General features: G+C 65.2%; 45 protein-coding genes, 1 tRNA gene and 1 pseudogene (1 of these 47 running past the window's edge). 16 read left to right on the top strand and 31 right to left on the bottom strand.

The features are described 5' to 3' along the window. Positions 1-194 precede the first annotated feature (194 nt). Together QX051_RS24525 and gltB are read right to left on the bottom strand one after the other, a co-directional pair. Positions 195-1,643 carry a glutamate synthase subunit beta gene (locus QX051_RS24525; protein WP_315777888.1) on the bottom strand — a complete coding sequence of 483 codons (1,449 nt, stop codon included), beginning with the start codon at positions 1,641-1,643 and terminating at the stop codon, positions 195-197. A 317-nt stretch (positions 1,644-1,960) separates the two neighbouring features. Beyond that, positions 1,961-6,697, bottom strand: a complete 4,737-nt coding sequence (gene gltB / locus QX051_RS24530) for a glutamate synthase large subunit (RefSeq protein WP_315777889.1) — start codon at positions 6,695-6,697, stop codon at positions 1,961-1,963. 550 nt (positions 6,698-7,247) lie between these two features. On the opposite strand from gltB, the gene QX051_RS24535 reads away from it, so the two are divergent. Further along, entirely contained in the window at positions 7,248-8,222 is a 975-nt protein-coding gene (locus QX051_RS24535) for a hypothetical protein (protein ID WP_315736470.1), read from the top strand. Between the two features lie 188 nt (positions 8,223-8,410). Here QX051_RS24535 and QX051_RS24540 read toward each other — a convergent pair whose 3' ends face one another. Further along, positions 8,411-9,175 (bottom strand): alpha/beta hydrolase, encoded by a 765-nt coding sequence (locus tag QX051_RS24540; protein WP_315777890.1) that lies wholly within the window; start codon positions 9,173-9,175, stop codon positions 8,411-8,413. Between the two features lie 163 nt (positions 9,176-9,338). Next, positions 9,339-9,815: an Hsp20 family protein gene (locus QX051_RS24545; protein WP_315777891.1), complete on the bottom strand. Its 477-nt coding sequence runs from the start codon at positions 9,813-9,815 to the stop codon at positions 9,339-9,341. A gap of 193 nt (positions 9,816-10,008) precedes the next feature. Between QX051_RS24545 and QX051_RS24550 the strand changes: the two genes are divergently transcribed. Both QX051_RS24550 and QX051_RS24555 read left to right on the top strand, forming a co-directional pair. Further along, the gene (locus QX051_RS24550; protein WP_315736473.1) at positions 10,009-10,956 is read left to right on the top strand and encodes an alpha/beta hydrolase; all 948 of its coding nucleotides are present in this window, start codon (positions 10,009-10,011) and stop codon (positions 10,954-10,956) included. A gap of 73 nt (positions 10,957-11,029) precedes the next feature. Next, complete coding sequence (locus QX051_RS24555) at positions 11,030-11,878, top strand: tetratricopeptide repeat protein (protein WP_315777892.1); 849 nt, start codon at positions 11,030-11,032, stop codon at positions 11,876-11,878. On the opposite strand, the gene QX051_RS24560 is transcribed toward QX051_RS24555, so the two are convergent. Next, positions 11,868-12,578: a hypothetical protein gene (locus QX051_RS24560; protein ID WP_315777893.1), complete on the bottom strand. Its 711-nt coding sequence runs from the start codon at positions 12,576-12,578 to the stop codon at positions 11,868-11,870. The genes QX051_RS24555 and QX051_RS24560 overlap by 11 nt on opposite strands. Positions 12,579-12,654: 76 nt before the next feature. Next, complete coding sequence (locus QX051_RS24565; RefSeq protein WP_315777894.1) at positions 12,655-13,860, bottom strand: ABC transporter substrate-binding protein; 1,206 nt, start codon at positions 13,858-13,860, stop codon at positions 12,655-12,657. A gap of 151 nt (positions 13,861-14,011) precedes the next feature. Between QX051_RS24565 and QX051_RS24570 the strand changes: the two genes are divergently transcribed. Next, on the top strand, positions 14,012-14,686 hold the full coding sequence (locus QX051_RS24570; RefSeq protein ID WP_315777895.1) for a GntR family transcriptional regulator: 675 nt from the start codon (positions 14,012-14,014) through the stop codon (positions 14,684-14,686). 468 nt (positions 14,687-15,154) lie between these two features. Beyond that, a complete protein-coding gene (locus tag QX051_RS24575; RefSeq protein WP_315736478.1) occupies positions 15,155-15,304 on the top strand; it encodes a hypothetical protein in 150 nt (49 codons plus the stop codon). Between the two features lie 276 nt (positions 15,305-15,580). Here the strand turns inward: QX051_RS24575 and QX051_RS24580 are convergent, their stop codons facing one another. From QX051_RS24580 to QX051_RS24590, 3 genes are all read right to left on the bottom strand, one after another. Then, the gene (locus QX051_RS24580; RefSeq protein ID WP_315777896.1) at positions 15,581-18,385 is read right to left on the bottom strand and encodes a di-heme-cytochrome C peroxidase; all 2,805 of its coding nucleotides are present in this window, start codon (positions 18,383-18,385) and stop codon (positions 15,581-15,583) included. Positions 18,386-18,558: 173 nt separating this feature from the next. Further along, complete coding sequence (locus tag QX051_RS24585; protein WP_315777897.1) at positions 18,559-20,352, bottom strand: adenylate/guanylate cyclase domain-containing protein; 1,794 nt, start codon at positions 20,350-20,352, stop codon at positions 18,559-18,561. 114 nt (positions 20,353-20,466) lie between these two features. Next, positions 20,467-22,212, bottom strand: coding sequence for an adenylate/guanylate cyclase domain-containing protein (locus QX051_RS24590; protein WP_315777898.1), 1,746 nt, complete (start codon positions 22,210-22,212; stop codon positions 20,467-20,469). Between the two features lie 174 nt (positions 22,213-22,386). Here QX051_RS24590 and QX051_RS24595 point away from each other — a divergent pair, with 174 nt between their 5' ends. After that, positions 22,387-23,028 carry a LysE family translocator gene (locus QX051_RS24595; protein WP_315777899.1) on the top strand — a complete coding sequence of 214 codons (642 nt, stop codon included), beginning with the start codon at positions 22,387-22,389 and terminating at the stop codon, positions 23,026-23,028. A gap of 1 nt (position 23,029) precedes the next feature. On the opposite strand, the gene QX051_RS24600 is transcribed toward QX051_RS24595, so the two are convergent. Then, complete coding sequence (locus tag QX051_RS24600; protein WP_315777900.1) at positions 23,030-23,782, bottom strand: sulfite exporter TauE/SafE family protein; 753 nt, start codon at positions 23,780-23,782, stop codon at positions 23,030-23,032. 85 nt (positions 23,783-23,867) lie between these two features. Here QX051_RS24600 and QX051_RS24605 point away from each other — a divergent pair, with 85 nt between their 5' ends. Further along, on the top strand, positions 23,868-24,758 hold the full coding sequence (locus QX051_RS24605; RefSeq protein WP_315778003.1) for a LysR substrate-binding domain-containing protein: 891 nt from the start codon (positions 23,868-23,870) through the stop codon (positions 24,756-24,758). 66 nt (positions 24,759-24,824) lie between these two features. On the opposite strand, the gene hisN is transcribed toward QX051_RS24605, so the two are convergent. Then, positions 24,825-25,610 (bottom strand): histidinol-phosphatase, encoded by a 786-nt coding sequence (gene hisN, locus QX051_RS24610; RefSeq protein ID WP_315736484.1) that lies wholly within the window; start codon positions 25,608-25,610, stop codon positions 24,825-24,827. A gap of 484 nt (positions 25,611-26,094) precedes the next feature. After that, positions 26,095-26,979 carry an N-formylglutamate amidohydrolase gene (locus tag QX051_RS24615; protein ID WP_315736485.1) on the bottom strand — a complete coding sequence of 295 codons (885 nt, stop codon included), beginning with the start codon at positions 26,977-26,979 and terminating at the stop codon, positions 26,095-26,097. A gap of 344 nt (positions 26,980-27,323) precedes the next feature. Here QX051_RS24615 and cpdR point away from each other — a divergent pair, with 344 nt between their 5' ends. Continuing rightward, complete coding sequence (gene cpdR / locus QX051_RS24620) at positions 27,324-27,683, top strand: cell cycle two-component system response regulator CpdR (RefSeq protein ID WP_006610087.1); 360 nt, start codon at positions 27,324-27,326, stop codon at positions 27,681-27,683. Between the two features lie 118 nt (positions 27,684-27,801). Continuing rightward, positions 27,802-27,876: transfer RNA gene (locus QX051_RS24625), tRNA-Val, on the top strand. Between the two features lie 528 nt (positions 27,877-28,404). Here QX051_RS24625 and QX051_RS24630 read toward each other — a convergent pair. Together QX051_RS24630 and QX051_RS24635 are read right to left on the bottom strand one after the other, a co-directional pair. Continuing rightward, entirely contained in the window at positions 28,405-28,791 is a 387-nt protein-coding gene (locus QX051_RS24630) for a hypothetical protein (RefSeq protein WP_315777901.1), read from the bottom strand. A 14-nt stretch (positions 28,792-28,805) separates the two neighbouring features. Further along, positions 28,806-30,323, bottom strand: coding sequence for an MFS transporter (locus tag QX051_RS24635; protein ID WP_315777902.1), 1,518 nt, complete (start codon positions 30,321-30,323; stop codon positions 28,806-28,808). Between the two features lie 165 nt (positions 30,324-30,488). On the opposite strand from QX051_RS24635, the gene QX051_RS24640 reads away from it, so the two are divergent. Beyond that, positions 30,489-31,346 (top strand): LysR family transcriptional regulator, encoded by an 858-nt coding sequence (locus tag QX051_RS24640; RefSeq protein WP_315777903.1) that lies wholly within the window; start codon positions 30,489-30,491, stop codon positions 31,344-31,346. 844 nt (positions 31,347-32,190) lie between these two features. On the opposite strand, the gene QX051_RS24645 is transcribed toward QX051_RS24640, so the two are convergent. Both QX051_RS24645 and QX051_RS24650 read right to left on the bottom strand, forming a co-directional pair. After that, entirely contained in the window at positions 32,191-34,293 is a 2,103-nt protein-coding gene (locus tag QX051_RS24645; protein WP_315777904.1) for an ABC transporter permease, read from the bottom strand. 28 nt (positions 34,294-34,321) lie between these two features. Next, a complete protein-coding gene (locus tag QX051_RS24650) occupies positions 34,322-35,593 on the bottom strand; it encodes an efflux RND transporter periplasmic adaptor subunit (RefSeq protein WP_315777907.1) in 1,272 nt (423 codons plus the stop codon). A gap of 65 nt (positions 35,594-35,658) precedes the next feature. Here QX051_RS24650 and QX051_RS24655 point away from each other — a divergent pair, with 65 nt between their 5' ends. Then, positions 35,659-35,883: a hypothetical protein gene (locus QX051_RS24655; RefSeq protein WP_315777908.1), complete on the top strand. Its 225-nt coding sequence runs from the start codon at positions 35,659-35,661 to the stop codon at positions 35,881-35,883. A 92-nt stretch (positions 35,884-35,975) separates the two neighbouring features. Here the strand turns inward: QX051_RS24655 and QX051_RS24660 are convergent, their stop codons facing one another. The 4 genes from QX051_RS24660 to QX051_RS24675 form a co-directional block, all read right to left on the bottom strand. Further along, complete coding sequence (locus QX051_RS24660) at positions 35,976-36,269, bottom strand: hypothetical protein (RefSeq protein WP_315736492.1); 294 nt, start codon at positions 36,267-36,269, stop codon at positions 35,976-35,978. 30 nt (positions 36,270-36,299) lie between these two features. Continuing rightward, positions 36,300-36,533, bottom strand: a complete 234-nt coding sequence (locus QX051_RS24665) for a hypothetical protein (protein WP_315736493.1) — start codon at positions 36,531-36,533, stop codon at positions 36,300-36,302. A 168-nt stretch (positions 36,534-36,701) separates the two neighbouring features. Next, a complete protein-coding gene (locus QX051_RS24670; protein ID WP_315777909.1) occupies positions 36,702-37,292 on the bottom strand; it encodes an Hsp20/alpha crystallin family protein in 591 nt (196 codons plus the stop codon). Positions 37,293-37,900: 608 nt separating this feature from the next. After that, complete coding sequence (locus QX051_RS24675; RefSeq protein WP_315736495.1) at positions 37,901-38,293, bottom strand: BA14K family protein; 393 nt, start codon at positions 38,291-38,293, stop codon at positions 37,901-37,903. 153 nt (positions 38,294-38,446) lie between these two features. Between QX051_RS24675 and QX051_RS24680 the strand changes: the two genes are divergently transcribed. Beyond that, entirely contained in the window at positions 38,447-38,938 is a 492-nt protein-coding gene (locus tag QX051_RS24680) for a hypothetical protein (RefSeq protein ID WP_409998137.1), read from the top strand. A gap of 393 nt (positions 38,939-39,331) precedes the next feature. Next, positions 39,332-40,231, top strand: a complete 900-nt coding sequence (locus tag QX051_RS24685) for an NAD(P)-dependent oxidoreductase (protein ID WP_315777910.1) — start codon at positions 39,332-39,334, stop codon at positions 40,229-40,231. Between the two features lie 167 nt (positions 40,232-40,398). Here QX051_RS24685 and QX051_RS24690 read toward each other — a convergent pair whose 3' ends face one another. The 7 genes from QX051_RS24690 to QX051_RS24720 all read right to left on the bottom strand — a co-directional run bounded on the left by QX051_RS24690 (position 40,399) and on the right by QX051_RS24720 (position 49,991). Next, on the bottom strand, positions 40,399-41,178 hold the full coding sequence (locus QX051_RS24690; protein ID WP_315736497.1) for an ABC transporter permease: 780 nt from the start codon (positions 41,176-41,178) through the stop codon (positions 40,399-40,401). Continuing rightward, positions 41,175-42,287 carry an ABC transporter permease gene (locus tag QX051_RS24695; protein ID WP_315778004.1) on the bottom strand — a complete coding sequence of 371 codons (1,113 nt, stop codon included), beginning with the start codon at positions 42,285-42,287 and terminating at the stop codon, positions 41,175-41,177. Before QX051_RS24695 ends, QX051_RS24690 begins: the two co-directional genes overlap by 4 nt. Positions 42,288-42,322: 35 nt before the next feature. Continuing rightward, positions 42,323-43,420, bottom strand: a complete 1,098-nt coding sequence (locus tag QX051_RS24700; protein WP_315777911.1) for an ABC transporter ATP-binding protein — start codon at positions 43,418-43,420, stop codon at positions 42,323-42,325. Positions 43,421-43,525: 105 nt separating this feature from the next. After that, entirely contained in the window at positions 43,526-44,542 is a 1,017-nt protein-coding gene (locus tag QX051_RS24705; RefSeq protein ID WP_315778005.1) for an ABC transporter substrate-binding protein, read from the bottom strand. A gap of 310 nt (positions 44,543-44,852) precedes the next feature. Continuing rightward, the gene (locus QX051_RS24710; RefSeq protein WP_315777912.1) at positions 44,853-45,074 is read right to left on the bottom strand and encodes a hypothetical protein; all 222 of its coding nucleotides are present in this window, start codon (positions 45,072-45,074) and stop codon (positions 44,853-44,855) included. A gap of 250 nt (positions 45,075-45,324) precedes the next feature. Beyond that, the gene (locus QX051_RS24715) at positions 45,325-48,507 is read right to left on the bottom strand and encodes a multidrug efflux RND transporter permease subunit (protein WP_315736501.1); all 3,183 of its coding nucleotides are present in this window, start codon (positions 48,505-48,507) and stop codon (positions 45,325-45,327) included. A gap of 245 nt (positions 48,508-48,752) precedes the next feature. Continuing rightward, positions 48,753-49,991 carry an efflux RND transporter periplasmic adaptor subunit gene (locus QX051_RS24720; protein WP_315777913.1) on the bottom strand — a complete coding sequence of 413 codons (1,239 nt, stop codon included), beginning with the start codon at positions 49,989-49,991 and terminating at the stop codon, positions 48,753-48,755. A gap of 190 nt (positions 49,992-50,181) precedes the next feature. Here QX051_RS24720 and QX051_RS24725 point away from each other — a divergent pair, with 190 nt between their 5' ends. Further along, positions 50,182-50,796, top strand: coding sequence for a TetR/AcrR family transcriptional regulator (locus QX051_RS24725; protein WP_315736503.1), 615 nt, complete (start codon positions 50,182-50,184; stop codon positions 50,794-50,796). Positions 50,797-50,914: 118 nt separating this feature from the next. Continuing rightward, positions 50,915-52,390 (top strand): M81 family metallopeptidase, encoded by a 1,476-nt coding sequence (locus tag QX051_RS24730; RefSeq protein WP_315777914.1) that lies wholly within the window; start codon positions 50,915-50,917, stop codon positions 52,388-52,390. A gap of 258 nt (positions 52,391-52,648) precedes the next feature. On the opposite strand, the gene QX051_RS24735 is transcribed toward QX051_RS24730, so the two are convergent. Then, on the bottom strand, positions 52,649-54,274 hold the full coding sequence (locus QX051_RS24735) for an MFS transporter (RefSeq protein ID WP_315777915.1): 1,626 nt from the start codon (positions 54,272-54,274) through the stop codon (positions 52,649-52,651). Next, the gene (locus QX051_RS24740) at positions 54,261-55,394 is read right to left on the bottom strand and encodes an HlyD family secretion protein (protein ID WP_315777917.1); all 1,134 of its coding nucleotides are present in this window, start codon (positions 55,392-55,394) and stop codon (positions 54,261-54,263) included. Before QX051_RS24740 ends, QX051_RS24735 begins: the two co-directional genes overlap by 14 nt. Positions 55,395-55,978: 584 nt before the next feature. Here QX051_RS24740 and QX051_RS24745 point away from each other — a divergent pair. Continuing rightward, positions 55,979-56,259 (top strand): annotated as a pseudogene (locus QX051_RS24745) (NAD-dependent epimerase/dehydratase family protein); the annotation flags it as partial. A gap of 83 nt (positions 56,260-56,342) precedes the next feature. Here the strand turns inward: QX051_RS24745 and QX051_RS24750 are convergent. Together QX051_RS24750 and QX051_RS24755 are read right to left on the bottom strand one after the other, a co-directional pair. Then, positions 56,343-56,636, bottom strand: coding sequence for a hypothetical protein (locus QX051_RS24750; RefSeq protein ID WP_315736507.1), 294 nt, complete (start codon positions 56,634-56,636; stop codon positions 56,343-56,345). 214 nt (positions 56,637-56,850) lie between these two features. After that, positions 56,851-57,671: the 3' portion of a sensor histidine kinase gene (locus tag QX051_RS24755; protein ID WP_315777918.1), read on the bottom strand. The gene runs 454 nt beyond the window's last position; 821 of the gene's 1,275 nt are visible here — the last part of the coding sequence; its start codon lies beyond the right edge, outside the window — the gene reads right to left on this strand; it ends in the stop codon at positions 56,851-56,853.

A 57,671-nucleotide genomic window follows, 5' to 3' on the forward strand; every position in this document is an offset into this window, starting at 1 on the left:
CCTTCGAATCGGACGAAGCTTGCCTGTCAGGAATCAACCCGGTCTGAATTGTCAGGACTCAGCCCGGTTCATACCCTGGAGACCCCCACCCCCGACCCCTCCCCGCAAGGGGGAGGGGAGCGCACCGACGGTGCGGCTGCAGATGAGTCCAACTAAGCGGGTCGCATCCAACTAACGCGCTTGATCGGCCGCCGCTAGCGCGGCAGCTCGGTCTTGCCCATCAGGAACTTGTCGACCGCCTGCGCACACAGGCGGCCCTCGCGGATCGCCCACACCACCAGCGACTGGCCGCGGCGCATGTCGCCGGCGGAGAAGACCTTCGGCAGCGAGGTCTGGTAGTCGGTCAGGTTGGCCTTGACGTTGCCGCGCGGGTCGAGGTCGACGCCGAGGCTCTTGAGCAGGCCCTCGTGCACCGGATGCACGAAGCCCATCGCGAGCAGGACAAGCTCCGCATCGAGCACGAACTCGGTGCCCGGGATCGGCTTGAACTGCGCATCGACGCGCACGCAATGCAGCTTCTTGACGGCGCCGTTCTCGCCCTCGAACTTCTGAGTCAGCACCGCGAATTCGCGCACGGCGCCTTCCGCCTGGCTCGACGAGGTCCGCATCTTCAGCGGCCAGTTCGGCCAGGTCAGCGCCTTGTCCTCGCGCTCCGGCGGCGCCGGCATGATCTCGAGCTGGGTGACGGACTTGGCGCCCTGGCGCAGCGAGGTGCCGATGCAGTCGCTGCCGGTGTCGCCGCCGCCGATCACGACGACATGCTTGCCGGCGGCGAGGATGTCGTCGCCTTCGACCTTCTCGTTGCCGACGCGGCGGTTCTGCTGCGGCAGGAAGTCCATCGCGTAGTGGATGCCGGCGAGGTCGCGGCCGGGGATCGGCAGGTCGCGCGGAGCTTCTGCGCCGCCGGTCAGCGCGACGGCGTCATAGTCCTTCAAGAGCGTCTTGGCATCGAGGCCATCCTTGCCACCGACATTGACGCCATAGTGGAAGGTGACGCCTTCGCCTTCCATCTGTCCGATGCGGCGATCGATGATGCCCTTCTCCATCTTGAAGTCGGGAATGCCGTAGCGCAGCAGGCCGCCGGCCTTGGCGTTCTTCTCATAGACGTGGACGTCGTGACCGGCGCGGGCGAGCTGCTGCGCACAGGCGAGACCAGCGGGACCGGCGCCGACGATCGCGACCTTCTTGCCGGTCTTCACGGCGGCCGGCTCGGGCTTGATCCAGCCCTGCTCGAAGGCCTTGTCGACGATGGCGCATTCGATCGTCTTGATGGTCACCGGATTGTCGTCGATGTTCAGCGTGCACGACGCCTCGCACGGAGCCGGGCAGATCCGGCCCGTGAACTCCGGGAAGTTGTTGGTCGAGTGCAGGTTGCGCGCGGCCTCTTCCCAATTGCCGTTGTAGATCAGGTCATTCCAGTCCGGGATCTGGTTGTTGACCGGACAGCCCGTGGTGCCCGGCGCGGCCGAGCCGGTGCCGTGGCAATAGGGGATGCCGCAATTCATGCAGCGCGCCGCCTGGTCGCGCAGCTCCTTCTCGGAGAGCGGCACCACGAATTCCTGGAAATGCTTCAGCCGCTCGGCAACCGGCGCGTACTTGCGATCGTGCCGCTCGATTTCGAGAAAACCTGTGACCTTGCCCATGACCTACGACGTCCCTGACTGCTCGGGCCTCATGGTTCGAGACGGTTGCTTTCGCACCTCCTCACCGTGAGGAATTTCCTCTGTGCTTCCCCTCACCCTGAGGAGCGGCGCCTTCGCCGCGTCTCGAAGGGTGAGGCCTCGACCTCGGCCTCATGGTTCGAGACGGTGCTTCGCACCTCCTCACCATGAGGAATTTGCTTCCCGCTTCTCCTCACCCTGAGGAGCGGCGCTTGCGCCGCGTCTCGAAGGGCGAGGCCCCGCTGTTGGCCTCATGGTTCGAGACGGCGCTACGCGCCTCCTCACCATGAGGAGCGACATCAAGCCCCGATCGCGATCTTCGGCTCGGCGTCGGCGTTGGCCGCGAGCTCCTTCAGGGCACGGCGATATTCCACCGGCATGACCTTGCGGAACTTCGGCGCGTAGTCCTTCCAGTTCGCCAGGATGTCGGCGGCGCGCTTGGAGCCCGTCGCCTTGGCATGGCGCGAGATCAGGACGTGCAGCCGCTCCACGTCGGACGCCAGCAGGTTCTTGAACACGTCGACCCGGCCATGCGCCTCGAGGTCGCCCATCTGGTGATAGGTGTCCTCGGCGATCATCTCCTCCGACAGCACCGGCTCCAGCTCGACCATCGCCATGTTGCAGTGCTTGTCGAAGTCGCCGGCCTCGTCGAGCACGTAGGCGACGCCGCCCGACATGCCGGCCGCGAAGTTGCGCCCGGTCTTGCCGAGCACGACGACGATGCCGCCGGTCATGTATTCGCAGCAATGATCACCCGCGCCCTCGACCACGGCGACCGCGCCGGAGTTGCGAACCGCGAAGCGCTCGCCGGCGATGCCGCGGAAGAAGCACTCGCCGGAGATCGCGCCGTACATCACGGTGTTGCCGACGATGATCGACTCCTCCGGCACGATGCCGGAGTTGCGCGGCGGCCTGACGATGATGCGGCCGCCCGACAGGCCCTTGCCGACGTAGTCGTTGCCTTCGCCTTCGAGCTCGAAGGTGACGCCTTGGGCGAGCCAGGCGCCGAAGGCCTGGCCTGCGGTGCCCTTCAGGCTGACATGGATGGTGTCCTGCGGCAGGCCGGCATGGCCGTAGATCTTCGCCACCGCGCCCGAGAGCATCGCGCCCGCCGAACGGTCGGTGTTGTTGATCTCGGCCTCGATCTTGACCGGCGCGCCACGGTCGAGCGCGGGCTTGGCCTGCTCGATCAGCTTGCGGTCGAGCACGGCCTCGAGGTGATGGTCCTGCGCCTCGGCGTGATGGATCTTCTGGCCCGGCGCCTCCTTCTGCTTGACGAACAGCTTGGAGAAGTCGAGGCCCTTGGCCTTCCAATGCGCCACCAGCCTGGACTGGTCGAGCATCTGGGTCTGGCCGACCATCTCGTTGAACGAGCGGTAGCCGAGCGCGGCCATGATCTCGCGGACTTCCTCGGCGACGAAGAAGAAGAAGTTGATCACGTGCTCGGGCTGACCGGTGAAGCGCTTGCGCAGCACCGGGTCCTGGGTCGCGACGCCGACCGGGCAGGTGTTGAGGTGGCACTTGCGCATCATGATGCAGCCGGCCGCGATCAGCGGCGCGGTGGCGAAGCCGAACTCGTCGGCCCCTAACAGGGCGCCGATGACGACGTCCCGCCCGGTGCGGAAGCCGCCGTCGACCTGGACCACGATGCGGCTGCGCAGCCGCTCGCGCACCAAAGTCTGGTGCGTTTCGGCAAGGCCGATCTCCCACGGCGAGCCGGCATGCTTGATCGAGGTGAGGGGAGATGCACCGGTGCCGCCCTCGAAGCCCGCGATCGTGACATGGTCGGCGCGCGCCTTGGCGACGCCGGCGGCGACGGTGCCGACGCCGACTTCGGACACCAGCTTGACCGAGACCTGGCCGTCGGGGTTGACGTTCTTCAGGTCGTAGATCAGCTGCGCGAGATCCTCGATCGAGTAGATGTCGTGATGCGGCGGCGGCGAGATCAGGCCGACCCCCGGCGTCGAGTGGCGCACCTTGGCGATGGTCGCGTCGACCTTGTGGCCGGGCAACTGGCCGCCTTCGCCGGGCTTGGCACCCTGCGCCATCTTGATCTGCATCATGTCGGAGTTGACGAGATATTCCGTCGTCACGCCGAACCGGCCCGAGGCGACCTGCTTGATCGCCGAGCGCATGGAATCGCCGTTGGGCAGCGGCTTGAAGCGGTCGGCTTCTTCGCCGCCTTCGCCGGTGTTCGACTTGCCGCCGATCCGGTTCATGGCGATCGCGAGCGTGGTGTGGGCCTCGCGCGAGATCGAGCCGAACGACATCGCGCCGGTGGCGAAGCGCTTGACGATCTCCTTCGCCGGCTCGACCTCGTCGAGCGGGACCGGCTTGCGCCTGTCGTCCTCGGCCGACTTGATCCGGAACAGGCCGCGCAGGGTCAGCAGCCGTTCGGACTGCTCGTTGAGCAGCCTGGCGAACGCCTGGTAGCGCTCCCTCGAATTGCCGCGCACCGCATGCTGCAGCGTCGCGACCGATTCCGCGGTCCAGGCGTGGTCCTCGCCGCGGGTGCGGAAGGCATATTCGCCGCCGACGTCGAGCGCGGTCTTGTAGACCAGCGCGTCGCCGAACGCGTCGCGATGACGGCGCGTGGTCTCCTCGGCGATCTCCGGCAGGCCGACGCCTTCGATGCGGGTGTGGGTGCCGTAGAAGAACTTCTGCACGAACTCGGCCTTCAGTCCGACCGCGTCGAAGATCTGCGCGCCGCAATAGGACTGGTAGGTCGAGATGCCCATCTTCGACATGACCTTGAGCAGGCCCTTGCCGATCGACTTGATGTAGCGCTTGACGACCTCGTAGTCGCTCAGCGCGCCCGGCAGCTTGTCCTTGAGCGCGATGATGGTCTCGAAGGCGAGATAAGGATTGATCGCCTCGGCGCCGTAGCCGGCCAGACAGGCGAAGTGATGCACCTCGCGCGGCTCGCCCGACTCCACCACGAGACCCACCGACGTGCGCAGGCCGGTGCGGATCAGGTGATGATGCACGGCGGCGCAGGCGAGCAGCGACGGGATCGGAATCCGGTCGGCCGAGACCATGCGGTCGGACAGGATGATGATGTTGACGCCCTCGCGCACCGCGGCTTCGGCGCGGCCGCAGAGATCGTCGAGCATCTGCTCGAAGCCGGCGGCGCCCAGGCTCGCATCGAAGGTGGTGTCGAGCGTGCGCGAGACGAAGTGGCTGTCGGAGACCTCCGAGATCGAGCGGATCTTCTCGAGGTCCGCATCGGTCAGGATCGGCTGATGCACCTCGAGCCGCTTGGTCGAGGCGACGCCTTCGAGGTCGAACAGGTTGGGCCGCGGGCCGATGATCGACACCAAGCTCATCACCAGCTCCTCGCGGATCGGGTCGATCGGCGGATTGGTGACCTGGGCGAAGTTCTGCTTGAAGTAGGTGAACAGCAGCTTCGGCTTGTCCGACAGCGCCGAGATCGGCGTGTCGTTGCCCATCGAGCCCGTGGCCTCCTCGCCGGTCGCCGCCATCGGCGTCATCAGGATCGCGATGTCTTCCTGGCTGTAGCCGAATGCCTGCTGCCGGTCCAAGAGCGGCAGGTTGGTGCGCGCGCCCGTGGTCGGCGCATCCGGCAGCTTCTCGACCTGGATCTGCGTGCGCGTGAGCCATTCCTGGTAGGGATGGCTGGCGGCGAGCTGCGCCTTGATCTCATCGTCCGGGATCAGGCGGCCCTGCTCGAGGTCGACCAGCAGCATCTTGCCCGGCTGCAGCCGCCACTTGGTGACGATCTGGTCCTCTGGGATCTTGAGCACGCCCATTTCGGACGCCATCACGATGCGGTCGTCCTTGGTGACGAGATAGCGCGCCGGCCGCAGGCCGTTGCGGTCGAGCGTGGCGCCGATCTGGCGGCCGTCGGTGAAGGCGATCGCGGCGGGGCCGTCCCACGGCTCCATCAGCGCGGCGTGATATTCGTAGAATGAACGCCGCTCCTCGCTCATCAAGGGATTTCCGGCCCACGCCTCGGGGATCATCATCATGACCGCGTGCGGCAGCGAGTAGCCGCCCTGCACCAGGAATTCGAGCGCGTTGTCGAAGCAGGCGGTATCGGACTGGCCTTCATACGAGATCGGCCAGAGCCGGCTGATGTCCTTGCCGAACAGCTCCGATGACACCGAGGCCTGCCGCGCCGCCATCCAGTTGACGTTGCCGCGCAGGGTGTTGATCTCGCCATTGTGCGCGATCATCCGATACGGATGCGCCAGCGACCAGGTCGGGAAGGTGTTGGTCGAGAAGCGCTGGTGCACCAGCGCCAGCGCGCTCTCGAAGTCCGGCTCGTGCAGGTCGGCGTAGTACTTGCCGAGCTGGTCGGCCAGGAACATGCCCTTGTAGATCACGGTCCGGCACGACATCGAGCACGGGTAATAGCCCGACATGCCGCGGTCGCGGCGCTGATAGATCGCCTGCGAGATCGACTTCCTGAGGATGTAGAGCTTGCGCTCGAACTCGTCCTCGGTCTTGGCGGCGCCGTTGCGGCCGATGAACACCTGCATGCTGCGCGGCTCGGTCGGCTTGACCGTCACGCCCAGCGAGGAGTTGTCGGTCGGCACGTCGCGCCAGCCGAGCAGCACCAGTCCTTCGTCCTCAATCTGGTCGGCGATGATGCTCTTGATGACGTTCCGCCACGCCTCGTCGCGCGGCATGAACAGCGCGCCGATGGCGTATTCGCCGGGGGCGGGCAAGGTGAAGCCGAGCTCCTTTGCCTTGCGCGAGAAGAAGGCATGCGGGATCTGCACCAGGATGCCGGCACCGTCGCCGAAGCGCGGGTCGGCGCCGACGGCGCCACGGTGCTCGAGGTTGCAGAGGATGCTCAGCGCGTCGGCGACGATCTGATGCGACTTCTGGCCCTTGATGTTGGCGATGAAGCCGACGCCGCAGGAATCCTTCTCCTGGCTCGGGTCATACAGACCTTCGGCTTCCGGGCGCCACGTATGCAGCTCGCGGGTGATCTCGGCCGGTTTTTCACGCGTATCCACAGCCAGCACCGCGCCGCCCAACTTTCCGTGCTCGACCTTCGATCCGCTCATATCCGTCCCCATAAATTATTGGTCAGGGCCTTCACCACAGTCCGGTACAGTCCGTCCGGCGCACCCCGGGCGCTGCGCGGCCCCTCTCCGGAGCCAACGCTCGTCCTTGTCAGCGAGCCGCATTTGCAGAGTTCAGGCCAGCCGCCGGGGGACCATGTCCCCGCTGGACGACCGTGGCCTGTTCATATCGCAGCGCCCTCAGGCGCCGTAACATCATTGCAAAGTCTCGGTCACCTTTGCAACGAAATTTTAGACAGCATTTCTGTCCTAAACCGCAAGATGCCAAACTTTAACCTATCACACAAGCATCGCGGAGTCCTGAGGTCCGGGCGCAGCAACGCGCCCATTCCCCGGCAAATCTTCCGTTTCAGCCGCTGACCGGACGACCCGACCGGGCCGGGCGATCACGCGCTGCGCTCGATTTTGAAACCTGACGCCCCGATCCCGCCCCCTCGCCGACCCAGGACCGCCGGAATCACGGCAGAACTTCCGCGGCACTTGAGAGGAAGCGAACAGCTTCACGTGCGGGGGCATGCAGGAGCTTTGAGCCATGAAGTTGCTAGTTGGAGTCGTCTCAGCCGCGTTGATCGCGCCGTTTGCCGCGCAGGCCGAGCCGTTGCCGCCATCGGGCGTCCGTGCGCCCTACACGGCGGTCTCCGATTTCGATGCGCCCTATCCGGATCTGCCGCCGCCGGCCGTCGTGCCCGCACCGCCGCGTTACGGCTACCGGCCGGGCCCTGACTACGGCTACCGCGACGAGCGCTATGTGCCGCCGGCGCCGGTCTACCGTCAGGACGGCTACCAGCAGGATTATGGCTATGCGCCGGCGTTCCTGCCGGTGCATGAGGTCTATGCGATTTTGCGCGACAACGGCTTCTCGCCGCTCGGCGTGCCGCGTCAGCGCGGCAATGTCTATGTCGTGGCGGTGCTCGATCGCGAGGGCGAGGACGGCAAGCTCGTGGTCGATGCCCGCTCCGGCCGCATCATCCGCTTCGTGCCGGCGTTCCAATGGGGCGAGGAGTACGAGCGGATGCGCTACGAGCCGGCCCCGCGCGGCGCCCTCGACCGTCTGCCGCCGCCGAGCGTGATCCGGGCCGATCCGCGCCTGGTGCCGCCGATGCCGGCTGCGCCGCGCGTTGCCACCGCGGTGTCGGTTCAGCCGAAGGTGCCGACGCCAGCAGCCCGACCGGCAGCGCCGTCGCCGCAGACCGCGGCGCTCAACCCGAAGCCGACGGAGGCTCCCAAAGCCCTTCCGCCCAGGCCTGCGGACATCAAGCCGGCCGAAGCCAAACCCGCCGACGTCAAGCCTGCGCCGGCCGAAGCCAAGGCCGACGAGCCGAAGACGGGCGAGGCCAAGCCGTCCGAGGCCAAGTCATCCGAGGCGAAGCCGTCTGATGCCAAGCCGGTGCAGTCGGCAGCCGCGCCGCCTCAGACCACCGGCTCCGTAGCGCCAGCGGCCGCGGCCAAGCCGACACCGCAGATCCAGCCGACGGCAAAGATGCCTCCGGTGCAGGGGCTGGATTAGAGACGATTGAGCGGTCTGCCCGGCCGCCAGCCACCACCACAACTGTCATCGCCCGGCGTGACCGGGCGATCCAGTCACCACCAGCATCTCGGTTGCTCGTGACTGCCGCGGCGTGCTGAATGCCCGCCTTCGCGGGCATGACAGCGTTGCTTGTTGCCGCTGGGACGAGTCCCGCACCATCAATCGGACTACTCGTGCTGACCGGCGGCCTTCAGGATCAGATCAGCGATCTCCTTCGGATGTGAGACCAGCGACAGGTGCCCGGCGTCGAGCTCGATCGTGGTCGCCTTCATGCGGCTGGCCAGGAAGCGCTCGAAATCCGGATCGATGGTCTTGTCCTGCTTTGACACCGCATAGAAGGACGGCTTGTCGTGCCATGCCGCCTGGGTGGTGCGGTTGCCGAAGATCGTCGCCGCGGTCGGCCATTGCACCGCATAGAGCTCCTTGGCCGTCGTCGCATCGACGCCATTGGCGAAATACTTCAGGAAGGCGTCCTCGTTGAGCTTGGTGTCGCCGTCATGGTCGACGATGCCGGCGCGGGCCGGCGGTGTCGGATATTGACCGGCGAGCTTGACGAAATCCTCGCCCGCGTCGGGCGCACGCGCCGCGACATAGACCAGCGCGCTGACCTTCGGGTCGGTGCCGACCTCGCTCACGACCGTGCCGCCCCAGGAATGGCCGACCAGCACGGCCGGTCCGTCCTGCTCGGCCAGCGCGCGGCGGGTGGCAGCCGCGGAGTCCGCCAGCGACGTCAGCGGATTCTGCACGGCGGTGACCTTGAGGCCAGCGGCCTGCAGATAGGGGATGACCTTGGCCCAGCTCGAGCCGTCGGCCCAGGCGCCGTGCACCAGCACGACGTTGTGGACCTTCGGCGGCGGCGCCGGCTGCGCCAGAGCGGGGCCGGCAAAAGCCGACAGGGCGGCGATGAGGGTGAGGGTACGAACGACGTTCATGTTGACGGCTCCAGTGGCTCGGGTTGGCGAGGTGATCACTGGGGTCTTCGCGGGCAGGGCGCAGACCGTTACCGTCAGTCACGGTCGTTTGATTGCACTGCAGCACCACACAAAAAAACGCCCCGGCTGCCCGGGGCGTTCGCATTCCTGGTATGTGTGCCGGTTACGCGGCGGCCTTCTCGGCCGAACCCTCGATCGCCGGCTGCTCAGCTTGCGCGTTCGTCGAGATCGGGATCGACCGCGGCTTCTTGGCCTCGGGGATCTCGCGCACGAGGTCGACGTGGAGCAGGCCGTTCTCGAGGCTGGCGTTCTTCACCACCACGTGGTCGGCGAGCTGGAACGAGCGCTCGAAGGCCCGGGCGGCGATGCCGCGATACAGCAACTCGCTCTTCTTGCCGTTCTCGTTGGCGGCCTTCTCGCCCTTGATCGTCAGCGTGTTTTCCTTCGCGACGAGGGAGAGCTCATCCTTGCCAAAGCCGGAGACGGCGACGGTGATGCGGTAGGCGTTCTCACCGGTGCGCTCGATATTGTAGGGCGGATAGCCGGGGGTGGGATCGCTGGTGGCCTGGTCGAGCAGCGCGAACAGACGGTCGAAACCGACGGTGGAACGATAGAAGGGGGTGAGGTCGTAGGTACGCATGGTCAAAGTCCTCCATTGAGCGACTGTTGGCTAACCCGCCCGCCATCGGGCCGGGCTGTCGTGCAGCCTGACGCGGCCTGCACGGCCTCGATATGGGTCGGACGTTTCGACGTTCAAGGGCGTCCGAGACCTGCTCTTTTTGCCGTTCCACCCCTTGATTCCCACTGCCTTTCACCTATTCGATGGGCGCCTCATGACGCTCGTCTCGATTCCCGCCAATCCCGTCCCCGAAAACGCCACCGCCGGCACCATCAAGACTCCCGATGGCGCCGAGCTGCGCTTTGCGCGCTGGGCCCCGCCGGCCGGGCGCAAGGGCACGGTGTGCGTGTTCACCGGCCGCAGCGAGATGATCGAGAAGTATTTCGAGACGGTGCGCGACCTGCGCGACCGCGGCTTTGCGGTCGCGATCATCGACTGGCGCGGCCAGGGCCATTCGTCGCGGCGCCTGCGCGATTCCCGCAAGGGCTATGTGCGCTCGTTCTCCGACTACGAACTCGACGTCGAGACCTTCGTCACCCAGGTCGTGCTGCCGGATTGTCCGCCGCCTTATTTCGCGCTGGCGCATTCGATGGGCGGCACCGTGCTGCTGCGGCTCGCGCATGCCGGCAAGCGCTGGTTCGATCGCGTCGTACTGTCGGCGCCGATGATCGATCTGCCGGACAGCCGCACCGCGCTGCCGGCGCGGCTGCTGCTGCGGGCCATGCGCATCGCCGGGCAGGGCGGCCGCTACGTGCCGGGCGGCAATGACGAGATCAGCGGGCTGGCGCCGTTCGTCAACAATCCGCTGACCTCTGATCCCGTCCGCTATGCCCGCAACGCCGCGATCCTCGAGGAGGATCCGACGCTCGGCATCGCCTCGCCGACGGTGGCCTGGGCCGATTCCGCCTTCTCGGCGATGATGACCTTCCGCGGCATGACCTATCCCTCCCAGATCCGGCAGCCGATCCTGATGCTGGCGGCGTCCAGCGACACCGTGGTGTCGACCGCAGCGATCGAGGAGTTCGCCTATCATCTGCGCGCCGGCTCGCATCTCGTCATCGCCGGGGCCAAGCACGAGATCCTGCAGGAGCAGGACCGCTACCGCTCGCAGTTCTGGGCTGCGTTCGACGCCTTCGTGCCGGGCACGCCGCTGTTCGGGTGAGCGTGCTGCTGGACACTCCTGGGGCCGGCGAGCTAGCTAGGCTCGACCTCTTCCTCGGAGCTTGGCTGCAGACGTGAGTGAACGGCGGAAAAATCAGCAGGCGCAGGCGCTGCAGGAAGCGATCCACGCGCTGCGCGCGCGGCAGTTCGCGCGCGCCGAGCAGATCGCCGCCTCGATCCTGCGCACAGCCAGGACTGATCGCGCCGCGCTGCTCGTCCACGCCCATGCGCTGCTCGGCCAGCAGCGCGCGAGCGAGGCGATTGCGCCGCTGGAGAAGGCGGCGCTCCGCGGCAGCGATCCGGAGCTCGAGACGCTGCTCGGCGCCGCCTTGTGCGAATCCAGACGTGCCGCCGATGGCATCGCGCAGCTGCGCAAGACCGCGGCGCGGCGGCCGCCTTTTCTGCCGGCGTTCCAGGAGCTGGCGGGGCGGCTTGCAAAGTCGGGACAGCTCGGTGAAGCCATCGCCGTGATCGAGGAGGCCCTGACGCTGTCACCCGACAGCGTCGACCTCCAGCTCGATCTCGGACGCCTCCGTCTCCAGGCCAATGACCGCGTCCGTGCCCGCACGCACCTGCTGGCAGCGCGCGAGGCGGCGCCGGGGCGGCCCGACATCCTGATCGAGCTCGCCTGGGTGCAGTTCCTCGACGGCGACTATCCCGAGGCCGCCGGTACCTACCGCCATGCGCTAGGCCTGCGGCCCGACGACACCCAGACCCGCGCCAATCTCGCGATGTGCCTCGCCGAGATGGGGGATCGCGATGGCGCTCAGGCGGCGCTGCGCACGGTGGTGCGTGGCCGGCCGCATCTGCTGACGCGCGCGGCCTACACGCTCGCGGTCACCTCGCACGGCCGCTTCTTCTTCCGTCCGAGCGATGCCGCCAGATTCCTGCAGATCGACGGCGCTGCGACAGCTAAGCCCTGAACCGCTTGCGATAGACGCCGGTCTCGCGCTTCAGCGCATCGCGCACCTCGTGGATCTCGGCGATTTCCTCTTCAGTGAAGGCCGAGGTCTGCATCGCCCACGTCTGCCGCTTCACCGGAATGCATTGCGCGACCGGCGTACCCCTCGGGATCACGCCGCGAAATGCCGTGTCATGCCAGTGCGCCGGGAAGTGCACGAACGAGTCGTGAAAGCGGTCGCTGTCGACCAGTCCGGTCACGGTGGTGAAGGGCAGGTCGAAGCGGTTGACGGGATGTGTGAACAGCAATGCCCAGCCCTCCGGCGCCTCGATCGTCCAGAGATTGTGAAACTTGAGCAGGAAGCGGTCGGTCTCGAACAGCGGCGAGCCCGTGACCTGCGCGACGTCGTGGAAGCTGATCGGCGAGCGCGGAAAATCGATCGCGCCGCCCGGCGGCAGCTCGTTGTCCCAACTGATCCCGCTATCCTCGACCTTGAGGTCGCAGATCAGCGGAATGAGGAAGCCCGTCGTCATCGCGTCGATGAAGGGCGGGCAGCGCTTGACGGTCTGCTCCTCGGCCTGGTTGAGCGCGCTGAACGCGGTGGCCGGCATCGTCTTGACCCAGTCGGGAACGCCCATCGGCGCCGGCACCGGTTGCGGAATGAGGCGTTCGAGCTCCTTCGGACAGCGGAATTTCAGCGTGAGCGGTTCAGTCTCGGACATCGGCGCCGCGGCTCTCCTGTGGACGACGGCAGAGGTCTACGCCTTCGCCGCCGAAAGTCCAACAGGGCAGCCGCCGCTACTTGGTCGACAGCACCTCGCCGAACCGCTCCCACTGCTTGCCGGTGAAGCGCATGAACTGCACCTGCTCGACCGGCAGATGGTCGCTGTCGCTGGTGCTGACCTTGATGCCCGGCAGCAGCATCGGCAGCTCGAGATCCTTGATCGACAGCGCCTGCCGCAAAATGTTCTCGCGCGACAGATCGTTGCCGGCCGCCTTCAGCAGCACGTGCTCCAGCACCATGCCGTTGTTGTAGCCGTTGACGTAGTTGGAATCGCGGATGTCGCCGTCGGGCACGTAGTTCGCCATGTAGTCGCGCCAGCCCTTGACGCCGGGATCGTCGGCCCAGGCCGGATCCAGCGGATCCTTCACATAGGCGGTCGAGATGATGCCTTTGCCGGCCTCGAGGCCCGCCGGCTCCATCACCGAGGACATCCACACCGACACGTTGGTCAGGAAGGTCATCGGCCGCCAGTTGATCTCGAAGGTCTTGCGGATCGCCTGTGCGGCGAATTTCGGCGTCGCGGCAATGATCAGCGCGTCGGGGCCGCTGGATTTCAATTTCACGATCTGCGAGTCGATGGTCGGTTCAGTGGCCTCGTAGCTCGCGACGGTCACGGCCGTGTCGAAGCGCTCGCCGAGCACGTCCTTCAGCCCGGCGAGATAGTCGCGGCCGAAATCGTCGTTCTGCGCCAGGATCGCAAACGTCGCACCCGGCTTCTGCTGCAGCGCGTAGCGCGCATACATCCGCGCCTCGTTGCGGAACGGCGCCATCACGCCCATCACGGCCTGCGGAAACTGCGCGGGGTCGCCGAACTTCGAGGCGCCCGAGGCGACGAACAGCTGCGGCACCTTCTTGCCCTGTAGGTACCTGGCGATCGCGGTGTTGTGCGCGGTGCCCATGGTCGAGAAGATGAACGACACCTCGTCGCTCTCGACCAGCCGTCGCGTCTGCTCCACGGTCTTGGGCGGCACGTAGCTGTCGTCCAGCGAGATCAGGTTGACCTTCCGGCCGTTGATGCCGCCGCGGTCGTTGACCATCTTGAAATAGGCCACCTCGCCTTTGCCGAGGATGCCGAAGGCGGACACCGGCCCGCTATAGGGCATGGTCTGTCCAATGCGGATCTCGCTGGCGGTGATGCCCGGCTGATCCTCCGCCCGAGCGGGGACGGCGAGGACGGACGCGACGACGAACAATCCTGCCGCTGCGATGGCGCTTCGCATGGATACCTCCCTGATGGGCCGCGCTGCCGGCGGCATTTTGGCGTTAAGCATAGGGGGATGGCGGAGGCTGTGCAATTAAAATATATTTTTTTATGAAAGTATACTTTTAGGCTCTGCTAGTGTGAATCCATTGTCCCGCGAGAGTGAGTCGATGTCCGGCAGCGCCACCCAGACCGTCTACGAGCAGTTGCGTGCCAGCCTGCTCGCCGGCCTCTATCGTCCGGAGGAGAAGCTGAAGATCAGCGAGCTCGGATCAGCCTTCTCGGTCAGCACCGGGGCGATCCGCGAGGCGTTGGCGCGGCTCACGGCGGAAGGGCTGGTGACGGCGACGCCGCAGCGCGGCTTCCGCGTGGCGCCGGTCTCGGTGGCCGATCTGCGCGACCTGACCGACATGCGCGTCGAGATCGAGACCAAGTGCCTGCGCCACGCCATCGCCAACGGTGATCTCGCCTGGGAGACCACGGTCGTTGCCGCGCATCACCGTCTGGCCGCGACGCCGATCGCGGCCCATGACGGCAGCTTCTCGCCGGCCTGGATGCTGGCGCATGCCGATTTCCATGCCGCGTTGGCCCAGGCCTGCGGCAGCGCCTGGATGATGCGGGTGCGTGATCTCCTGTTTGCGCATAACGAGCGCTATCTCGATCTCGCCCGCAAGACCGATCGTGGTAACCGCGATGCCGCGCGCGAGCATCGCGAACTGATGGAGGCGGTGCTGGCGCGCGACACCGAGCGCGCGGTGACGCTCATGACTGCGCATCTCGACAAGACCCGGGACACGATCGAGGCGGCGCTGCTCGCAGCGACGGCGATGAATGAGGCGAGATAGGATCGAGTCAGGACGCCGACCGCGAACGTCTTCGACGCGATATGTCCCGAGCCGGACGTCATCAACCGGATGACGGGATATGGCCTGGCGGCTACGGCCACGTCATTCGAGGTGTCGATCTACTTTCGCTGGGAAACACCGAATCTCGTTCTCTCGCCGCGCGTACACAAGATCGCTCTGGCGACACAGCCATCGTGCCCCACGCGCGTAGCGGTCCACCCTTGTCGTCGACATCGTGATCCGTTCAGCGCGAGCCGTTAGGAAGATTCAACTTTTTCGAGCGCCGGCGCTCTCCTCACCTCGATGCAAATCCAAATCGGCCATCAGTGTTAAGCGGGCTTCATGCCGGGCTTGCTGTGCATTCAAGGATGCATTCACCACGCGCCGATCTCTCCAAGTTTGGAAACGCCCCGGTAACGCACCGTCCCTCTAGTGACGTCCACTAACGACATTCAGGAGGAGGCATTGATGATTATGATGATTGCGCGGAAGCTGGTTGGTCCCCATGCGCTCAATTCCGGATTCGGTCTGGTGACCATGTTCTCGTTGATGGGCGTGGTCGCTTCTCTCGTGCTGGTCCAGCACGGAGTGAATGTCAGCCCGCCCGCGATGTTCTGATCGGGCAGAAGAACGTAGCTCGCTCCATCCACCTCTGCCCGCGTAAGGCACGCTATGGCGCCAGCCTGCGCCCCGTCGCCGCCCGGGAGTATGTATGGGTCCCGGGTCGGCGCACGGACGTCGCTGTCGCGCTCAGTGAGTTGTAGGGACCGGAGCTCATGGACCTCCGTCCCACCCCCTGCCCGCAACCGGGAGGGAGGGACCGCTCTCGCCGCAAGAGATCAGTCCCACGAGGCCCGTGGCTTCGTCGTGACGAAGGTGCGCAGCCTCACATCATCACAGCGTCTTCAGATATTCGATGAGGTCCCAGCGCTCGTCCTCCGAGAACGCACCGCCAATGATGCCGTTCGGATAGTCCTTGTTGGGCTTCGTCGGACCTTCGAAGGAATGGCCGAGCGTGCTGTTGCCCTTGATCGGCTTGCCGCTGGAATCCTTGGCCATGAACAGCGTCTGTCCGACCTTGCACGCGCTCTCGCCGCCCTTCGGCACGGCGAAGCCGACCGGCTTCGGGTCATAGTCGCGCGCGCCCTGGCAGAACGAGGTCGGCCGCTCGGCGGCCGGCGTCAGCAGCCAGTGCAGCGACGGTACTGAGCCGTTGTGCAGATAGGGCGCAGTCGACCAGACGCCGTTGAGCGGGCGGGCGCGATAGGACTTGCCGGCCGGGTTGGGACAGTTCTTGCGGTCGCCCCACAGCGCGGCGCGCTCGGCCTCGCCGATGTTGCGGTCCTCCATCCATTTGTCGCTCGCCTTCTGCACGACGGCCATCAGCGCCAGCGCGTAGGGCATGTCGGTGGTCGAGCCCTGCGGCAGGTTGCAGCCCTTCAGATCCTTGGCCGGATCGACCTCGAGGAATCCTGCCACCTTGACCTTGCGGTTGGCGAGAATGCTCGCCTGTCCGGGGTCGGTCTGCATCGCGTCGACCGGCTTCTGCACGAGGTCGAGGATCGGACCCTTGGCATTCCAGCCCTTGCTCTCCCAATCCTCGGCGGGCTTGATCTTCCAGAAGCTCTTGTCCGGATAGGTCTTGTCGAACACGGGGTCGGCGACCGGCCCGAGATGGCACTCGACGCAAACAGCTGCATAGAGCTTCCGGCCGCGTTCGACGCGTGCCGGATCGATCTTCCAGGCGTCGTCGCCGGCGAACAGCTTCTCCGGCCATTTCGGCGAGGTCAGCCCGCCGAACGCGGGCGTCGTCGTCGCGAACGGATCGGGACCACGCAGCATGTTCTCGATGTAGAGCAGGTTATCGATCGCCATCGACGACCGCCACAGCCTGTCGCTCGCGGTCTCCGGCGAGAAGTTGATCTGTGCGGAGACGCCGAGCGCCTCGCCGGCATTGCGGATCAGGGGCTGTGCGATCGATCCGTCATATTGCGCCCAGGAGAACCACGGCACGGTCCAGATCGGCGGATAGGACACCGGCGCGTCGATGGCCTCCTGGTTGCCGAGCATGTTCGGCAGCCCGCTCGATGCCATGTCGAGATAGAACACCTGGTTGCCGATGCGGTTGAGGGCATCGAGCCGGCCGAAGCCTTCCTCCGTTTCGGTCTGGCCCTTGGCCTCGATCGTGGTCTTGTAGTTCTTGGCCTGCATGTTGAGCGCGAAATCGGTCGCGGCCTTCAAGCCCTTCTTCAGGGTCTCGCGATCGGCGTCGGAGGCGTTCGGCCCGAGCACGCGATCGGCAAAGCGGGAGAAGCGGCCGGGCACGTATTGCGTGAAGATCATCGCAAAGCCCATGGCTTCTTCCAGCTTGCGTAGGTCGGCCATCCCGGGGCCGCCGTCGAAGCGCACGCTGACGCCCTTGTAGTGGATGCTGCCGGCGTGGCACGCCGCGCAGGTCATGCCGATCTTGTCGGACTGCGCGGCGCCGGTGGCGGGATCGGTCGCGCCAGTGAGCCGGGCAAAGCCGACTGGCAGGCCGCCTTCGTTGCCGGCCGGGGTCGGCTTCAGGCCGGACGGCAGCGGCGCTGCCGGCTCGGTCTTGGCAGCCGTGGCGGCGTAGCCGAACGGCCGGAGCGCGCTGGGGTCGCCGTCGACGCTCTTCGGGCTCGGGATGAAGCCGAAACGTTCGAGATAGGCGCTGTCGGAGATCAGGCCGGGCGAGCCGAACGGCGTCAGATAAGGCTGCTCCATCGCCATGAACCAGGCGTAGGGAATCGGAAAGGTCGCGGTGCCCTGCGTCACGTGGTGAAACCAGTGCCGGTCCTGCGTGGTCCAGCCCTGATCGAGCCAATAGGCCGCCCTGGTCGGCTCGGTCTCGGGCAAAGCGGGCGGAATGAACGCCGCGGCCTTCTTCGGCAGAACCTTGCTGAGCTTGTCGCTGACGGCGTCGGGCGCGGCCACCCAGGCGAGCAACACGGCGGCGCCGGCCAGCACTGCCGTGCCGACGAGTGCCTTGCCGATGCGCCAGACGATGTTCGCGGGCTTGGGCTTGGCTGTCAGCCGTGCGGCGATACGCTGCGGCAGGCGGCGGTCGACGAACAGCGTGCGGACCTCGGCAACGGACAGATAGCGGCCGTCGCCCTCGCCCTTGCCGAGGATGTTCAGCAGCACTGGCCATTCGCCCTGCATCAGAATGGGGAAGTACCAGCGCGCCCGATCGCCGTCGCGCGTCAGATTGGCCTTCATGAAGGTCTGGATCTGCGCCTCGTTGAGGCCGCGCTCGGTGCCCCCATTGGGATCGGGATAGTCGCTGCCGAAGCTCGCGAACCGGTCGATCTCCTCGGGATGGACCTTGGCCTCGGCGTCGAGGATGCGCGATCCGCCGCCATGCTTGTCGAGCGGACCGTTGCGCAACTGGTCGAGATCGGCCCCGGACCACAGGCTCTTCAGGAGCCGCAGCGGCGACAGGCCGTTCGCGATCAGGGCAACGCCGAAGGTCTCGATGCCGACAAGCCGTTTCTTGAAGCCGGTCTCGCCGCTCGCCGCCTCGACCCGGTCGCCGATGGTCTTCAAGGGGACGCTGTGGCCGTCGACGAAGCCGCCGGCGACGAGCGCGCGCAGGAAGGGACACGGGTTATCGGACGAGACCGGAAGCTGTCCGGGCAGGGCGTCACGGACGCGGGCGCTGTCTTCTTGCATCGAAGAACATCCTTGGAAAGCACCTGAGTGATGAAAACGAAATCACGCCAACAAACGAGGGCGGCGCCGAATTGCGCCGAGGAACGGGCGGAGCCCCGCCATCTGAACGTTACAATGCAATCGTCAATGATTGGCGTAACCCGCCCAAGTGTCAACCTCAAGTCGCGATCGCGCTACTCGCCCGCGAATTTCGCCTTGGTGTCCACCAGGGTGAGCTTGGTCAGCGGCACGCCGGCCTTGGTGAGGCCGTCGCGATAATGCGCGATGTCGGCCGGATTGCGCCAGCGGATGTTGCTCAGGAGGCGCTCGATCGTCATCCACGGATGCTGGCTCAAAAGCGCCGCGACGGCCTCGCCGGCTTCGACCGAGCGTCCGAGCTGCGCCAGCGCGGCGGCGCGGATGGCGAGGCACTGCAGATGGTTCGGGTTCTGATAGTGCGACTCCCGCGCCCAGGACAGCGAGGCGTCGTACTGGCCGAGCATGTAGTGGCTGAATGCGCTCAGCACCGACCACTGATAGCGCGGATCGCTGTTGCCACGCTGGGCCGCGACCGAGAACAGCTCGATCGCCTGGCGGTGCTCGCCGGCGACGAGATGGCAGACGCCGAGCACGCCGCGCGCACCCATGTCGTAGGGATTGAGCTGCAGCGACTTGCGTGCCGCTTCCATCCCGGCTTCCACCCGACCCTGCATGGCGTGGACATAGGCCAGCAGCGAATAGGAGAAGGACGAGCGGGAATCGAGCCGGACGCCGGCCTCGGCGAGCGCCATTGCCTCGTCCCACAGCTCCCGCGAATTCCTGATCCAGCCGAAATGAATGCCCTGCAGCAGGATGGTGCCGAGATAGGTGTGGGCGATGGCGAGACCGGGGTCGATCCTGATCGCCTCGCGGAACAGCGCGATCGAACTCTCGTAGTCGGCCTTGGTCGGCTGGTAGTAGTGCGACAGCCCGCGCAGGAAGCGGTCCCACGCCGTGAGGTCGGTGGTCTTGGACCGCACCGGCACCGCCGCCTCGGCACGGTAGATCTCGGGGATCAGCGCGGTGCACAGATTGGCGGTAATGTCGTCCTGCACGGCGAACAGGTCGCCGATGTCGCGGTCGTAGCGGCCGGCCCACAGCTGCTCGCCGTTCTCCGGCGCGACCAGCTCGGCGGTCACCCTGATCTTGTCGCCGGAGCGCCGCACCGAGCCCTGGATCAGATAGGTCGCATCGATCTCGCGCGCGATCAGGCGGGCGCTCATGCCGGCATGCTTGAAGGCGAAGGTGGAGTTGCGGCTGAGCACGCGGAAGAAGGACTGCAGCGACAGCGCGTGGATGAGGTCTTCCGCCAGGCCGTCCGAGAAATATTCGTCGGTCTCGCCGCTGAGATTGGCGAACGGCAGCACGCCGACGATCGCGGTCCGGTATTGCGCCGGCAGGGTCGTGGCGGACCGCTGCTCGCGGCTCTTCTCCGGCGAGGACGGATCCCAGGTCCAGACGTTGATGGTGTCTTCGATGTTCTTGAAGCGGAACGGCCCGCGGTCGACGAAGGTGACCGTGAGGTGCTTGCTGGCTTCCTGGTAGGCCTTGTGGGAGACGGCAATTCCGCCGGGCGGTGCTGCGGCTTCAAGTCGCACAGCAGTGTTGACGCCGTCGCCGAATACCTCGTCCTCGTCGAAGATGACGTCGCCCATGTTGAGGCCGAGGCGAAACTGCATCACCCGGTCGGCCGGCAAATGAGCATTGCGCTCGGCCATCAGCTTCTGCACCTCGACCGAGGCCGCGATGGCGCCGACGACGCTCGGAAATTCCAGGAGAAATCCGTCCCCTGTGTACTTCACGATGCGGCCGCCGTGATTGAGGATGATCGGGTGGATGGCGCCGCGATGCGCCTTGAACGCGGCATGGGTTCCCGCCTCGTCGGCGCCCATCATCCGCGAGTAACCGACCACATCGGCACAGACAATCGCGGCCAGCCGTCTCTCCATTCCGTCTTTGCTCCTACTCAGGGCGATACCACGGCAACAGCAGTCGAATCCAATCAATTTGCGGAAGCAATGTGTAGGCCATGTGGCGGGCCGGCGACATGCGGTCCGATTGGCTCACGTCAGCCCGGCCCTGATCAGTCCGTCGCGGTAGTGGTCGATGTCGTCCCGGCGTTTCCACCGGATGTTCTTGATGTGGCGATCCAGCGTGAGCCAGGGATATTGCGCGCGCAGCGCGTCGACGGCGTCGCTCGCCTGGTCCGTCGCACCAAGTTGCGCCAGGGTTGCCGCGCGGATCGTCAGCGCCTGCAGATGGTTCGGGTAGAGAAACAGCTCCTCGCGGGCCCACGATAACGCGGCCTCATAACGGCCGAGCAGGTAGTGGCTGTAGGCGTTCAGCGCCGGCCATTGATAGCGCGGATCGCTGTTGCCGCGCTGGGCCGCGATCGAGAACAGATCGATGGCCTGCTGGTGCTCGCCGTTGACCATATGGCAGAGCCCGAGCACGCCGCGCGCCCCCATGTCGTAGGCATTGAGCTCGGTCGCCTTGCGCGCCGCCTTCATGCCGTCCTCATGGGCGCCCTGCATGGCCTGCACGAAGGCCAGGATCGCATAGGCGAAGGAGGAGCGCGCGTCGAGCCGCACGCTGTCCAGCGCCAGGTTCTTCGCCTCGTCCCAGAGCTCGCGCGAGCCCTTGATCCAGCCGAAATTGATGCCCTGCATCAGAATGGTCGCGAGATAAGCGTGCGCGAGGCCGAGCGTGGGATCGAGCGCAATGGCTTGCCGAAACAGCGAGATGGAGATCTCGTAGTCGGCCTTGGTCGGTCGGTAGTAGTGCGACAGACCGCGCAGGAAGCGGTCCCAGGCGGTCGGGTCGGTCGCCGGCGCACGGACCGGAATCGAGGCTTCGACACGATAGATCTCCGGCATCAGCGCCGCGCACAGGCTGGTGGTGATCTCGTCCTGCATCGCGAACAGATCACCGACGTCGCCGTCATAGCGACCGGTCCACAATTGAGCGCCGGTCTCGGGCGCGATCAGTTCCGCCGTCACGCGGAGCTTGTGACCAGAGCGCCGTACCGTTCCCTGAATCAGGTAGGTCGCATCGATCTCGCGTGCGACCAGGCGGGGATTGAGGCCGCGGTCCCTGAAGCGAAACGTCGAGGTGCGGCTCAGGACACGGAAGAACGATTGCAGCGACAGCGCATGGATCAGGTCGTCCGCGAGCCCGTCGGCGAGATACTCGTCGGCGCCGTCGGAGAGGTTGACGAATGGCAGCACGCCGACGATCGCCGTGCGATATTGTGGCGGCAGGCCGGTGACGCTCGTCCCGGCCCGGATCGCCGCCTCGCTGCCGGGCTCCCATGTCCACGCCTGCACCGGCTCCTGCAGGTTCTTGAACTGGAAGCTTCCGGCGCTGGTCAGCTCGATGGGGAGTTGCGGGCCGGCCTCCTCATAAGCCTTGGCCGAGACAGCAACACCGCCCGGGACGGCGATCGATTCGAGATTGACGGCGACATTGATGCCGTCGCCGAAGGCCTCGCCGTCGTCGATCGTGAACTCACCCTTATGAATTCCGAGCCGGAAGCGCATGTTGCGGTCGGCCGGCAGATCGGCGTTGCGCTCCGCCATCAGGGACTGCATCTCGACCCCGAACTGGATGGCGCTGGCGGCGTTGGCGAATTCCAGCAAAAAGCCATCGCCGGTGTGTTTGACGATGCGGCCGGCGTGATTGAGAATGATCGGGTGGATGGCGCCGCGATGAGCCTTGAAGGCGGCGTGCGTGCCGTCTTCGTCGATTCCCATCATGCGTGAATAGCCGGCGACGTCGGCGCAAAGGATGGCAGCGAGGCGTCTTTCCATCACATCGTGCTCCCGCCTCGCGCATACCACGACCGAGGCGGCCGAATCCAACGCTTTTCCGGACCCTATCGCGGCACCTTTGCCATGCGGCCCCGCGCCGGCCTCTGCGGTGCGAGACAGCAATGCCGAGGCCAGGTAGATGATTAGACCGGTATCGTTAGGAAATGTTCAATCATGCTCGGCATTCACGATCTGCCTTTGTTTCTCGTCTCCGGGCTGCTGCTCAACGTCACGCCGGGTCCCGACACCGCCTACATCGTTGGCCGCAGCGCGCAGATCGGCTGGCGCGGCGGGGCCGCTGCCGCTTTCGGCATCAGCACGGGGTGCCTCGTTCACGTGTTCGGAAGCGCGATCGGGCTGTCGGCGCTGCTCACGGCCTCCGCCGCGGCCTTCGCGGCGGTGAAATGGGCCGGTGCGGCCTATCTGGTCTATCTCGGCATCACGCAGCTTCTGGCGCGGCGGCCGGACGCCGCCAGGGCCAGTGATGTGACGTCGATGCCGGCGGTGACGCTCCGCCAGGTGTTCTGGCAGGGCGCGCTCACCAACATTCTCAATCCGAAGGTCGCGATGTTCTTTCTCGCCTTCCTGCCGCAATTCGTCGCTGCCGATGCGCCGCACAAGGCGCTCGCCTTCCTGGTGCTCGGCACGATCTTCATCGTCAACAGCACGATCTGGTGCCTCGGCGTCGCCGTCGTCGCGGCCCGGGCTGCGCGCCGCGTGCGCGGCTCGTCCGCCGCGCTGCTCTGGCTCAACCGCGCGATCGGCGGGCTGCTGATCTATCTCGGCGTCCGGATCGCGATGCTCGAGGCGCGCTGACCTACCAGAGCAACTCGACGACCGCCGTGCCGGCGAGATACAGGCCGAGCAGGATCATGGCGATCAGGAACACACGGCGGAACGCCTCGGCCGGCAGTCGGGATCGCGCTGCCTGGCCCGCGAACATGCCGACAAAGGCGCAGGCCATGGCGACCGCGCCGGGCAGGGCGGTGGCCGTGCTGAGCAGGCCGGAGCTCGTCAGGTTGAACGCCAACGTGATGGTGGCGACCGTGAAGAACACGCCGAGCGCCTGGACCAGCTCGTCCTTCTCGAGCCCGATCGCCTGCATGTACGGCACCGAGGGCACGACCTGCACGCCGGTGGCGGCCGAGATCAGCCCAGTGACGAGGCCGACGATGCCGCCGACCCATTTCTCGTGCGGGGGCGCGACCTTGAAGGCGAACTTGGTGAGGCCGAGCAGGGCATAGAGCATCAGCAGCACGCCGAGCGCGACGTTGCCCCAGCGCGTCGAGGCATGGCTGAGCGCGCCGGCGTTGAGGCAGATGCCGATCGCGGTCCCCAGCATCAGCGGCCAGAGGCGGCTGGCGATATCGCGCAGATAAGGGCCGGCGAAGGTCTGCCAGATGTTGGTGATCACTGCCGGCACGATGACGATGGCGAGCGCCCGGCCGGGCGGCATGGCGACCGCGAGCAGCCCGACCGAGATGGTCGGCAGGCCGAGGCCGAGCGCGCCCTTGACGAAGCCGGCCAAGGTGAGCGCGAGGGCGATGAAGATGAGGATGGGGTCGATCATGGTCGTCACATTGACCAGACTGCGCCGACGACACAATGTGGAGGTTACGGAGCAAGCCTTCGTCCAAGACTGAGGCAGGATGACCATGCGTTTCGATCTGGTCGATCTCAGGCTTTTCATTGCCGTGGCCGAGGCCCGCAGCATCACCGGCGGCGCCGACCGGGCGCATCTGGCGTTGGCCTCGGCGAGCGCGCGGATCAAGGGTCTGGAGGACGCGTTCGGCGTCGAGCTGTTCAAGCGCGGCCGGCGTGGCGTGGATCTGACCGCGGCGGGCGAGAGCCTGCTCGATCACGCCCGCATCATCATGGCCAATGTCGAGGCCATGCAAGGCGAGCTTTCGGGCTTCGCGTCCGGCCGCCGCGCCAATTTGCAGCTGCTCGCCAACACGGTCGGCCTCGCCGAGCATCTGCCCAAGGCGCTGGCCGCCTTCCTGCGCGAGCATCCCGACATCAACGTCGACGTCGAGGAGCGCGAAAGCACCGAGATCGCCGAGGCGATCGCGTCCGGCAGAGCGGATCTCGGCTTTGCGGCGGAGCATGCGTTGCCCGAGACGATCGAGCGCTTCGCCTTCGGCGAGGACCGGCTGATCCTGGTCGCCGGGCGGCGCAGCCCGTTCGCAGCCCGCCGGCAGATCGACTTCAGCGAGACCGCGGGGGAGGATTTCATCGGCCTCACGCAGGGGACGGCGCTCAACGTCCATATCGGCCGGCACGCCGCGCGGCTCGGCATCCGCCAGCACGTGCGGGCCAGGCTGCGCGATTTCGACGCGATCTGCCAGATGGTGGCGGCCGGGATCGGCATTGCCGTCGTGCCGGAAGCGGCGGCGCGGCGTTGCGCGCGGTCGATGCCGATCAGCCTCGTCGCGCTGCGCGACGCCTGGGCCGATCGCCGGCTCGTGATCTGCGCCCGCAGCTTCAAGGCGCTGCCGCGTCCCGCGAAGCTGCTCGTCGAGCATTTGCGCCGGGCCGCTGCATGAGACGTCCGGCGACAGGCCGGACGTCGCCGTTCAGCGCGAGGCGGAGCCAGGCCGGTGGAGGCGGGCTCAGCCCGCTGCCAGCCGCTTCAGCGCCGCTTCATGGACGCGCTTGTCGCCGGCGGCGACGATCCGGCCGCCGTTCTGCGCCGGGCCGCCTTCCCAATCGGTGACGATGCCGCCGGCGCCGTTGATGATCGGGATCAGGGCGGCGATGTCATAGGGCTTGAGCTCGGTCTCGATGACGAGATCGAGATGGCCGGCGGCCAGCATGCAATAGGAGTAGCAGTCGCCGCCATAGCGCGACAGCCGGGTCTCGGCCTCGACCCGGCCAAAGGTGGCGCGATCGGCCTCGTTCATCAACAATGGGCTCGTCGTATAGCACACCGCGTCCGCGAGACGCTCGCAGCGCCGGACCGAGAGCCGGCGCTCGCCGCCGCCGTTCTTGTAGTTGGCGGAGCCGTTGTCGCCGGCGAAGCGCTCGCCGATGAAAGGCTGGTGCATCATGCCGAACACCGGCGTGCCCTTGTGCAGCAACGCGATCAGCGTGCCCCAGGTCGGAAAACCGGCGATGAAGGACTTCGTGCCGTCGATCGGATCGAGCACCCAGACGTAATCGGCGTCCGCGCGCTCATTGCCGAACTCCTCGCCGACGATGCCGTGCTGAGGAAAGTTCGCCTTGATCAGGCGGCGCATCACCGCCTCGGCGGCGCGGTCGGCCTCCGTCACCGGATCGAAATCGTGCCGGCTGCTCTTGTTGTCGACCAGCAGCGAGGTCCGGAAGAACGGCAGGATGGTTTCGCCCGACGCGGTCGCCAGACGACCGATGAAGGCGGAGAAATCGATGACCGTCACAACGCGTCCTTGGGTGAGGGAATCGGGTGGCAATGAGCGGCTATGCCTAGCTCAAAGCGGTCCGGCGTGCATCCGGATATGGAACGCTGGCGTGGCATCTTGGATACCGTTTGGTGTCCGGCCCGCTGGCCGGGCGCGATTGATCCGTCGCTGGCCTCTCATGTGAAAGTGAAAGCGAAACCCGCGGTCCCTCTCGGGTCGTTTGGAATCTCCAATCAAGCCATTGACATCTATGATGAAAAGGAGAGGGCTGGGTCGCGCTGAACGCAACCCGGCCTATGTTTTTTTGCATGGAGAAGGGCGGAAAAACCCTTGCGCTTTGTGCAGCGCGATTGCATATTGTTGCGGTGCGGTAGCGCTTCGCGTTATCGCTGCCCTCCTTGGGCGTTTCCTCCCTAGACTTGGGCCGCTTGTCATTCAAGCGGCCCTTTTTTTTGTGCCGACGCCACCCGCCGAAATCCCTCGTACCGAAAGCGCAGCCGCTCTATTCCGCCGCCGCCTGGAACGGCCCGAGGTCGCCGAGCGGCACCGTCGCCAGCACCTCGGCGAGCACGGCGAGATCGGAAGCGACCTGCGCGAAACGCGGTCCGCGCTCCCTGCGGCGCTCGTCCATGTAGACCGCGCGATTGAGCTCGATCTGGATCGCATGCAAGCCCGTGGCCGGATTGCCGTAATGCTCGGTGATGAAGCCGCCGGCATAGGGCTTGTTGCGGCCGACGGAATAGCCGAGCCGGCCGAGCACGTCCTCGACCAGGTCCGGCAGCAACGACGCGCAGCTCGTGCCGTAGCGGTCGCCAATCACCATGTCGGGCCGGCGCGGCTCGTCGCGCGAGACGCCGACCGACGGCATCGAATGACAGTCGACCAGGACGACCGTGCCGAACTGCTGGTGCACGCGGTTGATCAGCCGGCGCAGCGCGCGGTGATACGGCTTGTACAGCGTCTCGATCCGATGCAGCGCCTCGTCGACGCTCAGCCGGTCGCGATAGATCTCCTGGCCGTCGCCGACCACGCGCGGGATCGTGCCGAGGCCGCCGGCCACCCGCATCGAGCGGGTGTTGGCAAAGCTCGGCAGCCGCCCGGTGAACATCCGCGGATCGAGCTCATAGGGCTCGCGATTGACGTCGACATAGCAGCGCGGGAAATGCACCCGGACCACCGGAAACCCGCGCGACAGGAGGTCTCCGATCAATTCGTCCATGAACGAATCTTCGGAGCGCCTGAGCGACGGCAGATCGATGCGCGAGGCCTGGAGGAAATCGTCGGGGTAGGCCGATCCGGAGTGAGGGGAATTGAAGATGATGGGCGCGCGCCATTCGGTCGGCTCCATGATCTCGAACGGCGGCAATTCGCCATCAAAGTCCGTCATCTCTGGGCGCCGTCCCCTTGGTCACGTGCGTCGATGTCACGTCCGTTGATGCGCCGGTATCCTCCGGCCGATTCGCGCTGGACAACGCAGGCACTGCTCTTGCCAACGCACATCTTCGATAATCCGAGCCGTTCTGCCAAGCGAAAAGCAATGAAAAAGTTCACCCGCCGTTTGGAACAACTCTGAGCTGGCGTGCTGTTTCGGTCGAAGACCGCACCTTCAGCCCTCAAATTGCCTTGCCGATGTCGGATCAAAAGGCGCAATCTTTCACCCGAAATTTACCGCCCGTCAGGCTTAGTGGCGGCAACGCTCCGCCTCTCACCCGGACCAGACAACCCCTCGCCATGCACAAAATCCTGCTCGCCGAAGACGACAACGACATGCGCCGCTTCCTGGTCAAGGCATTGGAAAATGCCGGGTTCCAGGTCTCGCCCCACGACAATGGCATGTCGGCCTACCAGCGGCTGCGCGAGGAGCCGTTCGAGATGCTGCTCACCGACATCGTGATGCCGGAGATGGACGGCATCGAGCTGGCACGCCGCGCCTCCGAACTCGATCCGGACATCAAGATCATGTTCATCACCGGCTTCGCTGCGGTCGCGCTGAACTCCGATTCGGAGGCGCCCAAGAACGCCAAGGTGCTGTCCAAGCCGGTGCACCTCCGCGAGCTCGTCAGCGAGGTCAACAAGATGCTGGCGGCCTGAGCCGTCGGGGACGGACGTCCGGAACTGGCGGATTATTCCCAATTTCGGCATTTTGCGTCCTTGCCTGCCTGCGTGGGAGCCGATATAGGGACGCCCACCCGAACGGACTTCTGGACTAGGGCACGTAGCTCAGCGGGAGAGCACTACCTTGACATGGTAGGGGTCACAGGTTCGATCCCTGTCGTGCCCACCATCGGCCGATCCGGCCGATGACCCAACCTCGGTCCATTCCCCGACCTTCGAAGAACCAGGCACCGAGATCCAGGCGCTGACATTGTCGGCGCGTGCGATTTTCCGGTGCACGGAGGCGCACCTGCGCCGAACGCGAGGCCTGCAGAGCGGCATGCCGATGGACGGTCCGGTGCTGGGCCGATTTGGCGAACTTGACGTTGTCGACATGATCAAAGGACATGGCTTCGCTGTCTCGCGGCGCGCTGTCGCGTCCGAGGCTTGCTGATCGATCGCCCTCTCAAATTAGAGGGCGCGGGGAATGCCGGGCGCTGGCCGCACCCATGGCCCGCCTGCAGAAAAAAAGCAGGCGGCAGTCACCACAGGTTCAGCCGAGAACACCCGGCATTCCCCGCGCGATGGTTTTGACGGCTGCTTCGCGATCTCCCCGGTGCGCCGGGCTTTCTGGCCACCGTATCGCACAACGTGCTTGCGCATGTTGCGCTGGACATCAGCATCGGGATGCCAGGACCACGCGACTTGACCGTGCGCATCAACGTCGTTCGTCGGCGCGGCTCAGCCACGCTGCAACATCGACACGCCCACCGCATCCCGCCTCGACGTTCGTGACGACCGCGAAGCGCCCCTCTTGTGAGACGGGACGGACGAGAGGAAAGCACAATTTCTGGAAAAAAGAAACAGAAATCTTCTTGCTCGAATGGCCGGCGAGGGCGATGTGTTTGAACCGGCGCGCGAAATGAGTTTTTCGGCGCATGCGGTTGGGGCCGCAATCGACCTCGAGCCCGCGGGGATGAGCCGGCACATCGCGCCTCGTGCGGGCTGCTTGCGCGGCAGCGATTTGCCCGGCGGGCCGGGCCACTCGATCTTTCGCCGGCGGGTCGTGAGTTCGAAGAGACTGGCCGACGGCCGAACGGACCATTCACCGCGCTGCCTTCAAACCATCGGCGACTTCATCGATCGATGGTCCTGAGGCCGAAAAGCAAGCAGGCTGACGAGAGCGAGCCCCCAAACGCCAACCCCACCGTAAAGCATCACCCATCCAAAGCCTTGGACAAGCGCCTGATGGACGAGCGACTCCGACAGCTCTGGAACGGAAACCAGACTTCCTGCGGCGATCCTCTCGGCGAAGAAGCGCAGATGCGCGGCGTCCAATGAATCCGGCAGCGCATTTTTGAGGTGTGCCAGCACGCCGCTGATCAAGATGAAACCCATCACCGCGATATTGATCGCCAGTGAGATCATCCGGGCGCTCATGTCGATGCCGGACGCCATACCGGCACGATCGCTCGAAACCGCACCCGTTGTCGTATTGGTAACAGGGGTGTTGGTCAGGCCGAGGCCGATCCCGGCGAACAGCGACCCGGGCAGCATCGTAAGCCAGCTTGCCTGCGCGGCGGCGCTACCAAATTTCATCAGAATGAAGCCCAGACCGATCATGAACAGGCCAACGGGAATGACGAAACCGGGCTGATAGCGTAGCGAAAGCCGCTCCGCCAGCGGCGGCACGACGAGCGTCGGAAGGGTGTAGGCAAGCAATGCGAGACCAGCAGAGACACTGTCGTAACCGAGGCCCGCCTGAAACCAGATCGGCAAATAGATCATGAAGGGCCAGAAGCTGAAGTTCATCGCGGCCGAGCCGATGATTGCGCCGGAAAAAGCGCGGATGCGGAATACCGAGAAGTCGAACATCGGTCGCGGGCTGAACTTTTCGGCGATGATGAAAGCGATGAAGCTCGCGATCGCAACGCCAATGACTCCCAGGGCGGTCGGGCTGGTGAAGCCAAGATCCGGTCCCTGTGTGATGAAGAAAGCGAGACAGAAGACCGACAACGACAGTGTGATGATGCCCGCAACGTCGAGACTGCCGGCCTCAGAGTCCTTCGATTCCTGAACGCCGCTGAGGGTGAGCATCAGTGTCAGGATCGCAAACGCGACATGGACGAAGAACACCCACTCCCAGCTCGAGACCGCGACGATCGCGCCGCCGATGATCGGACCGAAGCCAAGACCAATGCCGAAGATGATCCCCCACCAGCCGAAGGCGATGGCGCGCTGCCGTCCTTCCTGGAATTGATGCGAAAGGATGGCGATTTGGCAGATCAGCATCGCGCCGCCGCTCAGGCCCTGGAGAAATCGGGTGCCGATCAGCACCGAAACGTTCTCGGTCACGCCGCAGACAAGCGACGTCACGCCGAACGCGGCGATAGAGACCATGAAGATGCGCTTGCGCCCATAGCGGTCGGCCAGCGTCCCGGTCGCCATCAGAACGGTCGTCACCGCGATCGTATAGGCGTTCATGATCCATTGGAGTTGCTTGAAATCGGCGCGCAGCACCTGCTCCAGCGTCGGCAGGATTGCGGGGATGCTGGAAATCTCCAGGCCGAACATGAGGGACGAGAGGCAGGCGGCGGCCAAGGCGATTGTACTTCGGCGTGTCAGTGCAGGGGTCATGATTCGGCCTTCCGACGTTGTGGTCGGCAATGGTGAAATCCAGCGGTGATGAGAGGAGGCGCAACTCGGTTCGCGTGTTGCGGTGGGACGCAACATAGCCGGGACTTGACCATTCCAGAACTGGATGGTTGGATATTTCAAAGACAGCAAATTTGGATAGATGGGATGACCATACTGGACGTGGATGCCGTCCAGGCCTTCGTGACGATCGCCGATCAGCAGAGCTTCACACGGGCGGCGGAGGTGCTTGGCACCACCCAAGGCGCGATCAGTGTAAAGCTGAAACGGCTTGAAGACCGGCTCGGCCAGAAACTGATCGAGCGGACGCCGCGGTTGGTCCGGCTGTCGGCGCAGGGCGCGGTGTTCCTTGAATCGGCGCGCGACTTTCTTGCCGCCCATGACCGCGCCGTCGCGGGGCTATCCTCGACTCGCCGCCGGTTTGCGCTCGGCATTGCCAGCCATGTGGCTGGATCGGAGATTCCGACACTCCTTGCGCGGTTGAACGCACACGACCCGGCGCTCACCATCGAAGTGCGGCTCGACAATTCGCGCAACCTGCTGGACGCTTTCGACCGTGGCGAAATCGATGCGGCGATTATCCGCAGGGAGGACGACCGGCGCGACGGCGAGGTGCTTGCGCCGGAACACTTCGGTTGGTTTGCATCTCCGGACTTCGTGCATCGAGCAGGCGAGCCGCTGCGTTTGGCCGCGTTGTCGCCGTCCTGCGGAGTCCGTGACATCGCCACCCGCGCGCTCGACGCTGCGGGAATAGCCTGGACGGAGGTTTTCCTCGGCGGCGGTTCCTCCGTCGTGTCCGACGCAGTCTCGGCCGGCTTGGCCACCGCCGTATTCTCTTGCCGGCTCGCGCCGGCCGGCACGGTCGAGGTTAGCCGGCGGTTCGGACTGCCCTCGCTTCCCTCGTCCGAAATCATTCTTCTCTCGACACTCTCGGACGCCAAATCCCGCGAAGCGCTTAGAACCCTCGCGACTGCGTTTCGCGAGCACCGTCCACCCTTGGCGTAAATATCGCTTGTCGTCGTCGATCACTCCCCGTCGAGGCGCCCAGGCCGACATCGGCGCTTTGCCCCAGCGTGCGGATGACTGGAAGCCGTTCAGCAGACCGCTGACGTCAGACCACATCGATGGTGGGAAGCCGGGCGTCGTCCGTGATGCAATCCCAGGCGAACCGCCGCGCGGTCGAGCCAGACCGCCGGTGCCATGGCCGAGGTTCGAGCCCTTGGTCAGCGGCCCGGCGGCCCAGGTGAAGCCTCCGCCGTCCAGGAGCAGCGCGTCGAGCGCCTTCGGCACGAACGCGGCCACATCAGCCTGCTGAGCCGGCGTCAGCCAATCCCCTCCGAGCAACAGCGGGATGACGTTTGCCTCGTCGGGTGGACATGAATCGAGCTAACATGTCCTTGCTCGCTGAAGCCCGCGTCATGTTCGCAGACGATATCTTTGGACACATCGTCGATCGCGCGTACGAGCTCCTGGGCGTTCCGCCTCTCGTCGCCGCCGAAGACCCATGCCTGGAACCAAAAAGTGGCATTTTGCGCGGGCATCCCCATGTTAAGTAAATGGCAAAATGGCAGAAATCGACCACGCGGCAACCGCATAAGACGAAGGCTGAGCTCCGTGAGATGCTGACCGAGGCAGTCCGGAACACGGCGAGTTCGGGCCCGCGACCGAAGCGCCTGGCGAAACTCGACGGCATTGCTGATGGGGCGGCGGCTTCCGTCGATTAGGCTTCTGCATCCTGGCCTGGTTCGTTCAGTCCATACGAGCGAAGTCTTTCGAAAATTCCTGAAGGAGTTAGGATGCGCAAGTTTCCCGAGCCCGTCAACGTGGGGCCGTCTGGTCAACGTATTGCTTACTCGTAGCGCAGCGCTTCGATGGGATCGAGCCGAGCGGCCTTTCGCGCGGGGTAGTAGCCGAAGAATATGCCAACGGCTGCCGAGAACAGGAACCCGCCGGCAATCGCGGCCAGGGATATCGGCGCCGGCCAGCCTGTGAGGATGGAGATGGCGACGGACAACGCCGCGCCGATGACAATTCCCACGATGCCGCCGCTGACGCTGATGAAGATCGCCTCGGCAAGAAATTGTAGCAGGACGTGCAATCTCCGCGCGCCAATCGCCATCCGTAGTCCGATCTCCCGCGTTCGCTCCGTCACCGAGACGAGCAGGATGTTCATGATGCCGATGCCGCCGACCACAAGCGAGATGGACGCCACCGCGGCCAAGAGGAGCGCCATGATGCGGCTGCTTCCCTCCGCGGTCTGCGCAATCTGACTGAGGTTGCGCACGGAAAAATCGTTGATGGTGCCTGGGCGGATGCGGTGACGCCGCGCCAGGATTTCAGTAGCTTGATCGATCGCCGCCTGGATGCCGGCCTGATCCACCGCCTGCACGTAAATCTGATTCACATACCCGGTCATGCGCGGTTGAAGCCCATACGGATTCGGCGGCGTCGGATAAATCCAGTTGATCGCCGTTTGCTGCTGGCTTGGGGCGGCAACGCCGATAATCTTGCGCTCGGCGGTGGTGAACGGAACCATGATCAGATCGTCCTGGTCCTGCCCAAAAGATGTCTGTCCCTTGGTTTCAAGAATTCCGACCACCCGCAACGACACACCCTTGGCCTGCACCGTCGCCCCGATCGGATTCTGAGAGGTGCCGAAGAGTTGCCGGCGCACGGTCTCGCCGAGGACCGCGACCAGCGCCGAGCTTCGCTCGTCCTCCGGAGTGATCGCCCGCCCTGCGGCGATCTGCCAGTTCGTCATCGGAGGATAATTGGCGCTTACGCCCTGAATGCCGGTGGTCCAGTTCTGGTTCGCAAAGCGGATCAGCCCCGGCTGGCGGATGAGGTAGCTCACCGCCCCGGCGGCGGGTGCCTCCTGCCGGATCGCCCGGACGTCGGCAACGGTCAGCGTCGAAGCGCTTCCGGAGCCCCCCCGAGCGCCCCCGCTTGTGGCGGCGCCCGGCAGGATGACCACGAGGTTGGTCCCGAGCCTTGCGATCTCCTTTCGGACCGCCTCGTTCGCCCCCTGGCCGACGGACACCATGACAATCAATGCGGCGACGCCGATGAAGACTCCAAGCATTGTCAGCGCTGAACGCATCTTGTTGCGCCAGATCGCCTCGGCGGCCGCCGTCATCACCATCCAGGCAAAGGGCCATGATGCGACCGACATTGCGACGTAGGCCGACCGCTCCCTGGGCCGGACCAATTTGTCCGCCGTCCCGCTGGCCGGCTGCGGCGCCTTGGCGACCTTTGTCTTCTTCACATCCGTGATGATCTGGCCGTCGCGCATGGTCAGCACGCGATCGGCAAAGGCCGCGACATCCGGCTCGTGGGTCACCACGATGATGGTGACGCCCTGTTCGCGATTGAGCGAGCTGAGCGTCTGCATGATCTCGTTGGAGTTGCGGGTATCGAGATTGCCGGTCGGCTCGTCTGCCAACAGCAGGCTCGGCTGATTGATCAGGGCCCGCGCGATTGCCACCCGCTGCTGCTGCCCGCCCGACAACTGGCCCGGCGTGTTGCGCTCCCGGTCCCGCAGTCCAAGCTTGTCCAGAACCGCGCGGGCCCGCTCGAAGCGCGCGCTCGCGTGGCTCTGGCCGGACATCGCGTACAGAAGCGGCAAGGCGACGTTGTCGATGGCGCTGGTGCGCGGCAACAGATTGAAGCTCTGGAATACGAACCCAAGCCGCTCGCTGCGAAGGCCGGCGAGATCCGGCTCCGCAAGCTGCGCGACGTCGATGCCGTCGAACCAGTAGTGACCGGCGGTAGGCCGATCGAGGCAACCGAGGATCGACATCAGCGTCGACTTGCCCGATCCGGACGCGCCCATGATGGCGATGAACTCGCCATGTTCGACGATCAAGCTGACGTCCGAAAGCGCGCGAACGTCGATGTCGCCGACATGATATGTCCGCGACACTCCCTCAATCCTGATAACCGGCTCCGCCATGTGCCTTCAATCGTTGTGGCTGATGCGATCAGAGGCGGGGCCGCGGCACGCTGGAACGTGCTTTCGCTGAATTCCGTTGCTCCGCGACGATCACCCGGTCGTCGATCTTCAGGTCGCCTTGCACGATCTCCGTAAACTCGTCGTCGTCGAGCCCGACCATGACCTGAACCGGCACCGGCGATCCGTCCCGCAGCACCCAAACGCGCGCTTGTTTCGTGTCGCCAAGGGCGGTCCCGGTCGGGACATAACGCAACGCCCGGTTCGGAACTCGGAGCACGCCGCTGCGCCGATCGATGATGATCCTTGTCGCCGCCGTCAGGCCCGGCTTGAGCGCCAGATCAGGGTTGTTGACGCTGACGACGACATCGTAAGTGATGACGTTCTGCACGGTTTGCGGGGACTGGCGGACCTGGGTCACCGTTCCCTCGAACAGACGTTTCGGATATGCGTCGACCGTGAACGTCGCCTTGTCGCCATTCTTGATGCCGCCGATGTCGCTCTCGCTGACATTGGCGTCCACCTGCATCCTGGTGAGGTCGGTCGCGATCAGAAACAAGGTGGGAGTCTGGAAACTCGCCGCCACAGTTTGTCCCATGGTGACGGCGCGCGAAACGACCGTGCCATCGACCGGCGAGATGATGTTGGTATAGTCGAGATTGACCTGTGCCGCGGCGAGCACGGCTTCGCGCTGCTGGATGGTGGCCCCGTCAAACGCAATTTGCGCCAGAGCCTGATCGTACACGTTTTTCGCATTGTCGTAGGCGTCCTCCGACACGGCGCTTGTCCTGACGAGCGTGGCGAGGCGTTCCAGGTTGGCCTTGGCATAGGTGAGCGATGCCTTGTCCTTTTCCAGTTGCGCTTTCGCGATGGCGAGACTGGCTTTCGCCTGATCGACGATGCTCTGATAAGGGCGGGGATCAATCTTGGCGCAGCTTTGTCCGCGTTTGACCTGCGTGTTGTAATCGCAACTCAATTCCTGGATCACGCCGGAGACGTAGGTCCCGACAATGATCGTCAATTCCGGATTGACCGCCCCCGTGGCGTTGATGTCGCGCGCGATGTCGCCGATCGCAACGGATGCTGTCTCATATCGAACTGAAGCGTCGCCGCTGAACGACCACCAGATGCCCAGGGATGCAGCAAGAAGCAGTGCCGCGATCCCAACGAGAGCCCAGCGCCTCGTCGCAAATCGTGACTGTACGGCCGGCTCGCTGACCGGGCGTCCAGTCGATGGACGCGGCACATAGGGCAGAGCTTCCCTGCTTTCGGCCGCAGCACCAGTGCCGAGCTGCGTGTTCATCTCGCTTTGGCTCCGGGCCTGGAATGATGGTCATTGCCACCATAGGCTACGGCTAGGCCGAATTGTTGATTGGGATCAAGGTATACGGCCCGGTGCCGGCCAAGGCCAACGACGCGGCTATCGTTGTTCGTGAAAATGGCGAGATGGAAATGTTCATTCGACAGGCAAAGGGCGACGAGGAACTTCCGCCCGGCCAGGTCGTTCTGGCCCTTTTCGGAATGACATTTCACGATGAGCGAGTGCGCAGACTGTTGGCGCAAATTGTAAAAGAGAAGCAAAGCCAAACATGACGTCGCCGCAGGTCGTCGTGCGCGCGGCGCCGGATCAGTCGGCTTGGGGTGCGGAGTTCATCAGATGATGGCGGTGAAAAGGCGCGGCGAAGTTAGACCTCACGCGAGGGGCCGGCACCGTCGCGATCCTCGTTGAAGAGCGCTCTCAGCAAACGCCAAAGTTCGCGGTGACCAGCTGTTTGACCGCCCTGCGTCAGATAGTCCGAAATATCCATTGTCGCCGTTTGGTATTCGATCGTGCCCCCAATGCCAGTCTCCAAACGCGCCACCTCTCGCTCGACATACAAGTTCTTGGTGTCTGTATCGAAGACAAGGAAACAGCGATCCTCGCGTGTGATATCGGGGCCTTTTACCTGGCGATACAGTTCCCTTTTTAGGAAGGCCATTGTCCGCTCCCGACGAGGACGATGCGATAGCTATGTGTCTTGGGTCAACAAGGTTCTGACCCTTGTAGCGGCGTCATAGATTTCGATTTTGAGCATCGGATAAGTCGACTTCAGTTTACGACCTGATGCTTCGGCCGCTTCGGCCGTCTCAAACGCCGACTTGAAGTGCCCGTCGACAATGACCACAAATCCTTCCGACGGCGGCCGGTCGGCACGTGGCACCTTCTGCTCAGACTCCTCAATTGAGCGAACTGACTTCTTCATCGGAGCTCTCATTCTATCGCAGAAGCGTGATGGCGGCTCGCTGAGACCATGAAGCCGATCAAGCTACGAAGTCTCATTCGATCGCGGCACCGGAGGAGGCGAATGACCAAATCCGGAGACCGCGACCGGCTTACCTCGGTCTGGTCTCCGGCTTTCTGCCGTGCAGAACTAAGCGGCCTTGCCAGGTGCGGCGGCCTTGTTCGGTGCGGGGCTTGCGCTCGGTGGAGCACCTGTCTTGATATCGATCGTCTTGGTGGTCTTCACCGCCTTGGCCGGCTTCTTGATGGCGAGATGCAGCACGCCTTTGTCGAAGTGAGCTTCGACGGCTCCCTCTTCCGGCTCGAATGGGAGAGACATCGATCGATAGAATGAGCCGTAGCTGCGCTCCTCGACGTGCCAGTCCTTTTCGTCCTTCGTGCTCTCCGCCTTCTTCTCGCCGGAGATAACCAGCTGGTTGCCGTCCAGGCTGACCTTGATATCTTTGTCGTCCACGCCGGGAAGTTCGGCGGTCACTTCGAAAGCATCCTTGGTTTCCGCCACGCTGACTGCTGGCGCCCCGGCACCGATGCTGGGAGAAGGCAAACCCTGATCGAAAACGCGAAGCGCGTTCTCCATTTCACGCCGCATGGCCCTGAATGGGTCGAATGCAGGCTCCTGGCTGGTAGTCCACAATCTCGGAAGGCTCATCTGGTTTCTCCGCAGGTTGAAGAAAGAAAACAGCCTGCTCCTCGCGGTCATGGCGACCTTGATGTAGCGCAAAGCCGCGGGGGTAATTTCGAGGCGGAAAGGCCGGCATGACGATAAAGGAGAACGCGTCAACGGAGTTGACCTAATCAAAGCAACAAGCTTGGGCCCGCTGCGCGGCGCATGTTTAGCCGTGACGTTCCCAAACGCAGATAAGCGCTACCGCGAATCTTCTGTATATCTTGGATTAATCGTGCCCTCAGTATGGCACGTGGCGGCGACGATAGCAGTAGGGACAACCGTATTGGCCTGGTGCGTAGTAGCCCGGCGCGAAATGGCCGGGCCCGTAGGTAGCGACTCCAGCTTCGGCGCCAGGGAGCCCAGAACCGATTGCGGACTCTGGAAGCGCGGTAGTAGCGGCCACGATAGCGTCAGTAGTCGACCTCCGTCACGCCGGACGAGGAGGCCCTTGTTTCAGAAGAACAGCGCTCGACGAGACTGGAGCAGCCTCTGAAGGGGAGCACGGAGTCCAATAATGTCCACTCATTTTCATGAGTGGACAAGGATGAACGGAGCCCGCCAATGAGGCGTCCAGCTATAGCGGATTTGTTCTATTTCGAGCGGTTGATCTGAATAGATGACAGGTTTGAATCACGACAGACAGGCGGAGACTCCGGTTACTCTCACGGGCATGGATGTCGTAAGCCGTCGTAACCAAGATACGTGCCGGAATACGGGTCATAAGACCTGAAGCGTTGCGCACAATAGCTGACCGCGTCGCCCACATAGGGAGCCGGAGCGACGTAGACCGGCCCGGGACCGTAGCCGTAGTATCCGTAGGGTTGCGTTGCCCCAATGATCGCTCCGCCGATCAGCGCGCCAGCGATGCCTGCACCAATTCCGACACCCGCGCCGCCGTGCCAGCCATGGCGATATCGCACGGTCTCGACCGATGGCGCCACGGCGCTGCGCAGCATCAGCGGGGAGGTTACCGGAGCGGCAATGACAGGGGCAACGAGAAGTGGTGTGGTGGCGATGATGAGTGCAGCCAGCACGGTTTTGGACGACTTGTTCATAGGGCATCTCCAAGATCATTTTCGGGGAGCGCAGCTACCCGCATCCGGTGTCTCAAAAACGACAATGATCCGAGAAGGCCTGTATGAATTGATCTAGCGCAACGTCAGCGTGCATCGATTGGACAAATCTGATCTTGTCTCATCGGAGAGCTCGTGAAGCTGCAGCGCTGCGTGATTGAGCGCGGTCAGCGCATCCTCGTCATCATCGAAGGTCGCGACGCCGCCGGCAAGGATGGCACGATCAAGTCGATCGTCGAACCTCTAAGCCCGCGTGATACCCGCGTCGTAGCGCCAAGCAATCGGGAACAGTGTTCATGGTACTTCCAGCGTCACGTTTCGCACTTGCCCGCGGCAGGAGAGATCGTGCTGTTCAATCGCAGTTTATATAAACGGGCTGGAGTTGAGAGCATCATGGGCTTCTGCACCAAGGAGGAAACCGAGGAATTCCTCGAGATCGTGCCGGCATTCGAGGCAATGATCGAGCGTTCGGGTATCACGCTGCTCAAGTACTACCTTGATATTTCGAAACAGGAGCAGTGGAGGCGGAGCCTTTTGCGGGTTGCGAGACGGACGGGCCGCAGAGCAGGATCGTCGCCAATACTGCAACGAATGACGGCGCGACGACGCGAGACGACAATCGCATGACAACTCCTTTCCGGGACGGACCAGCCGCCCAGTGCATCTACGTAGCGGCAATTAGTTACCGATCACGAGTGCGGGAACTTGGCTGCTGATGGTGAGAAAGATTCTCAGCGGCCGCTGTCGCCGGCGTCGTGATGGATCAGAGGCGAATGAGTTGCTTGGGTTTGGCCTGTCGGGACATTGGCCGAATTCGGATTGTTGGAATCGTGCGTGGAATATTTCATCTACAAGGAGCAGCTTGAAATGGATCGCCTGCCGGCCGGCGCGTTCGTCAGCCCATGCGGCGCGGCAACACGGTTCGACGTCGAGGGACAGCGGGCCGCGGCCGGTTGGAAGTTCCTATGGAGCGGGCGCGGCGGAAGCTGCTAGAACCGACGCATTCACGAGGACAGAACAATGACAGCCAAACGCGTGGTGTTCACCGGGGGAACAGGCAAGGCGGGCAGGCATGTGCTGCCGCATCTGCAGGACAAGGGCTACGAGCTCCTCAACGTCGACCTCAAGCCGTTCGATCACCCCGGGATCAACACCCTGATCGCCGATCTGACGGACAGCGGCCAGGCCTTCAACGCGCTGACCACGCATCATGGCTTCGGCGGCTTCAACGCCGGCCGGCCGCCACGGGCGCCGGATGCCGTGGTGCATTTCGCCGCGATCCCGCGGGTGCTGATCGAGCCCGACAATGAGACCTTTCGCGTGAACACGATCAGCACCTACAACGTCATCGAGGCCGCGGCGAAGCTCGGCGTCCGCAAGATCATCATCGCCTCCAGCGAGACCACTTACGGGGTCTGCTTTGCGGAGGGCGACAAGGACTTCAGGAGCTTTCCGCTCGAGGAGGACTACGACACCGATCCGATGGATTCCTACGGGCTGTCCAAGGTCGTGAACGAAAAGACCGCGCGGGCGTTTGCGATGCGCTACGGCATCGACATCTATTGCTTGCGCATCGGCAACGTCATCGAGCCGCATGAATACGACAGGTTTCCCGGCTTTCTCGCCGATCCCCCGTCGCGCAAGCGCAATGCGTGGTCCTATATCGACGCCCGCGACCTCGGCGAGATCGTGCATCTGGCGATCCAGAAGGACGGGCTCGGCTTCCAGGTCTTCAACGCCGTCAACGACACGGTGACGGCTGATATCCCGACGCGCGAGCTGCTGCGCCGCTACTGTCCCAACGTCCCGATCACCCGTGAGCTCGGCGAGCGCGAAGCGCCGCTGTCGAACCGCAAGGCGCGCGAGGTGCTCGGGTTCAAGGAAGCGCACAATTGGCGGAAGTACGTGAAGGCGGGGTAGGGCGATCTGACTTGACGATCAGGGTTGTAGCCCGGCTCTCTCCACGACGTCATGGCCGGGATCGTCCCAGCCATCCGCGTCTTCATGCGTGGAGGAAAGGACGTGGATGCCCAGGTCAAGCACGGGCATGACGAGTAACTCGACGGGCAGGCGTGCGCGTCGGGCCTTCACGACATCCGCCGCCGGATCGCGAGCATCGCCAGCGACAGCGCGATCGTGCCGACGATGAACACGGCCGCCGCCGAGACGATCGCCGGGCTGATGTTCTCGCGGATGGTGGCGAACATCTGCCGCGCCAGGGTGCGCTGATTGGGGCCGGCGACGAACAGCGTCAGCACCACCTCGTCCAGCGAGGTCGCAAAAGCGAACAATGCGCCGGAGATGATGCCGGGCAGCGCGATGGGAAAGGTCACCGAGCGCAGCACCATGGCGGGCGAGGCGCCGAGGCTCGCGGCGGCCCGCTCGAGCTGGATATCGACGCCCTGCAAGGCCGAGGAGACGTTGACCAGCACGAACGGCACGGCGACGACGGTGTGCGCGATGATGACGCCGAGATAGGTGTTGGTGAGCCCATAGCGCGAAAACATCAGCTGCATGCCGACGCCGAGCACCACCGCCGGCACGACCATCGGCAGCAGGAACACGGTGCGCAAGGTCGAGATCAGCAGCGAGGCGCGCCTGCCGCGCAGGCCGAGCGCGGCGAGCGTGCCGAGCAACGTTGCAAGGGCTGTGGTCCCCGAGCCGATCAGCAGGCTGTTGACGATGGACAGCCGCCAGGACTCGGCCGTGACCAGCTCGCGAAACCAGCGCGTCGAATAGCCGGGAATGGGGTAGTTCAGGAACACGCTGTCGGTCAGCGACAACGGCAGCACCGCGATCAATGGTCCGAGCAGGAACACGACGACGGCGATCGCGAACAGCAGCTTGATGAGCGGCAGCCATTTCATGCGCGCTGCTCCTCGGCCGAGGTCAGCCGGATGTAGACGGCATAGAGCAGGATCGTCATCGCCAGCAGGACGAGACCGAGCGCACCGGCCATGCCCCAGTTCGCCGCCCCCGTGGCGTAGTAGGCGATCACCGAGCTGATCATCTGGTCGTTGGCGCCGCCGATCAAAGCGGGCGTGATATAGTAGCCCAGCGCGGCCATGAATACGAGCAGCGCTCCCGAGACGACGCCGCGCATCGCCAGCGGCAGCAGCACGTGGACGAAGGCGCGCAGCGGATGCGCGCCGAGCGAGGCCGCCGCCGGCATCAGGTTGCGCGGAATCGCGATCAGCACGCTGAAGATCGGCAGCACCATGAACGGCAGCAGCACATGCGTCATGGCGATGACGACGCCGAGCCGGTTGAACATCAGCGGGACCGGCGCTGAAGTAAGGCCCAATCCCCTGAGCGTGGCATTGATCAGGCCGTTGTCCTGCAGCACGACATACCAGGCCGCGGTGCGCACCAGGAGCGAGGTCCACAGCGGCAGCAGCACCGCGCCGAGCAGGATCTGCCGGCGCCAGCCGTCGACCGAGGCGGCCACCATCGCGAACGGCAGGCCGATGAGGATGCAGGCCAGCGTCACCAGCGCCGAGGTCACGAAGGTCCGGATCATGATCAGGCGGTTGGCCGAGGCGCCCTCCGGCATCGCAGCGATATTGCCGGCGGCGTTGCGCTCGAGGTCGACGGCAGCGAGCAGGTTCTTGTCGGTCCAGGGCGAGGCCACGGCCTCGGCGATGGTCGTCCAATAGGAGGTCTCGCTCCAGCGCGAGTCGATCGCGGCGAGGTCGACCGCGCCGGTGCTGTCGAGCGCGCGGCGGGTCTTGCCGAGCAGGCTGCGGAAGCCGGACTGCGCGCTGTTCAGGCGGCGAACGAGATCGCCGAACTGCTCGTCATTGGCCAGCTTGCGGATGTCGTCGACGAACGCGGCCTGTGCGGTTGCAGGAGGCACGCTTATGCGGTCCCAGCGCGCCAGCGCCTTGTGGGTGCGGGGCAGGGACTCGGTCGCGACCGGATCCGATACCGCCGACTTCATCATCGTCACCAGCGGCACGACGAAGAACGACAGCATGAACGCCAGAAGCGGCGCCAGCAGAAGAAATGCCGTCAACCGTTGGCGGAGGTCTGGTCGCATGATCCCACCACCCAGACATCCGACGCCGCGAACGACAGCGCGACCTCGCTGCCGACCTCCGCAGCCTGACCACCGGCACGATCGCCCTTGATGATCAGCCGCTGCGCGCCGACCGTGGCGACCAGACGCATGTGATCGCCGAAATACACCGCATCCAGGATGCGCGCGGTCAGGCGGTTCGCGGTCGCCGCTGCATGATCGTTGATCCGGATGGCCTCGGGACGGATCGAGACCTGCACCCTGCCGCCATCAATGCGGCCGGCGCCGGCATGCGCCGCCAGCGCGAGGCCCGAGTCCGTCGTCAGCCGCACCGCCTCGCCCGCGTGCTCGTCGACCTTGCACGCCAGCAGGTTGGTCTCGCCGATGAACTCGGCGACGAAGGACGTGCGCGGCAGCTCGTAGATCTCACGCGGCGTGCCGATCTGCTCGATCCTGCCATGGTTGAACACGGCAATGCGGTCCGACATCGTCAGCGCCTCGTCCTGATCGTGGGTGACGAACACGATGGTGAGGCCGAGCCGGCGGTGCAGGTCGCGGATGTCGAGCTGCATCTGCTCGCGCAGCTTCTTGTCGAGCGCGCCGAGCGGCTCGTCCATCAGCACCACCTGCGGCTCGAACACCAAGGCGCGGGCGAGCGCGACGCGCTGCTGCTGGCCGCCGGACAGCTGCGCCGGCTTGCGCTCGGCCATGGTCGACAGCTTGACCATGTCGAGCACGCGGGCGACGCGCTGCGCGATCTCGGGCTTGGACGTGCCGCGCATCTTGAGCGGAAAGGCGATGTTGTCGCGCACGCTCATATGCGGGAACAGAGCGTAGTTCTGGAACACGACGCCCATGTTGCGCTTGTGCGGCGGCAGCCCGTCGACCCTGGCGCCGCCGACCTCGATCGTGCCGCTGGTCGGCTGCTCGAAGCCGGCCAGCATCATCAAGAGCGTGGTCTTGCCGGAGCCGGAGGGCCCGAGCAGGGCGACGAACTCACCGCGGGCGATATCGAGATCGAGATCGTCGACCACGGTCAGCGCAGCGAAGCGCTTGACCACCTGCCGGAACGAGATGAAGGGGGTATCCATGACGGAGGCTTTCGGCGCGGACCTCGCCGGGACTCATGCACGAGGAGGGCAGGCGCGCGTCGCGACGACGATCATCGCGCGCCCGGTTTGCTGAAGCGGCGAGCCTCAGCGCGCCAGCCAGGCGTTGAAGCGCTTCGACAGCTCTTCCGAATTGTCGGTCCAGAAGCCGACGTCGAGCGCGATCGCCTGCTTGAGATTATCGGGGGTCGTCGGCAACTCGGCGGCGAATTTTTCCGGCACCAGCTTGGCGGCGGCGATGTTCGGCAGGCCGTAGGCGATGTATTCGGGCAGCTTGGCCTGGTTCTCGGCCTGGCTCGCAAACGCGATGAAGTTCATCGCGGCATCCTTGTTCGGCGAGCCCTTCAGCACCACCCAGCTATCGACCGCGTAGATGCTGCCCGGAAACACGAAACCGAAATGCTTGCCCTCCGTGCGGTTGATGGCGCTGATGCGGCCGTTATAGACTGAGGTCATCGCGACCTGGCCGGACGACAACAGCTGCAACGGCTGCGCACCGGCCTCCCACCAGACGATGTCGGCCTTCAGCGCGTCGAGCTTCTTGAAGGCGCGGTCGACGCCCTCCTTGGTCTTCAGCATCTTGTAGACGTCGGCCGCTGGCACGCCGTCGGCCATCAGCGCGAATTCGAGCGTGTATTTGGCGCCCTTGCGCAGGCCGCGCTTGCCGGGAAACTTCGCCGTGTCCCAGAAGTCCGCCCACGTCTTCGGCGCGTCCTTGATCTTGTCGCCGTCATAGGACATGCCCGTCGACCAGACGATGGCGCCGACGCCGCAATCGCTGACGCCGGCCGGGATGAAGCCTTTCTTGTCGCCGATCTTGCTCCAGTCGATCTTCTCATAGATGCCGTCGCTGCAGCCGAGCTCGAGCTCCTCGGCCTCGACCTGCACCGCATCCCAGTTCGGCACCCCGGCCTTCACCTTGGCCTGCAGCACGCCGTAGCCGCCGTCCCAGCTCTCGTCGAGCATGGTGGCGCCGAGCTTGGCGGCGAACGGCTGGAAGTAGATCTTGCGCTGCGCGTCCTGATAGTTGCCGCCCCACGACACCACCGTGAGATCGCGCGCTTGCGCCGCCGCGGCGAGGCTCAGCACGGCTGCCGCAGCCACCAGCACCGTCTTCGAGACGGTGAGGGCCGCGCGTGGCGTCGCCCGACCCGTTCCGTTCGACACCTTCACACTCGTGGGGCTGGTCCGCCGTGAAAACATGCTCGATGATCCGTCGCGCTTTGAAAGGTTCAAAAAAGCTATCGGCTGTTCCCAGTCGTGGCAAGCGCGAGTTTTGATCGTGAGATGATGCCATTTTGGCGCTAGGGGCGGCTCGGCCGCGCTGCGGCAGGGCGTGTTGAGATCGTCCGCTGCCGGCGCCTGGCCTGGTCCGGCCGGGTTCACGCCCGGGGCGTGCTGGGGGCTTGCGGCCCTACAATCCGGCGCCGCAGCCTTGATCGTCCGGGCAGGCAAGCGCCGGTACCGGTTCGCTCTCCGCCGAATTGTCGACGACGAGGCCGAGCGCCGGTCTGCTCGTCGCCCGTGCACGGGTCGGAGCCGGCAGCCGCCGCGCTGCACCGTGTGCGCCGATGCGTTCAAAACCCTTTGCCGTCTTCTTCAGCCTGGCGGCGACGAGATGATTCAAAAAATCCATGTTGCAACTCCTTCGGTCGAATGACCCGGCGGCCTGGTGCGGGACAGGCCGCCGGGTCGGCGCAACGTGCTGGAGTTGGCGTCCTCCATTCCGCTGCGCTGGTCTGTGATCCAGTTCACAGTCGCTGAGAATTGATCGTGCCCCGGATCATCGGGGAAGCGTGATGAGGACGCCGACTGTCACTTGCCTCTACGAAACAAGAGACGATTGCGTTTCTCCGCGTCCGACATCACGCTTGTTCACATGCCGTTTACTCCGCAGGCTGCGCTGCCACCGTGCCGTGGCCGCCGTGCTGGGTCAGCGGCTTCATGCCGGTCAGCGTTCGCAGCAGCACGTAGAACACGGGCGTCAGGAACAGGCCGAACACGGTGACGCCGATCATGCCGGAGAACACCGCGACCCCCATCGCCCGCCGCATCTCCGAGCCTGCACCGGTCGATAGCACCAGCGGCAGCACGCCCATGATGAACGCCATCGACGTCATCAGGATCGGCCGCAGCCGCAGGCGACTGGCCTCGATCGCCGCGCGCAGCGGCGTCCGCCCGGCGAATTCGAGCTCGCGCGCGAATTCGACGATCAGGATCGCGTTCTTGGCCGAGAGGCCGACGAGCACGATCAGGCCGATCTGGGTGAAGATGTTGTTGTCGCCCTTCGAGAGGTAGACGCCGAACATCGCCGCCAGCAGCGCCATCGGCACGATCATCAGGATCGCGAGCGGCAAGGTGAGGCTCTCGTACAGCGCGGCCAGCACCAGGAACACCAGCAGGATCGCGAGCGGAAACACCCACAGGCCCGAATTGCCGGCGATGAACTCCTGATAGGTCAGGTCGGTCCATTCGAAGGCGAAGCCCGGCGGCAGCACCTCGGCCGCGACCCGCTCCGCCGCCGCCTGCGCCTGGCCCGAGGAGAAGCCGGGCGCCGCTGCCGCGTTGATGTCCGACGACAGGAAGCCGTTGTAGCGGATGGCGCGTTCGGGACCTGCGCTCTGTCGCACGTTGAGCAGCGCCGACAGCGGCACCATGTCGCCGGAGGCGGAGCGCACCTTGAGCTGGCGGATGTCGTCGGCGCGGGCGCGGAACGGCGCGTCGGCCTGCACGCGCACCGAATAGGTGCGGCCGAACTTGTTGAAGTCGTTCACGTAGTACGAGCCGAGGTAGATCTGCAGGGTGTTGAACACCTCGGTCACGGGCACGCCGAGCTGCAGCGCCTTGGTGCGGTCGATGTCGGCGAACAGTTGCGGCACGTTGACCTGGAAGCTCGAGAACACGCCGGCGATCTCCGGCGACTTTTGCAGGCCCGCCATGAACGCCTTGGTGACGTCGTTGAGCGCCTCATAGCCGAGCCCGGCGCGGTCCTCGATCTGCAGCTTGAAGCCGCCGATGGTGCCGAGGCCGTTGACCGGCGGCGGCGGGAACATCGCGATGAAGGCGTCTTGAATGCCCGCATATTTCTTGTTGAGCTCCATCGCCAGCGCGCCGCCGGACAGCGACGGATCCTTGCGCTCGTCGAACGGCTTCAAGGTCGAGAACACGATGCCGGCATTGGAGGAGTTGGTGAAGCCGGAGATCGACAGGCCGGGGAAGGCGACCGAGCTCTCGACACCGGGCTGGGTCAGCGCGATGTCGCTCATCTTGCGGATGACCTCCTCGGAGCGGTCGAGCGTGGCGCCATCGGGCAGTCGGGCGAAGCCGACCAGATACTGCTTGTCCTGGCCGGGCACGAAGCCGCCCGGCACCTGCTTGAACAGCACGGCTGTGGCGCCGACCAGGAGGACGTAGAGGATCATCACCGCGGCCTTGCCGGTGATCACCTTCGACACGCTGCCGCTGTAATTGTCGGAGGCGCGGACGAAGGCGCGGTTGAAGCCGCGGAAGAACCAGCCGAGGCTCTTGTCGAGGATGCGGGTGAGGCGGTCCTTCGGCTCGTGGTGGCCCTTGAGCAGCAGCGCCGACAGCGCCGGCGACAGGGTCAGCGAGTTGACGGCGGAGATCACGGTCGAGATCGCGATCGTCAGCGCGAACTGCTTGTAGAACTGTCCCGTGAGGCCGGAGATGAAGGCGAGCGGCACGAACACGGCGACCAGCACCAGCGCGATCGCGATGATCGGTCCCGACACCTCCCGCATCGCCTGGTAGGTGGCGTCGCGGGGCGACAGGCCGCTCTCGATGTTGCGCTCGACGTTCTCGACCACGACGATGGCGTCGTCGACGACGATGCCGATGGCGAGCACCAGGCCGAACAGGCTGAGCGCGTTGATCGAGAAGCCGAACAGGTGCATCACCGCGAAGGTGCCGACGATCGAGACGGGCACCGCCAGCAGCGGGATGATCGAGGCGCGCCAGGTCTGCAGGAACAGGATGACCACGATCACGACCAGCACGATGGCCTCGAACAGCGTGTGCACGACGGCCTCGATCGAGGATCGCACGAACTGGGTCGGATCGTAGACGATGTGATACTCGACGCCCTCCGGCATCGTCTTCTTGATCTCGGCCATGGTGGCGCGGACGTTGTCCGAGATCTGCAGCGCGTTGGAGCCGGGCGCCTGGAAGATCGGGATCGCCACCGCCTGCTTGTTGTCGAGCAGCGAGCGCAGTCCATATTCCGAGGCGCCGAGCTCGATGCGCGCGACGTCGCGCAGCCGCGTGATCTCGCCATGGGCGCCGGTCTTCACCACGATGTCGGCGAACTGGTCCTCGTTCGACAGCCGGCCCTCGGCATTGACCGAGAGCTGCAGGTCGAGCCCCTTGACGCTGGGCGATGCGCCGACCACGCCGGCCGCGGCTTCGACGTTCTGCGCCTGGATCGCCTTGACGATGTCGGACGCCGACAGGCCGTGCTCGGCCGCCTTCTGCGGATCGACCCAGACCCGCATCGAATAGTCGCCGGCGCCGAACAGCTGCACGTCGCCGACGCCGTCGATGCGCGCCAGCCGGTCCTTGACGTTGAGCACCGCGTAGTTGCGCAGGTACGTCGTATCGTAGCGGCCGTTCGGCGAGATCAGATGCACGACCATGGTGAGGTCGGGCGAACTCTTCTTGGTGATGACGCCGAGCTGGCGCACGACGTTGGGCAGCCGCGGCTCGGCCTGCTGCACGCGGTTCTGCACCAGCTGCGTGGCCTTGTCCGGATCGGTGCCGAGCTTGAAGGTGACCGTGAGCGTCATCGCGCCGTCGGTGGTCGCCTGGCTGCTCATATAGAGCATGTTCTCGACGCCGTTGATCTGCTCCTCGATCGGCGTCGCCACCGTCTCGGCGATCACCTTCGGATTGGCGCCGGGATAGGTCGCGCGCACCACGACGGAGGGCGGCACGACGTCGGGGTATTCAGAGATCGGCATGGAGAACAGCGCGATCAAGCCGCCGAGGAAGATCAGCGTCGACAGCACGCCTGCGAAGATCGGCCGGTCGATGAAGAATTTGGAGAGGTTCATGGGAGGCCCCGTGGTCGGGAGATGTCAGCGTGTAGTGTGGATTTCGCTTGGCCTGTTTGGCTCGCTGCCGCCTCACATCCGGTGTCGTCCCGGCGAACGCCGGGACCCATACCGCGGACAGCTAATTGGTGAAAAAGACTGCGGGTCATCTTCCTTGGTCGACAAGCAGGGCCGGTGGTTATAGGTTCCCGCTTTCGCGGGGACGACAGTTGTGGTGGTCGCGGACAGCCGGGCCTCAATGACGATCAGCGCTGCGCCAGTTGCTTGTTGTCTGACGCCGCCCCATCGCGTGCGCCCATCGCGGCCACCTGCGTCTTCAGCAGCGCACCCGGCCGCACCCGCTGCAGGCCGTTGACGACGACGCGCTCGCCGGGCTTGAGACCGGCGGAGATGATGCGCAGGCCATCGACGCTGCCGCCGAGGCTGACCGGGCGATAGACAGCGCGCTCGTCGTCGCCGACCACCATCACGAATTTCTTGTCCTGGTCGGTGCCGATGGCGCGCTCGTCGAGCAGCACCAGCGATTGCTGCTGCGGCTGGCCCATGCGCACGCGCGCGAACTGGCCGGGGATCAGCCGGCCGTCCTCGTTCTTGAACACGGCGCGGACCCGGATCGTGCCGCTCTGCCCGTTGACTTGATTGTCGATCAACTGGATGTGGCCGGATGCCGTGATGCCGCCCGAGGTCGTCATCTCGACGGGGATGCGGTCGAGATTGCCGCGCTTGCCCGAGCCGTCGGCGATCGCCGACAATGCGCGCAACACCAGCTCTTCGGTGGCGTCGAAGCTCGCATAGATCGGATTGACGGACACCAGCGAAGTCAGCACCGGCGAGGCCGAGCCGGCGGCGACGAGGTTGCCGACGGTGACCTCGATCCGGCCAACCCGGCCGTCGACTGGCGCCCGCACCTGTGTGTAGTCGAGGTTGAGTTTGGCCGTCTGCAAGGTCGCCTCGGCGGCCTTGACGTTGGCGATCGCCTCGCGATTGCCGTTGTCGCGCTGGTCGTAATCGCGCTTGGTCACGATCGAATTGCCGACCAGCTGCGCGCCGCGCTCCAGTTCGTTGGCAGCGAAGGCGGCGCGGGCGCGCGCCGCTTCCAGCTGCGCCTGCGCCCGGTCGACCTCGGCTGCGTAGGGCGCCGGGTCGATCTTGAAGAGGACGTCGCCAGCTTTGACCAGCGAGCCCTCGGTGAAATTGGTGCCGAGAATGGCACCGGCCACCCGCGGCCGGATCTCGACCCGCTCGACGGCTTCAAGCCGGCCGGAGAATTCGTCCCACAGGCTCGCCTTTCGCGGCTCGACCACGGCAACCGTAACGGCGACGGCCTGTTCGGGGGCCGCAGCGCGGGCTGCATTCGGCGCGGAACTGAAGTTGAAATAATGGGAGCCGGCATAGGATCCGGCGGCAATCAGCAGGCCAGCGGCGGCGACGGTGCTCAGCCACCGCTTCAGGCGGCCGGAGGAACGAATTTCGGGCGAAGGCATTGGCGCGCTCCAGTTTTGTAGTGCTCGCTACAAATGTGGCGCTGGCAACCGGTTCGCAAGAGACTTATGTAACGGATGCTACGAAAATAGTAGCCCGACTTTCGGCGACTGCGCCAGATCAAAGAAATCGCGTTCAATAACAACTAGATAAGAAATCGGACGGGGCGGAGACGGAACAGGAGTTTTGCACATGGGCATCGGACGGCCCCGGACTTTCGATCGCGACACCGCGCTGGACCAGGCGATGGAGGTGTTTTGGCGCCATGGCTATGAGGGCGCCACCATCGCCCAGCTCACCGACGCCATGGGCATCAACCCGCCCAGCCTCTATGCCGCGTTCGGCAGCAAGGAGGCCCTGCTCAGGGCCGCGCTCGACCGCTACACGGCGCGACGGGAGGCCTGGATGGACGAGGTCTTGAGCGCGCCGACCGCGCGCGAGGTCACCGCGCGGATGCTGATGGGCGTCGCCGAGAAACAGACCGATCCGTCCAATCCGCCCGGCTGCCTGCTGGTGCAGGGCGGTCTCGCCTGCGGCTCCGGCTCGGCCAATGTGCCGTTCGAGCTCGCGGCCCGCCGTGCGCAGACCGAGGCGCAGCTCCGGCAGCGTTTCGATCGCGCAAAGGGCGAAGGCGATCTGGCTGCCACCGCCGACCCTGCGGCGCTCGCCCGCTATGTCTCGGCCGTCATCACCGGCATGAGCGTGATGGCGTCGTCAGGCGCCGACCGCGAGGCGCTGACGCAGGTCGCGCTGGTCGCGATCAAGGCGATCGAGGATCAGTCGGTCGCGTTTGAGAGGGCGGTCTGACGCCGCTCATGCGCTGGGCGACGGGCGCTCTTCCTTCCTGCCGGCTTGTGCTGATGGACGCGATGCGGTCCCCTGCGCCGCATCCTCGTCCCTCGCGCGAACCAAGAGCCTCCTCTCCATGCGTGTCTTCTCCGCCGCCCTTGCCACCGAGACCAACACCTTCGCGCCGATGCCCACGGGGCTCGCGACCTTCCATGAGCGCGCCTACTTCCCGGCCGGCCAGCACCCGGACAAGATGCAGATGCATGGCGGGCCACTATGGGCTGCGCGCCAGGTCGGGCCGTCCAAGGGGTGGACGCTGATCGAAGGGCTGGTGGCCGCGGCCGTGCCCAACGGGCTGGTCACCCGCGCCGCGTTCGAGACCCTGCGTGATCAGATCCTCGCCGATCTCAAGGCTGCACTGCCGATCGACATGGCGTTGATCGGCCTTCACGGCGCGATGATCGCCGACGGCTATGATGATTGCGAGGGTGAGCTGCTCGCGCGCATCCGCGAGATCGTCGGGCCCGATGTGGTCATCGGCGCGACGCTCGACCCCCACGTTCACATGAGCGAGCTGATGGTCAGAAGCGCCGATCTGCTGATCTGCTGGAAGGAATATCCGCACACAGATATCCTCGAGCGCGCGCAGGATCTGGTGAAGTATTGCACCGAGATCGCCGAGAAGCGGCTGAAGCTGCAGAAGGCCCTGGTCGACACCGACATGATCGTCACCCTGCACACCACACGCGAGCCGGTGCGCAGCTTCGTCGACCGCATCACCGCGCTCGAAGGCAAGGACGGCATCGTGTCGGTCTCGATCGTGCACGGCTTCGGCTGGGGCGACACGCCTGACATGGGCACCAAGGTGCTGGTCTACAGCGATGCCGCCGTCGATCCGGATGGTGTCAGGGCGAAGGCGCTGGCACGCCGCCTTGCGGACGAACTGATCGGCATGCGCGAGGCGGTGACCGAGCGCATGCCCGCCGTCGATGCCGCGCTTGACCAGGCCTTGGCGACAGACGGCACCATCGTGCTCGGCGATGCCAGCGACAATCCCGGCGGCGGTGCGCCCGGCGATTCCACGTTCATCCTGCGCCGGCTGCTCGACCGCAACATCGGCAATGCCTGCCTCGGTCCACTCTGGGATCCGATCGCGGTGCGCATCGCCTTCGATGCCGGCGTTGGCGCCAAGCTGCCGCTGCGGATCGGCGGCAAGATCGGTCCGCTGTCGGGTGATCCGGTCGATGCGACCTGGGAGATCAAGGCGCTGAAGGAGAACATGGTGATGACGGGCCTTGCCGGCACGCCCGCCAAGCTCGGCGATTGCGCGTTGATCGGAAGCAATGGCGTCGAGGTCGTGATCACGACGTTCCGCTGCCAGGCGTTCGGCACCGACTTCTTCACGCAGCTCGGCTGCGATCCTGCCACGCGCAAGCTCGTCGTGGTGAAATCCGCCCAGCATTTCCGCGCGGCATTTGCGCCGATCGCGGCCGACATCATCATGGTCGATGCGCCCGGCGTGGTCGCGCGCGACGTGACGACGTTGCCCTACAAGAAGATCAAGCGTCCGAAATGGCCGCTCGATGAGTTGCCGCAATCATTGCGAGCATGATGTCCCAGAATGCGACGCTCACCGTGCCGCTGTTAAGGTTCGGAACGCGGCTGGAACGAACCGCGTCCGAATCGCTTGCGAAACACGGTTTGAAATCTGTTCACGGCTAGATGTCGTATCTCTCGGAGATGACGCGCAACATGCAGCGCCAGCGATTCTGATCGCGCGGCTCGGCTTTCGCCAGAAGGTTAAAGGCGCAGAGGCGCGCCGGCGTTGTTGGAGAGAAGGCTACGACCCCACATGCGGTGGCGGGCCCGCTCAAATCGTCGACGATCCGAACCGTCGCATCCACGCCGCCCTCAGACCGATCGGTGCTGGCGAGAACGGGCCCGACGGCGCGCGGGTGATCAGCGCAACCAGCACCAGCGAGGCGATCGCGAGCCAGAAGCACAGCCAGAACGCGTCGAGATAAGCGAGCACGTTGGCCTCGCGCTGCACCTGCGCGGCCAAGGTCCCGACGGCGCGGGCCTTGGCCTGGCCGCCGCCATGCGCGGCGAAATAGCCGGTCAGCCGTTGCAGCGCGCGCGCGACGTCGAGATCGCTGCTCTGGATATTGAGGCCGAGATAGGCCGAATGCACCTGCTCGCGCACCCGCAGCCACGTTCCCATCAGGGCGACGCCGATTTCGGCGCCGCCGAGCCGCATCACCTGGATATAGGCCGCAAAGGACGTCGCCCGCGCCGGATCGGAATTCGACAGCGCGAGGATGATGATCGGAAGCAAGGTCAGGGCCTGTCCGATCGACTGCAGCACGACGATGACGATGAAATCCTCGCGCGCCCAGGCATGGGTGATCTGGGTGCCGAGCAGATTGGCCGCGGCGAAGGCGCTGAGACCGAGCACGACGACGATGCGGGGATCGAGATGGCGAAGCAGCGTGATCGACAGCGGCACCAGCACGATCATCGGCAGCGCCCCGTAGATCAAGAGCAACGAGCCGCTCTGTTCGGGCCGCAATTGCGTGATTGTGGCCAAGAAGTTCGGCACCAGCGACGCATTCGACAGGCTGGTCAGCGTGTACAGCAGGATCACGACCAGCGACAGGCCGATGTTGCGCGAGAACAGCACGTTGAAATGCGCCCATGGCTGCGGGGCGAGCGCCTCGTTGACGAGGAACAGGACGAACAGCACGGCGCCGCCGCCTAGCAGCGCCATCACCGTGCCCGATTGCAGCCAGTCGAGCCGGTTGCCCTGGTCGAGCCCGGCGTAGATCATCGACACGGCGCTGCCGAGCAACAGCATCCCGCCCCAGTCGGCGTTCTCGAGCAGCGCGCGGTTGACGGGCTCGGCCGGGGTGCCGAGATAGACCATCAGCGCCATCAGCGGCGCCAGCACGACGCCCTGCCAGTACAGCCACTGCCAGCCGAGATGCTCGACATAGAAGCCGACCAGCGAGGTCGAGGTATCCAGCGCGAAGCCGACCCGGATCGCATAGATCGAGATGGCCGGTAGCCACCAGCGGATCGGCAGGTTGCGGAAGATGATCATCAAGGTGGCCGGCACGAAGGTGCCGAGCAGCATACCGTGCAGGATCGCGAGCGCGATCAAGGTCGGATAGTCGCGCACGAACGGAATGATCAGGGACAGCACCGCATAGATCAGGCTGGGAATGCCGAGCACGCGGCGCAGACCGAACACGGTCGCGAGCCACGCCACGGCCGGCGCGATCACGATCTGCGAGCCGATCGCCGCGGTGGACAGCCAGGCGCCCTCGTCAAAACCGAGCGAGAACGCGCCGCGCAGATCGGGCAGGCCGACCGAGGTCAGCCGGCTGTCGAAATTCGCCAGGAACGAGCCGAGCAGGACGGCGCCGACGGCAAACAGCGGATGCGCCGCCTGGCCGCCGCGCGACAGCGGTCCGCGCTCGGTCTCACTTGGTGCCATCGGCCTGGCCGGTGGTGCGGATGTGGGTCACGACCGACATCCCCGGCAGCAGCCGCGCGAGCAGCGGCTGGTCGCCGTCGAGGGCGATGCGGACCGGAATGCGCTGCACGACCTTGGTGAAGTTGCCGGTGGCATTGTCGGGCGGCAGCAGCGCGAATTGCGAGCCGGAGGCCGGCGCGATCCGCTCGACGCGGCCATGCAGCCTCTGGCCCGGGAACGAATCCACGGTGATCTCGACCGGCTGGCCGGGCGCGACATGGGTGAGCTGCGTTTCCTTGTAGTTGGCGATGACGAAAACATGCGGCAGCGGCACCACCGCGATCAGGCTGCTGCCGATATTGACGTAGTCGCCGACCTGCACCTGGCGCTGTCCGACGACGCCGTCGAATGGCGCGGTGATCCTGGTGTAGCCGAGCTTGAGCCGCGCCGCGGCGAGCGCGGCCTTGGCGCCGGCGAGATCGGCGCCGCGCTGCTTCTTGGTGCCGGTGAGCACCTCGAGCTGATGACGCTGCGCGGCGATCACCGCGCGGCTCGCGCGCACGTCGGCCTGCGCCTTGGCATAGGCGGCGGTGGCTTGTTCCAGCCGCTGTTTGGTACCCGCTTCGCTCTGAGACAGCGACTGCTGGCGCTCTTCCTCCTGCCTGGCCTGCACCTCGGCCGCGCCGGCCGAGACCTGCTGCGCTTCGGCCTGCGCGATGGTTGCGTATTGCAGCTCGACCTGATTGCTGAGGTTGTCGAGCGCCGCCTGTGCCGCCTCGACATTGGCCTCGGCCTGCGACACCTGTGCCTCGTAGTCGGCCGGATCGATCTGGACCAGCAGGTCGCCGGCCTTGACCTGCTGGAAATCGCTGACCGCGACCTTCGTCACCTCGCCGGCCACGCGGCTCGAGAGCTGCGTCAGGTCGGCGCGCACATAGGCGTCGTTGGTCGACTGGGTCGTTGCGTTGCCGGTCCAGGCGTTCCAGCGCGTGGTCGCGAGCGCCACGAAGGCGAGCGCTGCGATCACCGCAAGCAGCGGAATGCCGAGACGCGCCGAGAGCCCGGGCGCCGCGGCGGACGAGGGCGGTGGCGTCGCTGCAGCGCGCGCCGCCGCGTCGACGTTGCTCGGTGTTTCACTCAAGGGACGTCTCCCGCATCGGCCGACGCTGATCAGTCCGACGACTCGTACCCCATTCTGCGCCGCGTGCCACCTGGACTCTGGATTGTGAGCCATGCACCTGGGGGCATGGACATCTGCGCGCCGAACGGACCGGCGTGGCGGGCGGGTGCACAGGCACGGCCTGCACCTGGAGCCGCGCCGACCTCGCAGCGCCGTGATCGCGCCAACGACATCAGCGCTGGACTCGCTGCCACGGCCAGCCTGCGCATGATGTCCCAGAATGCGACGTCGTGCGCGCTCACGTTAACGTTCAGAACGTGGCTTGAACGAACCGCGTCCGAATCAGCGGCGCGGCCCGGTACGAGGTCTGTTCACGGCTAGATATCGTGCTGTCATCGCGTGACATCAGCTATTCGGCGTCACCTGACCGCAATCGGACGACCGGCCGGGTGCGAGAGCGTTAAGAGCGCGGAGCGGCCTGCCGCCAAGCGGTCGTCGGTGACGCCGGCCGGCGCGCGCTGCCCGGTTGCAGCGGTCGCCCCGCTGGGTCACATTTCTCATCCGCGACTCGATCCAGCCGTTTGCTGATCAGAAGGCCTTCATGCATGGATCACAAGGGAGCGATCCTGGTTGCCGGCGGCGCCGGCTACATCGGGGCTCATTGCTGCAAGGCTGTCGCCGGGGCCGGCTACGCGCCGGTCTGCTACGACAATCTGTCCACCGGCCATCGCCGCACTTCAACGCCGGCGGTGCCGACGCGTCAGGCCTGATCGGTGAGCTGCGCGATCCCGAGACGCACCTGATCCCGCGGGCGCTGACGGCGATCCTCGGCCATGTGCCGGACTTCGCGATTTTCGGCACCGACTATGACGGCACGATCATCCGCTCGGCCTGGACCTGACACCAGACCGCGCACCCGCGGATCGCGTGAGGCCGATGCCGCGTGCCTTGAGCTCGTCGGGGAAGCTGTTACGCCGCGGCGGGCGGCGTGTGCGCGAACTGGTCCACGAAGCTCATCTCCGCGCGCTCGTCGTCGACCGACCAGCAGCCGATCTCGGAAGCGCCCCGGAAGAAGTGGACGCTGTGCACCGGTGAGCGGACATCGTCGCCGCGAATGATCTGGAGCAGGGTCCGCGCCACGCGGCGGTGATCGCCGGGGAGCCTGAGGTCGAAGAATGCGTCGCCATAGCCCGGCAGGATGGTGCCGGTCGAATCGCGAACTTCCATGCGCAACTGTGCCATGCTCGCATTGAACGCCAGCAACGGTTTCCGCCCGGTAAATGCCGCCGGGCTCGCGCATGTTCGGATTTGCGGTGTGGTCTCACCATGAAGCGTGTAGCGCGCTCGTCGCCACCAGCGGCACGTGGACGAGGAGCATTGACAAATAGCTGCCGTTCGAGAAAGCGGCCGGCCTTGTCGGCGGCGCATCGAGGATCACGTCATCGGCCGTGCTGGCGAATGATGATCGCCCAAGGGATCACCGGGTCTTCTCCAGCACCGGTCGCTCTGCGGTGACGAGTGCTGCCGCGGGTGCAATCCCTTCGTTGCGGGGGATCATCGGCAGTTCGACCAGGACACGCGTGCCGGTTGACTGGTTGGCGCTGACGGAGAGGCGGCCGCGGAGCTGCTCGACCATCCCCTTGATCATCCGGAACCCCAGGCTCGCGCGCGGCTGATCGATGTCGAAATCGGCCGGCAGACCGACACCATGGTCGGACACGCTGAGGTGCAGCCGACCGTCGATGTCACGGGCGGAGATGTCGATCGTCCCGTCGCGGCCCGGGTAGGCATGTTTCACGGCGTTGCTGACCAGCTCGTTGATCAGGAGGCCGAGAGGAACGGCATGATCGGCCGACAGCCGTATCGGGTCGGAGTCGCAGCGCAGCACATTCGTTCCCGCGACCCGTTGCAGCCGGCTGCAGAAGTCATTGAGGAAGACGTCGACGTCGATCAAGCCGATCTGCGAGGCCCGCGAGAGATGATCATGAACCTGGGCAATGGCCGCCACGCGCGATCCTGCGTCTTCGAGGGCGCGCTTGGCTTCAGCCGAATGCGACCCGAACGACTGGACGCGGAGCATGGCCACGACGGATGCGAGGCTGTTCTTGACGCGGTGGCCCATTTCGCGCGTCAGCATGGCTTGATGGTCCAAGGCTTCCCGGAGCCGCGTCTCCTCATGCAGGCGCTCGATTGCAATCCCGACGATGTCGGCGAATGCAGTGAGGAAGGCAACGTCTGCCTCGTCGAAGCGGCGGGGGGCCGGACTGTCGACCTGGAGCACGCCGAAATAGCCGCCGC

Origin of the sequence: Bradyrhizobium sp. SZCCHNR1053 (assembly GCF_032381235.1) — a bacterium.
GTDB lineage: Bacteria > Pseudomonadota > Alphaproteobacteria > Rhizobiales > Xanthobacteraceae > Bradyrhizobium.

Bases quoted from the DNA above. Each gene is read 5' to 3' on its own strand.
- QX051_RS24605 (WP_315778003.1), top strand. From the start codon at position 23,868: ATGCGTTTCGATCTGGTCGATCTCAGGCTTTTCATTGCCGTGGCCGAG.
- QX051_RS24595 (WP_315777899.1), top strand. From the start codon at position 22,387: ATGCTCGGCATTCACGATCTGCCTTTGTTTCTCGTCTCCGGGCTGCTG.
- QX051_RS24525 (WP_315777888.1), bottom strand. From the start codon at position 1,643: ATGGGCAAGGTCACAGGTTTTCTCGAAATCGAGCGGCACGATCGCAAG.
- QX051_RS24725 (WP_315736503.1), top strand. From the start codon at position 50,182: ATGGGCATCGGACGGCCCCGGACTTTCGATCGCGACACCGCGCTGGAC.
- QX051_RS24695 (WP_315778004.1), bottom strand. From the start codon at position 42,287: ATGCTGTCGTTCTTCGTCGTGCCGCTGGTGACGATGATGAAGTCGGCG.
- QX051_RS24715 (WP_315736501.1), bottom strand. From the start codon at position 48,507: ATGAACCTCTCCAAATTCTTCATCGACCGGCCGATCTTCGCAGGCGTG.
- QX051_RS24550 (WP_315736473.1), top strand. From the start codon at position 10,009: ATGACGCTCGTCTCGATTCCCGCCAATCCCGTCCCCGAAAACGCCACC.
- QX051_RS24635 (WP_315777902.1), bottom strand. From the start codon at position 30,323: ATGACCCCTGCACTGACACGCCGAAGTACAATCGCCTTGGCCGCCGCC.
- QX051_RS24545 (WP_315777891.1), bottom strand. From the start codon at position 9,815: ATGCGTACCTACGACCTCACCCCCTTCTATCGTTCCACCGTCGGTTTC.
- QX051_RS24580 (WP_315777896.1), bottom strand. From the start codon at position 18,385: ATGCAAGAAGACAGCGCCCGCGTCCGTGACGCCCTGCCCGGACAGCTT.
- QX051_RS24640 (WP_315777903.1), top strand. From the start codon at position 30,489: ATGACCATACTGGACGTGGATGCCGTCCAGGCCTTCGTGACGATCGCC.
- QX051_RS24730 (WP_315777914.1), top strand. From the start codon at position 50,915: ATGCGTGTCTTCTCCGCCGCCCTTGCCACCGAGACCAACACCTTCGCG.
- QX051_RS24535 (WP_315736470.1), top strand. From the start codon at position 7,248: ATGAAGTTGCTAGTTGGAGTCGTCTCAGCCGCGTTGATCGCGCCGTTT.
- QX051_RS24645 (WP_315777904.1), bottom strand. From the start codon at position 34,293: ATGGCGGAGCCGGTTATCAGGATTGAGGGAGTGTCGCGGACATATCAT.
- QX051_RS24650 (WP_315777907.1), bottom strand. From the start codon at position 35,593: ATGAACACGCAGCTCGGCACTGGTGCTGCGGCCGAAAGCAGGGAAGCT.
- QX051_RS24560 (WP_315777893.1), bottom strand. From the start codon at position 12,578: ATGTCCGAGACTGAACCGCTCACGCTGAAATTCCGCTGTCCGAAGGAG.
- QX051_RS24735 (WP_315777915.1), bottom strand. From the start codon at position 54,274: ATGGCACCAAGTGAGACCGAGCGCGGACCGCTGTCGCGCGGCGGCCAG.
- QX051_RS24570 (WP_315777895.1), top strand. From the start codon at position 14,012: ATGTCCGGCAGCGCCACCCAGACCGTCTACGAGCAGTTGCGTGCCAGC.
- QX051_RS24720 (WP_315777913.1), bottom strand. From the start codon at position 49,991: ATGCCTTCGCCCGAAATTCGTTCCTCCGGCCGCCTGAAGCGGTGGCTG.
- QX051_RS24540 (WP_315777890.1), bottom strand. From the start codon at position 9,175: ATGAACGTCGTTCGTACCCTCACCCTCATCGCCGCCCTGTCGGCTTTT.
- gltB (WP_315777889.1), bottom strand. From the start codon at position 6,697: ATGAGCGGATCGAAGGTCGAGCACGGAAAGTTGGGCGGCGCGGTGCTG.
- QX051_RS24615 (WP_315736485.1), bottom strand. From the start codon at position 26,979: ATGACGGACTTTGATGGCGAATTGCCGCCGTTCGAGATCATGGAGCCG.
- cpdR (WP_006610087.1), top strand. From the start codon at position 27,324: ATGCACAAAATCCTGCTCGCCGAAGACGACAACGACATGCGCCGCTTC.
- QX051_RS24665 (WP_315736493.1), bottom strand. From the start codon at position 36,533: ATGAAGAAGTCAGTTCGCTCAATTGAGGAGTCTGAGCAGAAGGTGCCA.
- QX051_RS24575 (WP_315736478.1), top strand. From the start codon at position 15,155: ATGATTATGATGATTGCGCGGAAGCTGGTTGGTCCCCATGCGCTCAAT.
- QX051_RS24585 (WP_315777897.1), bottom strand. From the start codon at position 20,352: ATGGAGAGACGGCTGGCCGCGATTGTCTGTGCCGATGTGGTCGGTTAC.
- QX051_RS24690 (WP_315736497.1), bottom strand. From the start codon at position 41,178: ATGAAATGGCTGCCGCTCATCAAGCTGCTGTTCGCGATCGCCGTCGTC.
- QX051_RS24685 (WP_315777910.1), top strand. From the start codon at position 39,332: ATGACAGCCAAACGCGTGGTGTTCACCGGGGGAACAGGCAAGGCGGGC.
- QX051_RS24675 (WP_315736495.1), bottom strand. From the start codon at position 38,293: ATGAACAAGTCGTCCAAAACCGTGCTGGCTGCACTCATCATCGCCACC.
- QX051_RS24590 (WP_315777898.1), bottom strand. From the start codon at position 22,212: ATGGAAAGACGCCTCGCTGCCATCCTTTGCGCCGACGTCGCCGGCTAT.
- QX051_RS24630 (WP_315777901.1), bottom strand. From the start codon at position 28,791: ATGGTCCGTTCGGCCGTCGGCCAGTCTCTTCGAACTCACGACCCGCCG.
- QX051_RS24600 (WP_315777900.1), bottom strand. From the start codon at position 23,782: ATGATCGACCCCATCCTCATCTTCATCGCCCTCGCGCTCACCTTGGCC.
- QX051_RS24565 (WP_315777894.1), bottom strand. From the start codon at position 13,860: ATGCGAAGCGCCATCGCAGCGGCAGGATTGTTCGTCGTCGCGTCCGTC.
- QX051_RS24660 (WP_315736492.1), bottom strand. From the start codon at position 36,269: ATGGCCTTCCTAAAAAGGGAACTGTATCGCCAGGTAAAAGGCCCCGAT.
- QX051_RS24700 (WP_315777911.1), bottom strand. From the start codon at position 43,420: ATGGATACCCCCTTCATCTCGTTCCGGCAGGTGGTCAAGCGCTTCGCT.
- QX051_RS24710 (WP_315777912.1), bottom strand. From the start codon at position 45,074: ATGGATTTTTTGAATCATCTCGTCGCCGCCAGGCTGAAGAAGACGGCA.